52 protein-coding genes (2 of these 52 running past the window's edge) are annotated in these 57,671 nt (G+C 65.7%); 2 read left to right on the plus strand and 50 right to left on the minus strand.

Annotation, left to right across the window (positions count from 1 at the left end):
* The 40 genes from AC3CD9_RS06380 to AC3CD9_RS06575 form a co-directional block, all read right to left on the minus strand.
* A protein-coding gene (locus tag AC3CD9_RS06380) for a carboxyl transferase domain-containing protein (RefSeq protein WP_488366854.1) crosses the window boundary here: on the minus strand, positions 1 to 945 show its 5' portion. The gene continues 558 nt to the left of window position 1, outside the view; 945 of the gene's 1,503 nt are visible here — the first part of the coding sequence; it begins with the start codon at positions 943 to 945; its stop codon lies beyond the left edge, outside the window.
* Between the two features lie 11 nt (positions 946 to 956).
* Positions 957 to 2,156 (minus strand): CaiB/BaiF CoA transferase family protein, encoded by a 1,200-nt coding sequence (locus AC3CD9_RS06385; RefSeq protein WP_488366855.1) that lies wholly within the window; start codon positions 2,154 to 2,156, stop codon positions 957 to 959.
* Between the two features lie 2 nt (positions 2,157 to 2,158).
* Positions 2,159 to 2,593 (minus strand): PH domain-containing protein, encoded by a 435-nt coding sequence (locus AC3CD9_RS06390; protein WP_229663936.1) that lies wholly within the window; start codon positions 2,591 to 2,593, stop codon positions 2,159 to 2,161.
* A 7-nt stretch (positions 2,594 to 2,600) separates the two neighbouring features.
* Complete coding sequence (gene hisG, locus AC3CD9_RS06395; RefSeq protein WP_488366856.1) at positions 2,601 to 3,440, minus strand: ATP phosphoribosyltransferase; 840 nt, start codon at positions 3,438 to 3,440, stop codon at positions 2,601 to 2,603.
* Positions 3,441 to 3,493: 53 nt separating this feature from the next.
* On the minus strand, positions 3,494 to 3,757 hold the full coding sequence (locus AC3CD9_RS06400; RefSeq protein WP_488366857.1) for a phosphoribosyl-ATP diphosphatase: 264 nt from the start codon (positions 3,755 to 3,757) through the stop codon (positions 3,494 to 3,496).
* Positions 3,758 to 3,855: 98 nt separating this feature from the next.
* On the minus strand, positions 3,856 to 4,521 hold the full coding sequence (locus tag AC3CD9_RS06405; RefSeq protein WP_488366858.1) for a nicotinamide mononucleotide transporter family protein: 666 nt from the start codon (positions 4,519 to 4,521) through the stop codon (positions 3,856 to 3,858).
* A 50-nt stretch (positions 4,522 to 4,571) separates the two neighbouring features.
* Positions 4,572 to 5,234 carry a ribulose-phosphate 3-epimerase gene (gene rpe, locus AC3CD9_RS06410; protein ID WP_488366859.1) on the minus strand — a complete coding sequence of 221 codons (663 nt, stop codon included), beginning with the start codon at positions 5,232 to 5,234 and terminating at the stop codon, positions 4,572 to 4,574.
* A 4-nt stretch (positions 5,235 to 5,238) separates the two neighbouring features.
* Positions 5,239 to 6,750 carry an RsmB/NOP family class I SAM-dependent RNA methyltransferase gene (locus tag AC3CD9_RS06415; protein WP_488366860.1) on the minus strand — a complete coding sequence of 504 codons (1,512 nt, stop codon included), beginning with the start codon at positions 6,748 to 6,750 and terminating at the stop codon, positions 5,239 to 5,241.
* A 5-nt stretch (positions 6,751 to 6,755) separates the two neighbouring features.
* Complete coding sequence (locus AC3CD9_RS06420) at positions 6,756 to 7,688, minus strand: methionyl-tRNA formyltransferase (RefSeq protein ID WP_488366861.1); 933 nt, start codon at positions 7,686 to 7,688, stop codon at positions 6,756 to 6,758.
* A gap of 29 nt (positions 7,689 to 7,717) precedes the next feature.
* Positions 7,718 to 9,772 (minus strand): primosomal protein N' family DNA-binding protein, encoded by a 2,055-nt coding sequence (locus AC3CD9_RS06425; RefSeq protein ID WP_488366862.1) that lies wholly within the window; start codon positions 9,770 to 9,772, stop codon positions 7,718 to 7,720.
* A 12-nt stretch (positions 9,773 to 9,784) separates the two neighbouring features.
* On the minus strand, positions 9,785 to 10,990 hold the full coding sequence (gene metK / locus AC3CD9_RS06430; protein ID WP_173152539.1) for a methionine adenosyltransferase: 1,206 nt from the start codon (positions 10,988 to 10,990) through the stop codon (positions 9,785 to 9,787).
* On the minus strand, positions 10,987 to 12,267 hold the full coding sequence (gene coaBC / locus AC3CD9_RS06435) for a bifunctional phosphopantothenoylcysteine decarboxylase/phosphopantothenate--cysteine ligase CoaBC (RefSeq protein ID WP_488366863.1): 1,281 nt from the start codon (positions 12,265 to 12,267) through the stop codon (positions 10,987 to 10,989). The genes metK and coaBC overlap by 4 nt, the downstream gene beginning before the upstream one ends.
* Positions 12,264 to 12,611, minus strand: a complete 348-nt coding sequence (gene rpoZ / locus AC3CD9_RS06440; RefSeq protein WP_025777823.1) for a DNA-directed RNA polymerase subunit omega — start codon at positions 12,609 to 12,611, stop codon at positions 12,264 to 12,266. Before rpoZ ends, coaBC begins: the two co-directional genes overlap by 4 nt.
* Positions 12,612 to 13,175 (minus strand): guanylate kinase, encoded by a 564-nt coding sequence (gmk, locus tag AC3CD9_RS06445; protein ID WP_488366864.1) that lies wholly within the window; start codon positions 13,173 to 13,175, stop codon positions 12,612 to 12,614.
* A 19-nt stretch (positions 13,176 to 13,194) separates the two neighbouring features.
* Positions 13,195 to 13,506 carry an integration host factor, actinobacterial type gene (mihF, locus tag AC3CD9_RS06450; RefSeq protein ID WP_025777825.1) on the minus strand — a complete coding sequence of 104 codons (312 nt, stop codon included), beginning with the start codon at positions 13,504 to 13,506 and terminating at the stop codon, positions 13,195 to 13,197.
* 175 nt (positions 13,507 to 13,681) lie between these two features.
* The gene (gene pyrF / locus AC3CD9_RS06455) at positions 13,682 to 14,527 is read right to left on the minus strand and encodes an orotidine-5'-phosphate decarboxylase (RefSeq protein ID WP_488367510.1); all 846 of its coding nucleotides are present in this window, start codon (positions 14,525 to 14,527) and stop codon (positions 13,682 to 13,684) included.
* Positions 14,527 to 17,802, minus strand: coding sequence for a carbamoyl-phosphate synthase large subunit (gene carB, locus AC3CD9_RS06460; protein ID WP_488366865.1), 3,276 nt, complete (start codon positions 17,800 to 17,802; stop codon positions 14,527 to 14,529). The genes pyrF and carB overlap by 1 nt, the downstream gene beginning before the upstream one ends.
* 12 nt (positions 17,803 to 17,814) lie before the next feature.
* The gene (gene carA / locus AC3CD9_RS06465; protein WP_488366867.1) at positions 17,815 to 18,975 is read right to left on the minus strand and encodes a glutamine-hydrolyzing carbamoyl-phosphate synthase small subunit; all 1,161 of its coding nucleotides are present in this window, start codon (positions 18,973 to 18,975) and stop codon (positions 17,815 to 17,817) included.
* Positions 18,972 to 19,466 carry a PH-like domain-containing protein gene (locus AC3CD9_RS06470; protein ID WP_139908112.1) on the minus strand — a complete coding sequence of 165 codons (495 nt, stop codon included), beginning with the start codon at positions 19,464 to 19,466 and terminating at the stop codon, positions 18,972 to 18,974. The genes carA and AC3CD9_RS06470 overlap by 4 nt, the downstream gene beginning before the upstream one ends.
* Positions 19,451 to 20,764: a dihydroorotase gene (locus AC3CD9_RS06475; protein WP_488366868.1), complete on the minus strand. Its 1,314-nt coding sequence runs from the start codon at positions 20,762 to 20,764 to the stop codon at positions 19,451 to 19,453. Before AC3CD9_RS06475 ends, AC3CD9_RS06470 begins: the two co-directional genes overlap by 16 nt.
* Positions 20,757 to 21,737, minus strand: coding sequence for an aspartate carbamoyltransferase catalytic subunit (locus AC3CD9_RS06480; protein WP_488366869.1), 981 nt, complete (start codon positions 21,735 to 21,737; stop codon positions 20,757 to 20,759). The genes AC3CD9_RS06475 and AC3CD9_RS06480 overlap by 8 nt, the downstream gene beginning before the upstream one ends.
* Positions 21,734 to 22,285: a bifunctional pyr operon transcriptional regulator/uracil phosphoribosyltransferase PyrR gene (pyrR, locus tag AC3CD9_RS06485; protein WP_488366870.1), complete on the minus strand. Its 552-nt coding sequence runs from the start codon at positions 22,283 to 22,285 to the stop codon at positions 21,734 to 21,736. The genes AC3CD9_RS06480 and pyrR overlap by 4 nt, the downstream gene beginning before the upstream one ends.
* A 110-nt stretch (positions 22,286 to 22,395) precedes the next feature.
* A complete protein-coding gene (gene nusB / locus AC3CD9_RS06490; protein WP_139467336.1) occupies positions 22,396 to 22,806 on the minus strand; it encodes a transcription antitermination factor NusB in 411 nt (136 codons plus the stop codon).
* Positions 22,807 to 23,367 carry an elongation factor P gene (gene efp / locus AC3CD9_RS06495; RefSeq protein ID WP_025777834.1) on the minus strand — a complete coding sequence of 187 codons (561 nt, stop codon included), beginning with the start codon at positions 23,365 to 23,367 and terminating at the stop codon, positions 22,807 to 22,809.
* A 147-nt stretch (positions 23,368 to 23,514) separates the two neighbouring features.
* Positions 23,515 to 24,636, minus strand: coding sequence for a 3-dehydroquinate synthase (gene aroB / locus AC3CD9_RS06500; RefSeq protein WP_181270541.1), 1,122 nt, complete (start codon positions 24,634 to 24,636; stop codon positions 23,515 to 23,517).
* 171 nt (positions 24,637 to 24,807) lie between these two features.
* A complete protein-coding gene (locus AC3CD9_RS06505) occupies positions 24,808 to 25,446 on the minus strand; it encodes a shikimate kinase (protein WP_488366871.1) in 639 nt (212 codons plus the stop codon).
* Positions 25,443 to 26,642: a chorismate synthase gene (gene aroC, locus AC3CD9_RS06510; RefSeq protein ID WP_488366872.1), complete on the minus strand. Its 1,200-nt coding sequence runs from the start codon at positions 26,640 to 26,642 to the stop codon at positions 25,443 to 25,445. The genes AC3CD9_RS06505 and aroC overlap by 4 nt, the downstream gene beginning before the upstream one ends.
* Before the next feature lie 10 nt (positions 26,643 to 26,652).
* Positions 26,653 to 27,432 carry a prepilin peptidase gene (locus AC3CD9_RS06515; protein ID WP_488366873.1) on the minus strand — a complete coding sequence of 260 codons (780 nt, stop codon included), beginning with the start codon at positions 27,430 to 27,432 and terminating at the stop codon, positions 26,653 to 26,655.
* Between the two features lie 13 nt (positions 27,433 to 27,445).
* A complete protein-coding gene (locus AC3CD9_RS06520) occupies positions 27,446 to 28,366 on the minus strand; it encodes a shikimate dehydrogenase family protein (protein WP_488366874.1) in 921 nt (306 codons plus the stop codon).
* A gap of 3 nt (positions 28,367 to 28,369) precedes the next feature.
* Complete coding sequence (mltG, locus tag AC3CD9_RS06525; RefSeq protein ID WP_488366875.1) at positions 28,370 to 29,506, minus strand: endolytic transglycosylase MltG; 1,137 nt, start codon at positions 29,504 to 29,506, stop codon at positions 28,370 to 28,372.
* Positions 29,503 to 29,979 carry a Holliday junction resolvase RuvX gene (gene ruvX, locus AC3CD9_RS06530; protein WP_488366876.1) on the minus strand — a complete coding sequence of 159 codons (477 nt, stop codon included), beginning with the start codon at positions 29,977 to 29,979 and terminating at the stop codon, positions 29,503 to 29,505. The genes mltG and ruvX overlap by 4 nt, the downstream gene beginning before the upstream one ends.
* On the minus strand, positions 29,976 to 32,630 hold the full coding sequence (alaS, locus tag AC3CD9_RS06535; RefSeq protein ID WP_488366877.1) for an alanine--tRNA ligase: 2,655 nt from the start codon (positions 32,628 to 32,630) through the stop codon (positions 29,976 to 29,978). Before alaS ends, ruvX begins: the two co-directional genes overlap by 4 nt.
* 447 nt (positions 32,631 to 33,077) lie before the next feature.
* Positions 33,078 to 33,719 (minus strand): 30S ribosomal protein S4, encoded by a 642-nt coding sequence (gene rpsD / locus AC3CD9_RS06540; RefSeq protein ID WP_373270422.1) that lies wholly within the window; start codon positions 33,717 to 33,719, stop codon positions 33,078 to 33,080.
* A 274-nt stretch (positions 33,720 to 33,993) separates the two neighbouring features.
* Positions 33,994 to 35,583, minus strand: a complete 1,590-nt coding sequence (locus AC3CD9_RS06545) for a cation:proton antiporter domain-containing protein (RefSeq protein WP_488366878.1) — start codon at positions 35,581 to 35,583, stop codon at positions 33,994 to 33,996.
* Positions 35,584 to 36,207: 624 nt separating this feature from the next.
* On the minus strand, positions 36,208 to 36,903 hold the full coding sequence (locus tag AC3CD9_RS06550) for a response regulator (RefSeq protein ID WP_488366879.1): 696 nt from the start codon (positions 36,901 to 36,903) through the stop codon (positions 36,208 to 36,210).
* Positions 36,900 to 38,063 carry a sensor histidine kinase gene (locus tag AC3CD9_RS06555; protein WP_488366880.1) on the minus strand — a complete coding sequence of 388 codons (1,164 nt, stop codon included), beginning with the start codon at positions 38,061 to 38,063 and terminating at the stop codon, positions 36,900 to 36,902. Before AC3CD9_RS06555 ends, AC3CD9_RS06550 begins: the two co-directional genes overlap by 4 nt.
* A gap of 64 nt (positions 38,064 to 38,127) precedes the next feature.
* Positions 38,128 to 39,534: a replication-associated recombination protein A gene (locus tag AC3CD9_RS06560; protein ID WP_488366881.1), complete on the minus strand. Its 1,407-nt coding sequence runs from the start codon at positions 39,532 to 39,534 to the stop codon at positions 38,128 to 38,130.
* Positions 39,534 to 41,318 (minus strand): aspartate--tRNA ligase, encoded by a 1,785-nt coding sequence (gene aspS, locus AC3CD9_RS06565; protein ID WP_488366882.1) that lies wholly within the window; start codon positions 41,316 to 41,318, stop codon positions 39,534 to 39,536. Before aspS ends, AC3CD9_RS06560 begins: the two co-directional genes overlap by 1 nt.
* Positions 41,319 to 41,376: 58 nt before the next feature.
* Positions 41,377 to 42,711 (minus strand): histidine--tRNA ligase, encoded by a 1,335-nt coding sequence (hisS, locus tag AC3CD9_RS06570; protein ID WP_488366883.1) that lies wholly within the window; start codon positions 42,709 to 42,711, stop codon positions 41,377 to 41,379.
* A gap of 151 nt (positions 42,712 to 42,862) precedes the next feature.
* Positions 42,863 to 43,507, minus strand: a complete 645-nt coding sequence (locus tag AC3CD9_RS06575) for an MBL fold metallo-hydrolase (protein WP_488366885.1) — start codon at positions 43,505 to 43,507, stop codon at positions 42,863 to 42,865.
* Between the two features lie 119 nt (positions 43,508 to 43,626).
* Here AC3CD9_RS06575 and AC3CD9_RS06580 point away from each other — a divergent pair, with 119 nt between their 5' ends.
* Positions 43,627 to 44,979: a DUF349 domain-containing protein gene (locus AC3CD9_RS06580; protein WP_488366886.1), complete on the plus strand. Its 1,353-nt coding sequence runs from the start codon at positions 43,627 to 43,629 to the stop codon at positions 44,977 to 44,979.
* Positions 44,980 to 45,101: 122 nt separating this feature from the next.
* Complete coding sequence (locus AC3CD9_RS06585; protein ID WP_139467350.1) at positions 45,102 to 45,656, plus strand: hypothetical protein; 555 nt, start codon at positions 45,102 to 45,104, stop codon at positions 45,654 to 45,656.
* Here the strand turns inward: AC3CD9_RS06585 and AC3CD9_RS06590 are convergent.
* The 10 genes from AC3CD9_RS06590 to AC3CD9_RS06635 form a co-directional block, all read right to left on the minus strand.
* Entirely contained in the window at positions 45,635 to 47,932 is a 2,298-nt protein-coding gene (locus AC3CD9_RS06590; RefSeq protein WP_139467351.1) for a RelA/SpoT family protein, read from the minus strand. The genes AC3CD9_RS06585 and AC3CD9_RS06590 overlap by 22 nt on opposite strands.
* 20 nt (positions 47,933 to 47,952) lie before the next feature.
* Positions 47,953 to 48,969: a protein translocase subunit SecF gene (gene secF / locus AC3CD9_RS06595; protein WP_488366887.1), complete on the minus strand. Its 1,017-nt coding sequence runs from the start codon at positions 48,967 to 48,969 to the stop codon at positions 47,953 to 47,955.
* Positions 48,966 to 51,122: a protein translocase subunit SecD gene (gene secD / locus AC3CD9_RS06600; RefSeq protein WP_488366888.1), complete on the minus strand. Its 2,157-nt coding sequence runs from the start codon at positions 51,120 to 51,122 to the stop codon at positions 48,966 to 48,968. The genes secF and secD overlap by 4 nt, the downstream gene beginning before the upstream one ends.
* 38 nt (positions 51,123 to 51,160) lie before the next feature.
* Entirely contained in the window at positions 51,161 to 51,742 is a 582-nt protein-coding gene (gene yajC / locus AC3CD9_RS06605; protein WP_488366889.1) for a preprotein translocase subunit YajC, read from the minus strand.
* Between the two features lie 80 nt (positions 51,743 to 51,822).
* Positions 51,823 to 52,899, minus strand: a complete 1,077-nt coding sequence (gene ruvB / locus AC3CD9_RS06610; RefSeq protein WP_488366890.1) for a Holliday junction branch migration DNA helicase RuvB — start codon at positions 52,897 to 52,899, stop codon at positions 51,823 to 51,825.
* Positions 52,896 to 53,492 (minus strand): Holliday junction branch migration protein RuvA, encoded by a 597-nt coding sequence (gene ruvA / locus AC3CD9_RS06615; RefSeq protein WP_410711448.1) that lies wholly within the window; start codon positions 53,490 to 53,492, stop codon positions 52,896 to 52,898. The genes ruvB and ruvA overlap by 4 nt, the downstream gene beginning before the upstream one ends.
* Positions 53,493 to 53,556: 64 nt before the next feature.
* Positions 53,557 to 54,153: a crossover junction endodeoxyribonuclease RuvC gene (gene ruvC / locus AC3CD9_RS06620; protein ID WP_488366891.1), complete on the minus strand. Its 597-nt coding sequence runs from the start codon at positions 54,151 to 54,153 to the stop codon at positions 53,557 to 53,559.
* Positions 54,153 to 54,905: a YebC/PmpR family DNA-binding transcriptional regulator gene (locus AC3CD9_RS06625; protein ID WP_139467356.1), complete on the minus strand. Its 753-nt coding sequence runs from the start codon at positions 54,903 to 54,905 to the stop codon at positions 54,153 to 54,155. Before AC3CD9_RS06625 ends, ruvC begins: the two co-directional genes overlap by 1 nt.
* Before the next feature lie 160 nt (positions 54,906 to 55,065).
* The gene (locus AC3CD9_RS06630; protein ID WP_062242804.1) at positions 55,066 to 55,545 is read right to left on the minus strand and encodes an NUDIX hydrolase; all 480 of its coding nucleotides are present in this window, start codon (positions 55,543 to 55,545) and stop codon (positions 55,066 to 55,068) included.
* Between the two features lie 130 nt (positions 55,546 to 55,675).
* Positions 55,676 to 57,671: the 3' portion of an alpha/beta hydrolase family protein gene (locus AC3CD9_RS06635; RefSeq protein WP_488366892.1), read on the minus strand. 47 nt of this gene lie beyond the right edge of the window; 1,996 of the gene's 2,043 nt are visible here — the last part of the coding sequence; its start codon lies off the right edge, out of view — the gene reads right to left on this strand; the stop codon is at positions 55,676 to 55,678.

Raw genomic sequence — 57,671 nt, forward strand, 5'->3', positions numbered from 1 at the left:
GCGGGAGTCCTGCCGGAATCGGTCCTGGCCAAGGACGATGCACGGTGCGGAACCGAACTTCGCCAGGGCCAGCAGCAGTCCGGGGTCCTTCTCCCCTTCGCCGGTGCCGTTGAGCGGCAGCACGGTGTTCGCTGCGGTGCGCAGCAGATCACGGACCCCGGGTCGTTCGGGGCGACGCGAGCTGGTGATCGCGGCCCAGGCATCGGAGTTCGGGTCGACGCTGTCGGGGGCCGTGTCCGGGTCCGGCACCGAGCTGGGAACCTCCTTGGCGCCCATGAGCACGTCGAGGACGCGGGAGACCGTACCGGCGATGCGTTCGGGTCCGATGACGGCGTCGACGATGCCCATCTTGTGCAGGTTCTCCCCGGTCTGCACGTTCTCCGGAAACTTCTCTCCGTAGATGGCCTCGAATACTCGAGGGCCCAGGAATCCGATGAGGGATCCGGGTTCGGCCACGGTGACGTGCCCCAGCGATCCCCAGGAGGCGAAGACACCTCCGGTGGTGGGATGGCGCAGGTAGACGAGGTAGGGCAGTCCGGCCTTGCGGTGGGCGATGACGGCGTTCGTGATCTTCACCATCGACAGGAAGGCGATGGTGCCCTCCTGCATGCGGGTGCCGCCCGAGGCGGGACCGGCCAGCAGGGGCAGCCCTTCGAGGGTCGCACGTTCGATGGCATCGACGAGGCGTTCGGCCGCGGCCACGCCGATCGACCCGGCGAGGAAGCGGAATTCGCCGGCGATCACGGCCACGCGACGGCCGGCGATGGTGCCTTCGCCGGTGATGATGGATTCGTCGACTCCGGACTTCTGCGCCGCGGCTTCGAGTTCAGCAGCGTAGGCGTCAGAGATCCCGCGGGCGGGCTGGACGGGAGTGGTGTCCCAGGACAGATAGGATCCTTCGTCGAGGACGATGTCGACGAGCTCGAGTGCGTTGAGACGCGTCATGGCGATTCCGTTCAGTTTCCGTCGGCGAGCCACGCCACGATGGATTCCGCGTCTTCGTCGAGCAGCGGCGGGGCATCGTGAGCGGTGCGGGTGGTTTCGACCTCACCGGACGAATCGGAGTCGAAGAAGCGCAGCGGCGGTCCGGGCAGGTCGATGTCGCCCAGCACGGGGTGGTCGACCGAGACCTTGAGTCCCTGGCTGAGTGCCTGCTCCCACTGGTAGACCTCGGGCAGGGTGCGCACCGTGCCGGACGGGATTCCCGCCTCGGTGAGCCTGTTCAGCAGATCGGCTGCGTCGTAGGCAGAGAAGCGGTCTTCGATGAGTTCGATGACGGCGGCGCGGTTGTCCACGCGCTCGGAGTTGACGGCCATGCCCGCGGTGGCGGGATCGATGTCGAAGGCAGTGCAGAACTTCTGCCACAGGTTCTCGTTGCCCACGGAGATCTGCACGGCGCCGTCGCGGCAGTTGAAGAGTCCGTAGGGCGACAGCGAAGGGTGGTGGTTGCCGCCGGGCTGCGGTTCCTGACCGGCGACCGTGGCCCGGGTGCCCTGGAAGGCGTGGACGCCGACCATTCCCGCGATGAGCGAGGTGCGCACGACCTTGCCCTTGCCGGTGCGTTCGCGTTCGAGCAGGGCCGCCAGCACGCCGTATGAGCCGTAGATTCCGGCCAGCAGGTCAGCGATCGGCACGCCCACGCGCTGCATATCATCGGGTCCCGAGCCGGTCAGCGACATCAGCCCGGCTTCGCCCTGGGCGATCTGGTCATAGCCGGCGCGGGAGGCTTCCGGACCGTCGTGGCCGAATCCGGTGATGGACAGGATGACCAGGCGCGGGTTGATCTCCATGCAGCGGGCGGTGGAGAAGCCGAGTCGGTCGAGGACACCGGAGCGGAAGTTCTCGATGAGCACATCGGCGCGTGCGATGAGTCCGGTCAGGGTGTCCTTGCCCGTGTCGGATTTGAGGTCGAGGGCGATGGATTCCTTGTTGCGGTTGCACGAGAAGAAGTAGGTGGCCTGAGGATTGTCCGCAGGCCCGACGAAGGGAGGTCCCCACGACCGCGAATCATCGCCCTTGCCGGGGTTCTCGACCTTGATCACCCGCGCGCCGAGATCGCCGAACATCATTCCTGCATGAGGGCCGGCCAGGGCACGAGAGAGATCGACGACGGTGTATCCGGTCAGGGGGCCTGCCTCGGGTGTCTCGTTCGCCATTCCTAATCCTCCTTGAAGTGGGTGCGTCTCTTGATGAGCATACGCAATCGTGCGACCTCCGCATGGGCGCGGCGACCGTCTGCGTGCTGGATCGCCATCACCGCGCAGGTGGTGCCGTCCGTGAGGTCCAACAGGGGCCACGGATCATCGCCCTCGGGTGAGAACGTCACACCGAGGATCTGTCCCCAGTCGAGCCGACGGGTGCGCACCATGTTCTTGACCACCAGACCGTCCTCGGTGGGCCGGGCCTGGATATCGGAGATGCGCAGCAGGGCGGCTCCGAAGAGAATGCCCAGCAGGTTCATCCATATCATGTCGAGCACTGTCCACGGTTCCCAGTCCACGACGAACAGCGCCACGGACAGGACCGCGAACCCAGCGGTCACGGCAACGGCACCGACGATGCTGACGACGCGCACCTGTCGGGGCCGGAACACGGCCAGATCAGATTCGGCAGGCGCCAATGTTCGTCACCAGAATCGCACGCGCCCCGACTCCGTAGAGCCGGTCCATGACGTTGTTGACTTCCTTCGCTTCGACCATGACGCGCACAGCGACCCACCCGGTCTCCTGCAGCGGGGACACGGTCGGGGATTCGAGCCCCGGGGTCAGCGAGATCGCCTCGGGAACCAGGCGCTGTTCGATGTTGTAGTCGACGAGCACGTACTGGCGGGCGACCATGACCGATTCGAGGCGGCGTTTGAGCACGCCGATGCGGGATTCGGCTCCGGCGCGCTGGATGAGCACACCTTCCGATTCGAGCAGCGGCTCGCCGAAGGTTTCGAGTCCCGCGGCGCGCAGCGTGGAGCCGGTCTCGACGACATCGGCGATGGCGTCGGCGACTCCGAGCTGGATGGAGACCTCGATCGCCCCGTCGAGCTGCACGGTGGTTGCCGCGATGCCGCGTCGCTGCAGGTCGGCTTCCACGAGGTTCGGGAAGCTCGTGGCGATGCGGGCACCGGCCAGCTGCTCGGCCGAGGTGAACGAGCCGGCGGTGCCGGCGTAGAAGAAGCGCGAGGCACCGAATCCGAGTCCGAGCACCTCTTCGGCTTCGGCCTGTGACTCGAGCAGCAGGTCACGGCCGGTGATTCCGGCGTCGAGGATTCCGGAGCCGACGTAGATGGCGATGTCGCGGGGACGCAGGTAGAAGAATTCGACTCCGTTGACCTCGTCCTGATGGACCAGGGTCTTGGTTCCGCGTCGAGTGGAGTATCCGGCCTCGCTGAGCATGTCGGAGGCGGCTTCGGACAGTGCGCCCTTGTTGGGCACGGCTACACGCAGCATGGGGTCCCTTTGGAGTTCGATGGCGTCGGGTCGGTCAGGTTCGTGGGAAGGTCTTACAGGTGGGTGTTGACGTCGTCGAGGGTCAGCCCCTTGGCGATCATCATCACCTGCACGTGGTAGAGCAGCTGCGAGATCTCCTCGGCGAGCTCTTCCTTGGATTCGTATTCGGCGGCCATCCACACTTCGGCGGCCTCTTCCACGACCTTCTTGCCGATCGCATGGACTCCGGCGTCGAGTTCGGCCACGGTCTTCGAACCGGTGGGGCGATCGAGGGATTTCTGCTGGAGTTCGGCGTAGAGAGTCTCAAAGGTCTTCACTTCTCCAGCGTAATGCATCCGCATCGGCCGCAGCATTCGGGGTCTCATGTTCTAGAACGCGGCGGGCCGGGTCTCACCGGTGCTGCCGGCGGCTGACCTCAGTCCTCGGGGTCGCGGCCGATGTCGGTGGCCGGACGGTGAGGCGCAGAGATCGTCTGGCGTGACCGTTTCGACCAGTCGATGAGTCCGAGGATGACCATGACGAGGAAGAACAGGTACACGGCTCCGGAGAAGACGAGTCCGCCGGAGATCGCCAGCGGGATGCCGACGAGGTCGACGGCGAGCCAGACGAACCAGAATTCGACGATGGCCCGGCCTTGGGCGTACATGGCCACGATCGAACCGATGAAGATATAGGCGTCGGGGTAGGGGTTCCAGGACCATCCGCCCAGGGCGAGGACCCAGCCGAAGCCTCCGGTGCCGATGACGAGAGCCGCGAGCAGGATCGCCCGTTCCTTCCAGGTCGCCCAGCGGACGAGGACCTCACCGGCGGCAGCCTTGGACTTCTTCCATTGCGTCCATCCCCAGACCGCGGCGACGATGATGACGACCTGTCGCGAGGCGTTGCCGCCGAGGCCGGCGGAGAGGCTGGCGGAGAAGAGGAGGATGGAACCGAGGATCTGCACCGGCCAGGACAGGATGTTCCGGCGCAGCGCCAGGACGACCGTGGCCAGCGCACAGATGTTGCCGAACAGGTCGGAGTACGGCACAGGCTTGCCCAGCAGTTCGAATGCCGGGGTGTTCAACCAGTCGAACAGGTCCATCGCAGGCTCTCTTCAGGTGTGGGCCGTAAGCATAGTTCGGCCCGGTTCGGTCAGTGGGTGTGTGCGGCGGCGAGGGTGCGCAGTTCGCTGATGGCTGCTGCGGCATCGTCGGCACCGTAGACGGCGGAGCCGGCGACGAGGACGTCGGCGCCGGCGTCGACGACACGGTCGATCGTCGAGGCGGAGACTCCCCCGTCGACCTGCAGCTTGATCTCGAGTCCGGCAGCAGAGATCGCTTCGCGGGTCCGCGTGATCTTCGGCAGGCACACGTCGAGGAACTTCTGACCGCCGAATCCGGGTTCGACGGTCATGATGAGGATCTGATCGAATTCGCCGAGGAGGTCGATGAAGGGTTCGATCGGGGTGGCCGGTTTGAGGGCAAGGCTGGCCTTGGCCCCGAGACGGCGCAGTTCCCGGGCGAGACGGACGGGGGCGGCGGCCGCTTCGGCGTGGAAGGTCACCGAGGCGCAGCCGATCTCCGCGTACACGGGAGCGTTGCGGTCGGCATCGGCGATCATGAGGTGGGCGTCGAGCGGGATCGGCGAGATCGCCTGGATGCGTTCGACGACAGGCGGGCCGAAGGTGAGGTTCGGCACGAAATGGTTGTCCATGACGTCGATATGGGCCATATCGGCGGTGCTGATCTTCGTAAGCTCACCGCGCAGATCGGAGAAGTCCGAGGACAGGATGGAGGGGTTGATGTCGATCGCCATGGGATCAGTTCGCCTTTCGCAGGAGGGCCAGGAACATTCCGTCGCTGTTGTGGACATGGGGCCAGAGCTGAGCGTATCGCCCGCCTTCACGGGGCACAGATGCGAAGGACTCCGCCTCGGTGCCGGTGATCGCCGACAGCGCGGCCGGGGTGTCGAGGATCTCGATGTCCGCGGTTCCCGACTTGGCTCGCAGGCGCAGAACCTCGTCGACGATGAGCACGGTTTCGGCGTAGTGCGGTGAGCACGTCGAGTAGGCGACCACTCCCCCGGGCGCGCAGGCGTCGAGGGCAGCGGCGAGCAGTTCGCGCTGCAGTCCGGTCAGGGACGTGATGTCTTCGGGTCGTCTGCGGTAGCGGGCTTCGGGGCGGCGGCGCAGGGCACCGAGTCCGGAGCAGGGCACGTCGACGAGGATCTTCGAGTAGGGTCCGCGGACGTCGCGTCCGTCGCGGACGGCGGCGGTGACGTTGGTCAGCGCCTTGGTGGAGTCGCGGACGAGATCGACACGGTGCTCGCTGGAGTCGAAGGCCTCCAATGTCGTCGATTCGCCGGCGGCTCTGGCTGCGAGGACGGCGGCCTTGCCGCCGGGTCCGGCGCACAGATCGGCCCAGGTTCCGGCGGGTGCGTCGATCTCGGCCAGGGCGAGGGCCACGAGCGCGGATCCTTCGTCCTGGACGCGGGCACGCCCGTCGGCCACGGCTGCCACGTCCCTGGGCACCGCGGTCTCCAGGGTGACGCCGAACGGCGACAGCGGGGTGGGTTCCCCCGGCAGTTCGGTGCGGTCGATGAGTCCGGGCAGGGCGGTCACTCCGACCTTTGCGGGTGCATTGTCGGCTTCGAGGAGAGCTTCGAGCTCGGCGGCGTCGCGGCCGTGCCCCTTGAGCGCCTGGTTCAGTGCCCGGACAACCCATTCGGGGTGGGAGTGTTCGATCGCCAGTCGGGTTGTCTCGTCGGCCCCGGCGGTGACGCGGTCGAGCCACTCGGTGGGTTCGGCTTCCGAGATGCGACGGAGCACGGCATTGACGAAACCGGCGGTCTTCGTGGCCGATCGTTTGACCACGGCGACGGTTTCGGACAGTGCAGCGTGGTTGGGCACCCTCATCGACAGCAGCTGATGGGCGCCGAGCCGCATTGCGGCCAGGGGTTCGGGATCGATCTTGTCGACGGCTCGGGACGAGGCGATTTCGATGACCGCATCGTAGAACTTCTGCCGACGCAGGGTTCCGTAGGTGAGCTCGGTGGTGAAGGCAGCGTCCTGAGCGCCCATACGGGTGCGGGAGAGTTTGGCCGGCAGCAGCAGGTTCGCGTAGGCGTCTTTCGTCGCCACGTCGAGGAGGACTTCCCGGGCGATGCGCCGCGGCAGGTTCTTTCCGGTCCGTTCGCCCTGCGATGCTCCGCGGTCCTGACGTGGGCGGTCGCGACCCTGACGGCCGCGATCGCTGCGTCCGCGGCCGTGGCCGGCGCGTCGGTCGGTGTCTCGGGGGCCGCCTCGGCGGTCTCTGCCTGCTGACTCAGCCATGGCTCTTATGCTTGCCTCTCGGTATAGGGGTCGAAGGTCACGTCTCCACGGCCGCGCAGGAAGTCGGCCGTGGCCATCCGGGCCTTGCCGAAGGGCTGGATCTGCTCGACTCGGACCCAGCCGTCACCGCAGCGCAGCACCGGCTGCTGCTGCCAGGTGGTCAGTTCGCCGACAGCCCCGGGGGTCGTCACTTCGGGTGCGGGTGAGAGTCCGAAGAGCTTCGTCCGATTTCCGTCGAGTTCCACCCATGGTCCCGGTGCGGGACTGGTTCCGCGGGCCCGGTCGATGACCCGGGCGGCCGGAGCGGACAGATCGAGGTGGGCGTCGGTGACGGTGATCTTCTCCGCATGGCTGGATGCACCGGTCTGCGGGGTCGGAGCGGCGGTGCCAGCGGCGAGATCGTCGAAGGCGGCGACGAGTTCGGGGGCCCCGCGGCGTGCATAGTCCTCAAGAGCCTCGGCGACATCTGCGTGGTCGAGCGGCAGTTCGAGTCGTCGCAGCACGGGTCCGGTGTCCATGCCTTCGTCGATGCGGAACACGCTGATCCCACTGGTGGTCTCGCCGCCTATGAGTGCGCGTTGGACGGGGGCGGCTCCGCGGTAGGCCGGCAGCAGTGAGAAGTGGAGGTTGAACCAGCCGAGTCGGGCGGTGGCCAGTGCAGCGGGTCCGGCGATGGCTCCGAAGGCGACGACGGCGACGGCGTCGACATCGAGTGCCTGCAGCTGCGAGATGACATCACCGCGCAGACGACCGGCTTCGATGACGGGCAGTCCGAGCTCAAGAGCGCGGGTCTTCACCGGTGACGGGGTGAGGACCCTCTTCCGTCCGAAGGGCGCATCGGGTCGGGTGAGCACCGCACGGATGCGGTGGCCCGATTCGGCAAATGCCTCGAGGGCGGGAACTGCGACATCAGGGGTGCCGGCGAAGACGATATCCACGACTTGGATTCTACTGGTTCGCCGCGCCGTCACAGCGACCGGGGATCATCGATGCGCACGCGCACCTGCCGTTGCTTCTTGGCCGACCGGGAGGCGATGATCTCGGCCGCTCTCGTTCCGACGCGGTCTCCGGCGGAGAACGGGTAGGCGCTGACGCTGCGCTGTCCGTCCTCGGCGTCCTCGCGCAGGAGTTCCTCGACCTCGCCGATCTGTTCGAGCACCTCGTCGATGTCGGCGCCTGCTCCCGTGAGTTCGAGGATCCGTCGGTAGGGCGGGAAGCCGAGAGCCTGCCGGTCGCTCAGCTGTCGTGACATGAAGGTCGTGGGGTCGAAGGCGGTCAGAGTCTGCCGGATGAGTTCGTCCTCGTCTCCGAGGTAGACGACTCCCCCGTCATCGCGGGAGCGCACGAGTGAGGCGGCACGCAGTCGGCGTGCCGCACTTTCGTCGATCGAGCGCATCCAGGGTCCCGGCCACAGCGAATCCAAGAGGATCGCCGCGGCATAGCCGCCGAGCACATAGGGTTCGGCTCCGGTGGTGGCGACCACGAGCCGCGGGGTCTCGTCGAGGGCAGTGGAGATGTGGTCGCCTCCGGATTCGACGATCTCGATATCGGGCAGCGCCCGGGCGAGCTCTTCGACGGTGCGGGCCCGGCCGCGCACGATCGATCGCACACGGTTCGAATGGCAGCGCAGGCAGCTGAACGTCTCCGAGTGATAGCCGCAGGACCGGCAGGCGAAGGGTCCGACTTCCGACTGTGTGGTCAGCGTCGCCTGACATTGCGGGCAGCGGGCGACTTCCTGGCAGCGGGCACAGGCGAAGACAGGATAGTAGCCGGAGCGCGGCACCTGCACGAGCACCGGACCGGGCACTCCGCCGTCCCGGGGACGCGGACGCAGCGCCGTTCGCATGATCTGCCAGGCGCGGCTCGGAATGCGCTGCCAGGCGAAGGGGTCCCGGTCCTCATCGGGGACGAAGACGACGGGGGCGGCATGCCGCCTGGCCGGTCCGACCGGTGTGACGTCGGCCAGCCAGCCGATCTCGACGAGGCGCTGCACTTCGGCGCTGCGGTCGGTGGAGACGAAGAGCAGCTCGGTGTCCTCGATCGTCGACCGCAGCAGGCAGACCTCTCGGGCGTGCGGGTACGGGGCGTGCTGATCGAGGTAGTTGAGGTTCGCGTCATCGGTGCAGATGATGAGTCCGAGGTCCGCGACGGGGGCGAAGGCCGCCGCACGCGTGCCGATCGTGATCCGCGTGTGTCCGAGCAGTCCGCGCAGCCAGGCCTGCCACCGCAGCTCCGGTGACTGGTCGGCACTGAGCACCGAGACCTCCGCGATCCCAGCGTGGGTGAGAGTCGAATGGAGCACGGCGAGTTCACGATGATCGGGCACGAGCCAGAGCACGGATCTGCCGGCTTCGAGACTCGCCCGTGCGGCATCGAGTCCGGCACGGATCCAGCTGAGGCCCGGCGTCGGCCCGGGTGTGCACGCCAGGGCTCTGCGCCGAGGCGAGCCCGAGACGTTGTCGACCGTGGGTTCCGTCCCCGCCGCGAGAACCCATTCGCCGAGGCGGCCGAGCAGCTGCGGATCATCCGCCGGCCCGTCGTCCGGTCCGGTCGCTGGGTCCGCGGCGTCGGCATCGGTCTGCGCGGCCGGCTGTCCCGCCTTCTCCGCCTTGAGCACGGCTTTCTCGCCGCGGGCATGACGCGGTGGGATGGCCAAGCGCAGCACATCGGCGAGGGTGCCGCCGTAGCGACGGGCGACGGCTTCGCTCAAGGCGAGCAGATCCGCACTCAGCACTTGAATGGGACCGCTGATGCGTTGGATCGTCGCCAGCGGACCGAAGTGGTCCGAGCTGTCGACACGTTCGAGCAGATAGCCGTCCCGCAGCTTTCCCGCAAACTTCACTCGCACCCGCACTCCGGGCAGAGCAGCCTCGGCGAGCTTCTCCGGCACCGCATAGTCGAAGGTCCGCGCCAGGTGCGGGACGGGATGGTCGATGAGCACTCGGGCGACCGGTTCGGTCGGGGCCAGGGGAACCTGGCCCTCGGCCGAGGTGCCGGTGTCGATCGGGAGGGGTTCGTCCACGCCGACGGCAGACTAGTTGGAGGACACGGCGCGCAGCAGATCCTCGGCGCGGTCCGTGACCTCCCAGGTGAAATCGGGCAGCTCACGGCCGAAGTGGCCGTAGGTCGAGGTCTGCGAGTAGATCGGGCGCAGCAGGTCGAGTTCCTGGATGATCATCGCAGGGCGGAGGTCGAAGACCTCGCGGATGGCAGCCGAGATGGCCGCCGGGTCCGCCTTCTCCGTCCCGAAGGTCTCGACGTAGAGCCCCATCGGATCGACTCGGCCGATCGCATAGGACACCTGCACCTCGGCGCGGTCGGCGAGACCGGCGGCGACGACGTTCTTCGCGACCCAGCGCATCGCGTAGGCCGCCGAACGGTCGACCTTCGAAGGGTCCTTGCCGGAGAACGCACCGCCGCCGTGACGGGAGAACCCGCCGTAGGTGTCGACGATGATCTTCCGTCCGGTCAGACCGGCATCGCCCATCGGCCCGCCCGTCACGAAGGGACCGGCGGGGTTGATGTGGATGTTCGCGCCCGAGGTGTCGAGACCGGAGTCGGCGATCACCGGATCGATGACGAGTTCCTTGATCTCCGTGTGCAGCTGAGACTGGCTGGTCTCCGCCGAGTGCTGGGTGGAGACGACGACGTTCTCGATCGACACTGCCTCATCGCCGTCATAGCCCAGCGTCAGCTGGGTCTTCCCATCGGGGCGCAGGTAGTCGAGCCGACCGGACTTGCGCACCTCGGAGAGCTGCTCGGCCATCCGGGAGGCCAGGTGGATGGGCAGCGGCATGAGCACATCGGTGGAGTTGTCGGCATAGCCGAACATCAGTCCCTGATCTCCGGCGCCGAGGCTGGTGCCGTGGTCGGAGGATTCGACGGCCTCACGGAAGTCCAGCGGATTCGTCACACCGGAGTGGATGTCCGTGGACTGGCTGCCGATGGACACGGAGACTCCGCAGGAGTGCCCGTCGAAGCCGGTGTCCGAGGAGTCGTAGCCGATTCCCGTGATGAGGCTGCGCACGATTCCGGCGACATCGGCGTAGGCAGCCGTATTCACTTCACCGGCGACGTGGACGAGGCCGGTGGTGACCATGGTCTCCACGGCCACTTTGGCGTTGGGGTCCTGCCGGAGCAGGTCGTCGAGCACCGCATCGCTGATCTGGTCGCAGATCTTGTCGGGATGTCCCTCGGTGACGGACTCGGATGAGAAGAAACGCAGATTTGTGTGTGTCACGTTGTCGATTCTACGTGGGTGATTCGGTCGGAGACGGCCGCGATGACCTTTTGTGAAACATGGTCCTTCGACCCGTGGAATTCCTCACCGACGACGATCTCGCCGCAGTCGGAGGAGATGATCTGGACCATGGTGTCATCGTGGCCGAAAGCGCGGTCGTCGGAGACGTCGTTGAAGACGAGCAGGTCGACGCCTTTGCGCTCGAACTTGGCTCGAGCGTAGTCGAGGGCAGCGGTGGCGGCGTCACCGGTCTCGGCGGCGAACCCGACGATGATCTGATGGCGGAGGCTGGTCTGACGGCTGCGCTCGTCGACGAGTCCGCGGAGGATATCCGGGTTCTGCACGAGACGCAGAGTCAGTCCGTCGTCTCCGGACTTCTTCATCTTCGAGTCCGTGGTCTCGGCAGGTCGGTAATCGGCGACGGCAGCGGCCATGATGATGGCATCAGCCCACACCTGGGCCGAATGCATCGCCGACTGCAGCTCCAGAGTGGATTCGACCGGAGTGATGGCGATGCCCGCAGGCAGTCCCGTCAGCAGACCGGTGTCGATGTTCGCGGCGACGAGTTCGACTGATGCGCCCGCGGCATGGGCGGCCTTGGCCAACGCGATGCCCTGTTTGCCTGAGGAGCGGTTGCCGAGGAAGCGCACGGGGTCGAGTGCTTCCCGCGTGCCGCCGGCGCTGATCACGATGCGACGACCGGACAGAGCACCGCTGGGGCCGGTTGGCGCGTCTGCGGACTCGCCGACGACGCCGTCCTTGACCGAGAGCGCAAAGTCGACGATCTCTTCGGGTTCGGGCAGTCGTCCGGGACCGGAGTCGGGGCCGGTGAGGCGTCCGACAACAGGGTCGAGGACATGGACGCCGCGGGAGCGCAGGGTCGCGATGTTGGCGACTGTGGCGGGGTTGAGCCACATCTCCGTGTGCATGGCCGGGGCCACGACCACCTCGGCGGTCGTGGTGAGCACGGAGGCGGTGAGCAGATCATCGGCTCGTCCGGCGGCGAACTTCGCGATCAGATCGGCGGTCGCCGGGGCGATGATGACGAGTTCGGCTTCCTGTCCGATGCGGACGTGATTGACGGTGTCGATCTCGTCGAAGACATCGGTGGTCACGGTCTGGCCGGACAGAGCCTCAAGGGTGGGGGCACCGATGAATTTCAGTGCGTTGGCCGTCGGAACGACCTTGACGCTGTGGTCGAGCTCCCGGAGTCGCCGGATGATGTGTGCCGCTTTGTAGGCGGCGATCCCACCGGCGACGCCGAGTACGATTCTCACTGGTCGCTGAAGTCGATCGCGCCGTCGTTGCTCACAGGAGCGGTGGCTTCGGCCTCGGGTGCGGCCTGGATGAAGTCGGCTTCGGAGACCTCGCGGGCGACGATCTTCGACTCGTTGACCTCACGCAGAGCGATCGACAGAGGCTTCTCGTTGGTGCCCGGCGTGACGAGCGGACCGACGTTCTCGAGCAGTCCCTCCTGCAGCTGGGCGTAGTACGAGTTGATCTGACGGGCGCGCTTTGCCGCGATCGAGACCAGTTCGTACTTCGAACCGGTGACGTTGAGCAGATCGTCGATCGGAGGGTTGGTGATGCCTTCAGGCTGTGCGGGCAAGGAGATTCCCATCTAATCGGAAGTGGATATACCCATCAATGATAGGAGTTCTTCGGCCGCAGTGCGAACGTGGTCGTTCACAATGGTCACGTCGAACTCCGATTCGGCGGCCAATTCGCGTTTCGCGGTGGCCAGTCGTCGCTCCTGCTCCTCCTCGGTTTCGGTGCCTCGACCGGTCAGTCGGGAGACGAGTTCCTCCCAGCTGGGCGGGGCGAGGAAGACGAAGCGGGCACCGGGCATCTTCTCTTTGACCTGGCGGGCTCCCTGCAGATCGATCTCCAGCAGCGCGGGAATCCCCTGGTCGAGCTTCTCCTCCACCGGAGCCGAAGGTGTGCCGTAGCGGTGGCGTCCGTGGACGACGGCGTATTCGAGCAGCCGATCCTCGGCGATGAGGGTGTCGAAGGCGTCGTCGGTGAGGAAGTGATAATGGACACCATCGATCTCACCGGGGCGTCTGGGTCGGGTCGTGGCCGACACGGAGAACCAGACCTCGGGGTGGTTCTGCCGAATATAGGTGCTGATGGTGCCTTTTCCGACGGCGGTCGGACCCGCGAGGACGGTGAGTCGATTATTCACAGATCTGAGGTTGTCACACTCAGGAATATTTCTCCAACAGGGCGGACTTCTGGTGCACGCCCAGACCTTTGATCCGACGGGAGGTGGCGATGCCGACCTCTTCCATGGCGGCTTCGGCGCGCCGGTCGCCGACTCCGGGCAGAGCTCTGAGCAGATCGAGCACACGCATCTTCGCCAGTGCTTCGTCATCTGCTGCCTTCTTGAGCACGGCCGCGAGATCGGTATCGCCGGTCTTCAGCGCCGACTTCACTTCGGCTCGTGCCTGACGTGCCTTGAACGCTTTGTCCAACGCAGCGGAACGCTGTTGCGGGGTCAACGGTTCGAGTGCCACTTTGTCTCCTCTGTCACCATGAACGGGCAGGTAGGGAAGTTGTCTCAGTCTAAGACAAAATCCCTGCCGAGAGGCGATATGAGCAGAAATTTGTGTCGTGGCGAGCCGGAATCCGCCCGTCGACGGAACACCGAAACCGGTGTTCGGACCGCCCCCGCGATCCGAACACCGCTGTTCAGTCGGTGACCGTCAGCGCACGATTGAGCGCGGCGGCGGTTTCGGCCAGACTGTCGGGTCCGGCACCGAGCACCGCCCGGGAGGCGGTGGCGAGCACCTGTCCCGATTCCAGCGCCCGGTCGCCGAAGACCGCCCGCAGCTCGGTCAGGCCCGCACCCTGTGCACCGACGCCCGGAGCGAGGATCGGTCCCCCGCAGTCACTGGGATCGAAACCCAGATCGCGCGCTGCGGTGCCGATGGTCGCGCCGACGACGAGTCCGAAGGGACCGAGCTCGTCGGGTGTCCCCAGTGCCTGAGCATTGCGCTGCCGGACGCGGGACACGATCGATCCGGCCACCGATTCGCGGTCTTTCACGGCATGCTGGACTTCTGCCCCTTCCGGGTTCGAGGTCAGTGCCAGGACGAACACGCCCTTGCCGTGAGCGGCAGCGAGTTCGAAGGCCGGCTCCAGGGCGCCGAATCCGAGGTAGGGCGAGACCGTGATCGAGTCCGCGGCCAGCGCCGAGGCAGGGTCGAGGTAGGCCTTCGCGTAGGCACCCATGGTCGACCCGATGTCACCGCGTTTGATGTCGAGAACGGTGAGCAGTCCGGCGTCCCTGGCCGCGGCCAGCGTCTCTTCGAGAGCAGCGACTCCGGCGGAGCCGTACTGTTCGAAGAACGCAGACTGCGGTTTGACGGCGGCCACCGAGCCCTTGAGCTCGGAGACCGTGCGGAGGGCGAACTCCCGCACGCCTGCGGCGCTGGCGGGCAGCCCCCAGGAGGCGAGAAGATGCTCGTGCGGGTCGATGCCCACACACAGCGGTCCGTGCTCGTCCATGGCGGCTGCCAGTCGGGTGCCGAACATCAGGCGTTCCAATCCTGCAGGCTGCGCACGTCGAATTTCGAGTCGCGGATGACCTCGAGGGAGGTCACGGCGGCGGCGAATTCGGCCAGCGTCGTGATCAGCGGCACGGAGTTCGCGGTCGCCGCGGCTCGGATCTCGTAGCCGTCGGCGCGTTCCTGCCGACCCGACGGCACGTTGATGACCATGTCAATGGTGCCCGCGGTGAGGTAGTCGATGACCGTGCGGTCTTCGGCGTCGGCCTCGAAGTGCTTGTGCACCTGTGTGGTCTTGATCCCGTAGCGGGAGAGCACGGCCGCGGTGCCGGTGGTCGCGACGACGTCGAAGCCCATGTCGACGAGCTCCTTGACCGGCAGCACCATGGCGCGCTTGTCCCGATCGGCCACCGAGACGAACACGGTGCCCGAGGTCGGCAGCTTCACGGACGCCCCGAGCAGTCCCTTCGCGAAGGCGGTCGGGAAGTTGTGGTCGATGCCCATGACCTCACCGGTCGAGCGCATCTCGGGACCGAGGATCGAGTCGACGATCTTGCCTTCGACGGTGGTGAACCGTCGGAACGGCAGGACTGCCTCCTTGACTGCGATCGGATGGTCGAGCGGCAGGGTCGAGCCGTCGCCCTCTGCGGCCAGAAGGTCACCGCGCAGATCCTCGATCGTGCGGCCCACGGCGATGAGCGCCGCGGCCTTGGCCAGCTGGGTCGAGGTCGCCTTCGAGACGAAGGGCACGGTCCGCGAGGCTCGTGGGTTGGCTTCGATGACGTGGAGGACATCCGCGGCGATGGCGAACTGGATGTTGAGCAGTCCGCGCACGCCCACACCTTCGGCGATGGCCTTCGTGCCCTGGCGGACGCGCTCGAGCACGTCCTCACCCAGAGTCAGCGAGGGCAGTACGCAGGCGGAGTCGCCGGAGTGGATTCCGGCCTCCTCGATGTGCTCCATGATTCCGCCGATGTAGACCTCGTTGCCGTCGAAGAGGGCGTCGACGTCGATCTCGATGGCGTCTTCGAGGAACCGGTCGACGAGGACCGGACGGTCGGTTGAGATCTCCGTGGCGCTGGCCATGTAGTCGAGCAGCTGGGTGCGGTCGTAGACGATCTGCATTCCGCGTCCGCCGAGGACATAGGAGGGCCGCACGAGCACCGGGTAGCCGATGTTCTCCGCGATCGCGGCGGCTTCCGCGGCAGTCACCGCGGTGCCGTGCTTGGGGGCTGTGAGTCCGGCCCTCTCCAGCACGGCTCCGAACTCTCCGCGGTCCTCGGCCAGGTCGATGGCTTCGGGCTGGGTGCCGAGCACCGGCACACCCGCAGCCTTGAGCTTGTCGGCCAGACCCAGCGGGGTCTGTCCGCCGAGAGTGCATACGACGCCGAGGACCTCGCCGGCGGCGAGTTCGGCGTGGTAGACCTCCATGACGTCTTCGAACGTCAGGGGTTCGAAGTACAGGCGATCGGCGGTGTCGTAGTCGGTCGACACGGTCTCCGGGTTGCAGTTGACCATGATCGTCTCGTAGTCGGCGGATCCGATCGCCATGGTCGCGTGCACGCACGAGTAGTCGAACTCGATGCCCTGGCCGATGCGGTTCGGGCCCGACCCGAGGATGATCACTGCCGGGCGTTCGCGCGGCATGACCTCGGTCTCGGAGTCGTAGCTCGAGTAGTGGTAGGGAGTCTTCGCTTCGAATTCTCCGGCGCAGGTGTCGACCGTCTTGAACACCGGGCGCACGCGCAGTGCATGGCGGATGCCGGTGACGACGCTCGTGTCGAGGCTGCGCAGTCCCGCGATCTGCTCGTCGGAGAATCCGTGGTTCTTCGCGACCCGCAGGACCTGCTCGTCGAGTTCATCGGCGTCGCGGACATAGGCGGCCACCTCGTTGATGAGCTGGATCTGGTCGAGGTACCAGGGGTCGATCGCGCAGGCGTCGAAAACCTCCGACGCGCTCAGGCCGGCGGCGAGTCCGCGCTGGACCGAGTGGATGCGGTCGGCAGTGGCGTGCGAGATGGCTTCGAGGACGGATTCGCGGACGTCGTCGTCGGAGACGTCTGGCAGATCGGTCCAGCTGAACGCGGAGTCCTTCTGCTCGAGTGAGCGCATCGCCTTCTGCAGCGCGGTGGTGAAGTTGCGGCCCAGGGCCATGACCTCACCGACGGATTTCATCGTCGTCGTCAGGGTCGGATCCGCGGCCGGGAACTTCTCGAAGGTGAAGCGCGGGATCTTCACGACCACATAGTCCAGGGTCGGTTCGAAGCTGGCCGGAGTGACCTTCGTGATGTCGTTGGGGATCTCGTCGAGCGAATAGCCGACGGCGAGCTTCGCGGCCATCTTGGCGATCGGGAAGCCGGTGGCCTTCGACGCCAGCGCCGAGGACCGGGACACGCGCGGGTTCATCTCGATGGTGATGATGCGTCCGGTCTTGGGGTCGACGGCGAACTGGATGTTGCAGCCGCCGGTGTCCACGCCGACGGCCCGGATGATGGCAATGCCGATATCGCGCATCGACTGGTATTCCCGGTCGGTCAGCGTCAGTGCCGGGGCCACCGTGATCGAGTCACCGGTGTGCACGCCGACGGGGTCGACGTTCTCGATCGAGCACACGACGACGACGTTGTCCTTGTTGTCGCGCATGAGCTCGAGTTCGTATTCCTTCCACCCGAGGATCGATTCCTCGAGCAGCACCTCGTGGGTGATGGAATCGGACAGGCCGGCGCCGGCGATGCGGCGCAGATCGGCTTCGTCATAGGCCATGCCCGAGCCGAGGCCGCCCATGGTGAACGAGGGACGGACGACGACCGGGTAGTTGAGCTCCTCGGCGGCGGCCAGGGCTTCGTCGAGGGTGTGGCAGATGGCGGATCTGGCCACTTCGGCACCGCACGCCTCGGCGATGTCTTTGAACTTCTGACGGTCCTCGCCGCGCTGGATGGCGTCGACGTCGGCACCGATGAGTTCGACGCCGTACTTCTCGAGCACTCCGGCGTCGTGGAGGGCGATGGCCGCGTTGAGTGCGGTCTGTCCGCCCAGGGTGGGCAGGAGCGCGTCGGGGCGTTCCTTCTCGATGATCGTCTCGATGACGTCCGGATCGATGGGCTCGACGTAGGTGGCGTCGGCGATGTCCGGGTCGGTCATGATCGTCGCCGGGTTCGAATTGATGAGGATGACGCGCAGGCCCTCGGAGCGCAGCACGCGGCAGGCCTGGGTGCCGGAGTAGTCGAATTCGCAGGCCTGGCCGATGACGATGGGGCCGGAGCCGATGACGAGGACGGATTTGAGGTCGTGTCTCAGTGGCATTGGGTGTTCTCCTTAGGCCTGGGCAGCCGAATCGGCCTGGGAAGCGGACATGAGGTCGACGAAGCGATCGAACAGGTAGCTCGAATCGTGCGGGCCGGCCGCAGCCTCGGGGTGGAATTGGACGGAGAAGGCGGGAATGTCGAGGCAGGCGAGTCCCTCGACGACGTCGTCGTTGAGGCACACATGGGAGACGGTCACGCGGCCGTAGTCGGCCTTGTGCGGGGCCGTGGTCTCGCCTGTCAGCGGAGCGTCGACGGCGAAGCCGTGGTTCTGCGAGGTGATCTCGACCTTCTCCGTGGTCCGGTCCATCACGGGCACGTTGATCCCGCGGTGGCCGAAGGGCAGCTTATAGGTGCCGAAGCCCAGGGCCCGACCGAGCAGCTGGTTGCCGAAGCAGATGCCGAAGAACGGGATTCGGGCGTCGAGCACGGCGCGCAGCAGTTCGACCTGATCGTCTGCGGTGGCGGGGTCGCCGGGTCCGTTGGAGAAGAAGACTCCGTCGACGCCCAGGGCCCGGATCTCGTCGAAGCTGATCGTCGACGGCAGCAGGTGCACGTCGATTCCGCGTTCGCTCAGTCGTTCGGGGGTCATCGATTTGATGCCGAGGTCGACGGCGGCGACGCTGAAGCGCTTCTCCCCGCGGGCGGGGATGAGTCGGGGTTCGGTGATCGAGACTTCGTCGACGAGGTTGGCTCCGGCCATCTGCGGAGACGCCTGGACACGGGCGAGGAGTTCGGATTCGGGCGCCTCGGCGGCGGGTCCGGAGAAGATGCCCACGCGCATGGCTCCCTTGTCGCGCAGGTGGCGGGTCAGGGCTCGGGTGTCGACGTCGGAGATGCCGACGATCCCGGACTCGTTCAGCCAGTCGGCCAGGTCGCCTTCGGACCGCCAGTTCGACGAGATCCGGGAGGCATCGCGGACGACGTAGCCGGCGGCCCAGATCTGGGCGGATTCGTCATCGGTGCGGTTGATCCCGGTGTTGCCGATGTGCGGAGCGGCCTGGATGATGACCTGTCGGTGATAGGACGGATCTGTCAGCGTCTCCTGGTAGCCGGACATGGCGGTGACGAACACGGCCTCACCGGTGGTCTCGCCGATGTGTCCGTAAGCGGAACCGTGGAAGGTCCGGCCGTCTTCGAGGACGAGGACGGCGGGGGTGGTGGAAAAGCTCATTGTGCCTCTTCGATCATTTCGCGGATACGGTCGACGGTGGGGGTGGTGGATGCGGCGTAGCGGGCACGGAACCCCGTGTCGACGAGGGTGTCGCCGAGGTGCCAGGTGATGCGGATGATGCCTCCGCGTTCGACGAATTTCCCGATCATCCCGTTCGTGGTGTCCACGGAGACGATGTCGCGGCGCGGGATGAGGAAGTCCTCGCGTCCGGCCAGGTCCATGATCACTCCCCCGTCGGTGACGACGAGTTCCCCGGTGGTGCGGATGCCCAGGCCGTGGACGGCGACGCGTTCGAGCGGATGGCCGGCCTTCGTCGTCGACACATAGGAGCCCTCGACGGGTTCGCCCACGGCCTTGATTCCCATATGGGGCTTCGGCGGGGTGACGACCTCTGACTGGGCCCGTTTGCGTCGGCTCCATCCCCAGGCGATCGCGACGATCACGAGGAGGATGACGGCGGCGACGATGAGTGTGCCTACTGTTGTGTCCATGTTGCTCCTGCCGGGTGGGGTGTGGTGAGTGCCCCTGCGGCCAAGACCCGGTGGCCGTAGAAGAAGGTGTCGGTGACCTGCGCGGTCACTTCGACGCCGGCGAAGGGGTTGTTGCGTCCCTTCGTGGCGTGGTCGGCGGGTTCGATGCGGTGCGGTGCGGCCGGGTCGACGAGGACGATGTTCGCACTCGCCCCGATCTCGAGGCTGCCGTGACCGGAGGCTGCGGTGATCCGGGCCGGAGCCGAGGACATCACGCGGGCCACATCGCCGAAGTCGAAGTCGTGGTCGGCCATGGCTGCGACGACGATCGACAGGGCGGATTCCATGCCGACCATACCCATGGCCGCTGCGGTCCATTCGCTGCATTTGTGTTCGGCCGTGTGCGGGGCGTGGTCGGTGCCGACGACGTCGATCGTGCCGTCTGCCAGCGCTTCACGCAGCGCCTGCACGTCACGGTCGGTGCGCAGCGGCGGATTGACCTTGTAGACGGGGTCGAACGTGCGCACGAGTTCGTCGGTGAGCATGAGATGGTGCGGTGTCACCTCGGCGGTCACGGCGATCCCCCGGGCCTTGGCCCAGCGGATGAGGTCGACGCTGCCGGCCGTGGAGATGTGGCAGATATGCAGCCGGGACCCGACGTGTTCGGCCAGGAGGACATCGCGGGCGATGATCGACTCCTCGGCGACGGCGGGCCAGCCGGGCAGTCCGAGTTCGGCCGAGACCGTTCCCTCGTTCATCTGTGCGCCTTCGGTCAGGCGAGGTTCCTGTGCGTGCTGGGCGATGATCCCGTCGAAGGTCTTGACGTACTCGAGGGCGCGGCGCATGAGCAGCGGATCGGAGACGCAGATTCCGTCATCGGAGAACATCCGCACGCGAGCTCCGGAGCGCGCCATGGCTCCCAGCTCGGCGAGCTGCTTTCCCTCGAGCCCGGTGGTGACGGCGCCGACGGGTACGACTTCGGTGAATCCGGCGGCGCGGCCGAGGCGGTGAACCTGTTCGACGACACCGGCGGTGTCGGCCACGGGTGCGGTGTTCGCCATGGCGTGAACGCAGGTGAACCCTCCCGAGGCGGCTGAGCGTGATCCGGTGAGCACGGTCTCGGCGTCTTCCTTGCCCGGCTCGCGCAGATGGGTGTGCATGTCGACGAGTCCCGGCAGGGCCACGAGTCCTGCGGCGTCGACGGTCTCACAGTCGTTTGAGCTCAGCAGTTCGGGGTCGACGATGCGACCGTCCTGGATCGCGATATCGGCGACTCCGCGTCCGAGCACATCGGCACCGCGGATGAGGTAATCAGTCATTGGTCTCCTCCTGACCGGTCAGCAGACGGTAGAGGACCGCCATGCGCACGCTCACTCCGTTCTCGACTTGGTCGAGGACGAGGGCGCGGGGTGAGTCCGCTGCGGCAGCGGAGATTTCGAAGCCGCGGTTCATGGGCCCTGGGTGCATGATGAAGCTCGTCTCCGGCAGTTTGGCCAGACGGGCAGCGCTCAGTCCCCACAGGCGGGCGTATTCGCGTTCGTTGGGGAAGAAGGATTCGTGCATCCGCTCGTGTTGGACGCGCAGCATCATCACGGCTGCGAAGTCCTCGGCGCTCAGGGCCGAATCGAAGTCGTAGTGGATGGTCACCGGCCAGTTCTCCACTCCCCAGGGCAGCAGGGTGGGTGGTGCGATGAGGTGGACGTCCGCGCCGAGGCGGGCGAGCAGGTGGACGTTCGACCGAGCCACTCGGGAGTGCAGGATGTCTCCGACGATGGCGACCTTCGCTCCGTCGAGTCCCTGACCGCGCGGTCCCCCTTGCACCGGCCCCGAGGCGGGGACTCCGGACAGTGCCCGGCGCAGGGTGAACGCGTCGAGGAGCGCCTGGGTGGGGTGTTCGTGGGTGCCGTCGCCGGCGTTGACGACGGGAACGTCGATCCACCCGGTATGGGCGAGGCGGTGGGCGGTGCCCGCCCCGGAGTGGCGGACGACGATGGCATCGGCGCCCATCGCCGAGATCGTCTGGATCGTGTCCTGGAGGCTCTCGCCCTTCGACACGGAGGAGCCCTTGGCGGAGAAGTTGAGCACATCGGCCGAGAGCCGCTTGGCTGCGGCCTCGAAGGACAGTCGGGTGCGTGTGGAGTCCTCGAAGAACAGGTTGACCACTGTGCGTCCGCGCAGCACGGGCAGCTTCTTGACTTCGCGTTCGGAGACGAGAGTCATCTCCTCGGCGATGTCGAGGATGCCGATGGCGTCGTCTCGGCTCAGCGATGCGGTGTCGAGCAGATGCTTCATTCGCGGCCTCCCGAGATGCTCACGGAGTCGTCTCCGTCGATTTCGGTCAGGGAGACGTTGACGCGTTCGCTGCTCGAGGTCGGCAGGTTCTTGCCGACATGGTCGGCACGGATCGGAAGGTCCCGGTGGCCGCGGTCGACGAGGACGGCGAGGCGGACCTTGGCGGGCCGACCGACATCGGCAAGGGCGTCGAGGGCAGCGCGGATGGTGCGTCCCGAGAAGAGCACATCGTCGACGAGGACGACGGTCTTCGCATCGATTCCCGCACTCGGGATGGTGGTCGGTTCGGGTGCCCGGTAGGAGCCGCCGCGCAGATCGTCACGGTACATCGTGATGTCGAGACTGCCGGCGAGGTCGCCTGCGGTCTCGGGACGACCGGAGATGGAGGCGATCGCCTCGGCGAGTCGGTTGGCGAGCGGGACTCCGCGGCGCGGAATCCCCAGGAGGACGAGGTCGTCGCTGCCCTTGTTGGATTCGATGATCTCGTGCGCGATGCGGGTGATCGCCCGCGAGATATCGGGGGCGTCCAGCACTGTTCGCTGTGTCATATTTCCCCTTCTCCGCCTCTCTGGACGGTGGTTAAAGGAGTGGTTCGATTCGATTGTAGACCCGGTGGGGTGCCCACCGGCGGGCGGGTCCGAAGTGCGGACCCGCCGCCTCAGATGAGTGTCGGTTTGACGTCGAGGATGCGGGAGAGCAGCCCCGAGACGAAGCCGGGAGAGTCATCTGTGGAGAACTGTCTGGCCAGGGACACTGCTTCGTCGATGGCCACTTTGTCGGGAACCTCGTCGTTGTACAGCATCTCCCAGGTTCCGATCTCCAGCAGCGATCGGTCGACGGCCGGCATCCGATCCAGGGTCCAGCCTTCTGAGTAGGTGGAGATGATCTCGTCGATCTCCGCCTGCTTCTCGGTGATGCCCTTGACGATCTCGACCGCGTATTCCTTCATCGGGTAGTCGGGATCGTTCGACCGCATGGTGACGAGTTCGTCCATGGCCAGTCGACGCTGCCCGGCTTCGAAGAGCAGCTCGAGAGCCCGGCGACGGGCTCGGGTACGTGCGGACGCCACTTACTTGACGCGACCGAGGTAGTCGCCGCTGCGGGTGTCGACCTTGACCTTCACGCCTTCTTCGAGGAACAGGGGCACCTGGATCTCGTAGCCGGTCTCGAGGGTCGCGGGCTTCGAACCGCCGGTCGAACGGTCGCCCTGGAGTCCGGGTTCCGTGTGGGTGATGGTCAGTTCCACCGAGGGCGGCAGCTCGACGGAGAGCGGGGTGCCTTCGTGGAAGGAGATCTGCAGATCCTGGTTCTCGAGCATGTAGTTCGCGGCGTCGCCGACGAGCTCTGCGGAGATGTTGACCTGGTCGTAGTCCTTGGCATCCATGAACACGTAGTCGGTGCCGTCATGGTAGAGGTACTGCATATCGCGGCGGTCGACATTCGCGGTCTCGACCTTGGTGCCGGCGTTGAAGGTCTTGTCGATGATCTTGCCGGAGATGACATTCTTCAGCTTGGTGCGGACGAAGGCCGGTCCTTTTCCGGGCTTGACGTGCTGGAATTCGAGCACCTGCCACAGCTGGTTGTCGAGGTTGAGCACAAGGCCGTTCTTCAGGTCGTTCGTTGTCGCCACTAATTCGTCCTTCTTCGGTTCAGTCCTGATCACCGAATGGTGATCGCAGTCGGCACGACGCGTCGGAGGACCCCGAGCTGCGGGGTCGACGAACGCGCCACTGGGCAAGTCTAGCAAGCCCAGCGGGACGCTTCCATCCGGGCGGGGTCAGTCGAGGCCGAGGCCGATGCCGAGGGGAACCGTCGGCGAGTCCTCGCCGATCTCCTGGTAGGCGGTGAAGAGGATGGACGCATCGGGGATCTCGACGGTGCTCGGTTCGCCGATGTCACTGAGCAGCACCATCCGCAGCATCGCCCCGCGGGCCTTCTTGTCCCTCTTCATCGTGTCCAGCAGCTGCGGCCACACATCGGAACGGTAGCCAACCGGCAGTCCGAGCTTGCCGAGCAGTTCACGGTGGAGATCGACGACTTCATAGGGCAGGCTCTTGATCATCGACGCCACCTCGGCGGCGAAGACCATGCCCACCGATACGGCGGCACCGTGACGCCACTGGTAGCGCTCCTTGTGCTCGATCGCATGGCCGAGGGTGTGGCCGTAGTTGAGTATCTCCCTGCGTCCGGACTCCTTGAAGTCTCCGGAGACGACTTCGGCCTTGACCCGGATGGAGCGTTCGATGAGTTCGCGCAGCACGGGGCCGTGCACATCGGCGATCTCGTCCTTCGAATGGTTCGACACGAGATCGAGGATCGCGGGGTCGGCGATGAATCCGGTCTTGACCACCTCGGCGAGGCCGGTGAACAGTTCGTTCTCCGGCAGGGTCCCGAGCGTGTCGAGGTCGACGAGGACACCGGCGGGTGCGTGGAAGGAGCCGACGAGGTTTTTGCCTTCGGCGGTGTTGATCCCGGTCTTGCCGCCGACGGAGGCATCGACCATGCCGAGCACGGTGGTGGGGATGTGGATGACCTTGATTCCGCGCAGCCAGGTGGCGGCGACGAACCCGCCGAGGTCGCTCACCGCTCCCCCGCCGACGGTGATGATCGCGTCCGTGCGGGTGAAGTCGGATTGGCCGAGGACCTGCCAGCAGAATGCGGCGACCTGGACGTGTTTGGCCTCTTCGGCGTCGGGGATCTCCGCGGCCACGGCCTCGAGACCGGCGGCGGCGAGGTCGTCGCGAACGGTCTCGCCGGTGGTGCGCAGGGCGCGGGGGTGGATGACGAGGACCTTCTCGACGCGGTTTCCGAGCAGCTCGGGCAGTTCGCCGAGCAGTCCCCGGCCGACGAGGACGGGGTAGTTCCCGCCGGCGTCCACATTGATGCGTGTGAGGCTCATTCGTCCGTCTTCCTGATCGTTCATCGTCTTCTCTCAAGGCTCGGCCGCCCGGTGAGTGCTCGGAGTCGAGGCACCTGTTCCGAGGGCCGGATCCAGCCTAGCCCTCACAGGCTCCCGGCGGCGAAACGGGTGACCGATGTGGTCGCAGGCGTCTCACCGCCGAGGCTGTGTTCAGCTCTGCTGACCGGATCCGTCGTCGTCGGGATCGGCGTATTTCGCGTACTCCTCGGCTCGCTGCAGACCGGTGAGGACGTCGACGACCCGGTTGACCACCGTCGACGGCGGTGAGTTCGAGGCCTGGACCCGGAATGTCGCGACCTGTTCGTACAGCGGTTCGCGTTCGTTGACCAGGGCCAGCCAGTTCTCCACCGGGCTGCCGGCACCGCGCAGCAGCGGCCGGTGCGGGGCGGTCAGCCGCTGTGCCACGGTGTCGACATCGATATCGATGTGCACGACCTTGATCGCCGGGTGTCGCAGCTGAGCTCGGGTGCCGGGGTTGAGGATCGCTCCTCCGCCCAGGGACACGATGCCCGGACGATCGAGGAGACGACGCAGTGCCCTGCGCACGACCTCGCGTTCGATGCGTCGGAAGTGATCTTCGCCGCGTTCGACGAAGATCTCCGAGATGACCCCGTACTTGTCGACGATATTCGCGTCCGTGTCCGTCAGCGGCAGACCGAGCCGGTCGGCGAGCAGCCGACCGATCGTCGATTTCCCTGCCGCCGGCGGACCGGAGAGCACGATGCGCGAGAGCGCGGCGGGGACCGGTTCCAAGGGCGGAACCGGTTTGGGCAGCGGGGTGTGGTTCATCGTCCGATGCGGAGGTTCTCCGGAATGGCCGCGACATAGGCGTCCAGGTTCCGCTTCGTCTCGGCAACGGAGTCTCCGCCGAACTTCTCGACGACGGCTTCGGCGAGCACCAGTGCCACCATGGCTTCGGCGACGACTCCCGAGGCGGGAACCGCGCACACGTCGGAACGCTGATGGTTTGCCTTCGCAGCCTCACCGGTTTCGACGTCGACCGTCGCCAGGGCACGCGGCACCGTGGCGATCGGCTTCATCCCCGCCCGCACACGCAGCGGGCCGCCCGTGGACATTCCGCCTTCCGTGCCGCCGGCACGATTGCTCGTGCGACGGAATCCGTCGGGTCCGACTTGCAGTTCGTCATGGGCCTGCGAACCGGGACGCTTCGTGGTGAGGAAACCGTCTCCGACCTCGACGCCCTTGATCGCCTGGATGCCCATGAGGGCACCGGCCAGGCGGGAGTCGAGACGACGGTCCCAATGCACGTGGGAGCCCAGGCCCGGAGGCAGGTCGTAAGCGAGGACTTCGACGACTCCGCCGAGGGTGTCCCCGGCCTTCTTCGCCGCGTCGATCTCGGTGACCATCGTCGCCGAGAGGTCGGCGTCGAAGCAGCGGACCGGATCGGCGTCGAGGGCTTCGACATCGGCCGCGGTCGGCAGTGCGGGCAGCGCATCGGCTGCGTGTTCGGCGCCGCCGATGGCCACGGTGTGGGAGACGAGGGTGATGCCCAGTTCGCCGAGGAACTTCGCGGCCACCGTGCCCAGTGCCACACGCATCGCGGTCTCACGTGCCGAGGCGCGCTCCAACACGGGGCGGGCTTCGTCGAAGCCGTACTTCTGCATGCCGACGATATCGGCATGGCCCGGACGCGGCCGGGTCAGCGGGGCATTGCGCGCCAGTCCTTCGAGTTCGGACGCGTCGACGGGATCCGGGCTCATCACGGATTCCCACTTCGGCCATTCGGTGTTGCCGACCTCGATCGCCACCGGTGAGCCCAAGGTCTGCCCGTGGCGGACACCGCCGAGGAGACGCACATCGTCGGCTTCGAACTTCATCCGTGCGCCGCGGCCATAGCCGAGTCGGCGGCGAGCCAGGCTCGCACGAATATCGTCCCTGGTGATCGGTACATGGGCGGGAAGCCCCTCAATGATCCCAGTCAGCGCTTCGCCGTGGGATTCGCCTGCAGTCAGCCATCTCAACATTCCACCGATTCTACAAAAGTATTGGGGCGAACAGGCACCCGAGCCACATGCCGGAAAGCATGGCCGGTCCGAAGGCGATGGTCACCCCGCGCACCCGACCGGCTCGGATCGCTCCGATGAGCGCCCAGACCCCGCTGATGAGCATCATGGCGACAAGCACGAGCGCAGGTGCCCACGGATCGAAGAGACCGGGCACGGCGAAGACGATGAACGCGAGCTTGACGTCCCCGAGCCCCATCGTCCGCGCCCGCAGCGCTCGACCCACCAGGTGCACTGCCGTGAAGAAGACGAGGCCGATGAGTCCTGCGAAGAATGACGCGAACCACATCGGCAGCGCTCCGAGCACGGACCCTGTGATGATGAGTCCGAGGGTGACCAGAGACAGGGGGATGACGATCCGATCAGGCAGCCTGCGCACGCTGACATCCGCGGTGACGAGGAACGATGTGGCGCCGGCGATGAGGCCCAGCAGCAGGGCGGAGACGATGCGATCGGCCGAGTTCGGCTGCAGTGGGGCGAACGTCGTCTCACTCAGCGGCGCATAGGCGCTCCACCCGGTCTCAAGTGGTGTGAGCACGGTGAGGGTGAAGACGACGGCGGCGGCTGCGGCGATGATGACGCCGCCCACCACCGGTCCCGGACCACGGGCCCACCTGGAGGCCCGCCACCGCTCAAGGTGCGAGGAGTCGTCGAGCCAGGCCCGCGGGGTCACGGTGAGGATGAGACCGCAGGCCAGAGCGGCCAGAACCGTGACGCCGATGGTCATCCCGTGCAGCACTCCGGTGTCCATCGCGATCGCCGGTTCAGTCCTGCGCCCGGACCGGCGGAACCTCGAGTGCTGCGTACATGGCCTCCGCGACCCGCGCGGTCAGGTCGTCTGCTGCCGGCAGGGTCTTCGACGTCGACAGGTTGTCCACCTCCGATGCGTCGTCGGCCCTGGCCGCGGCGAGGAACATCTCGAACTGGGCGACGGCCTGTTCGACGAGCATGGCGGTTCCGGCGACGGGGCGCAGACCGCGAGCGGCAGCCGCGGCGAGGAATGTCGAATCGGCGGCGTAGGCGACGTCGAGGACGATCGCACCGGGGGCGAAGGAGTCATCCCAGATCGGGTCGGGCGCCGCCTCGGCGGGCAGGGTGGAGATGACGATCTCCGATGGACCGATCCGGGTCAGGTCGCCCACCGAGGCGGTCAGACCGATCCGCTCGGCCAGGTCGAGGACCCGGCGGGCACGGTCCGGGCTGCGGACGCGGAAGTCCACGTGTGCGATCCCGAGATCGCGGCAGGCCACGAGCGCCGAGGCGGCCGTGGCTCCGGCGCCGAGGATCGTCGCGCGACCGGCTCCCGCACCAACAGCCGCGGCCGGTCCTGATGCCCTGTGCGGGGCGACGGCACGCACGATGCCCTCGACGTCGGTGTTCGCCACCTGCACTTCTCCGCGGTGGCGCACAAGGGTGTTGCCGGCGGCCGTCAGTGCCGCCGTCTCGTCGAGGTTCCACCCGCGTTCGGCGGCGAGTGTGACGAGTCGGTCCTTCAACGGCATCGTCAGCGAGAAGCCGGTGTGATCGGGGTGAGAGTCGAGGAATTCCTCGAGCTCATCGGCCCCGAGTTCGTAGCGGGAGTACTCGCTGGATTCCAGGTTCAACGCTGCGAAGGCGGCGCGGTGGAGCAGCGGGGACTTCGAGTGTGCGATCGGCGAACCGAGCACTGCGGCAAGTATCCTCACCGGCTATCCGTCGTCCTTGCTGTGTTCGCGCAGCCATTTGCGGTAGATCTCGACGTTCTTCTTGTGGTCGTCGTAGTTGTCGGCGAACTTGGTCTCCCCCGTGTCCGGGTTCGTCGCGACGAAGAACTGCCAGTCACCGTCGGCGGGTTCGAGCGCGGCTTCGACGGCGCCCTTGCTCGGCGAGTTGATGGGCCCGGGAGGCAGACCCTTCTTCTTGTACGTGTTGTACGGCGAGTCGGACTGGCGTTCCTTCTTCGTCGTCGTCAGGTCCGAGCGGGCACCGTGGATATAGGCCACGGTCGCGTCCGATTGGAGCAGTCCCCCGGTCTGCGATTTGTCGGAGATGCGGTTGAGGAAGGACCTGGCGACCTTCGAGCGCACCTCGGGGTCACCCGGGGATTCCTTCTCCACGAGGCTGGCCAGCGTGAGGATGCGGTTGGCGTCCTTGCTCTCGATTCCCAGTTCGTCGAGTTCGGTCTCGGTCTTGTCGACCATCTCCTGGACGATGTCCTCGGCGGTCTTCTGCTTGTTGAGGTCGTAGGTCGCCGGGTACAGATAGCCTTCGAGGCTCGGTGCGTCGATCTCGAGTCCGTAGTCCTTCGGGGTCTTGTCGTCGATGGCTTTGTCGACCTCGTCGGCGTTCATCCCCGATTCGATCATGATCGCCTTGATCTCTTCGACCTGTTTGCCTTCGGCGATTGTGATCTTCGGCGGGGCGATGGGATTGATGAGCGCTTCGACCGCGGCCTTCGAGCTCATCTTCTCCCGCATCGTCCAGGTCCCGGCCTGGATGGTCGCCTCACGGCGTTCGATCTCGTCGAGGAAGGGCTCGGAGTTCATGATCACTCCGGCTTCGACGAGCTGGTTGGCCACGGTGCGCGCCGAGGATCCGGGAGCTATCTCGATCGAGACCTCGTTCGTGCCCTGCCCCTCGTAGTCGCCTTTCGGTCCGAACAGGTCGTCGAAGACTCCACCGGCCGCACGCACGCCGAAGAAGCCCCCGACGCCGAAGACGAGGATGCAGATGATCACGATCGTCGTCGTCCGTCGGCGGCGCATCATTCTGCGCCGTTTCTTCGCGCGGATCTCTGCGCGGGACAGTCCTTCGTCGGTCGAGAACTCTTCGGTGATCGGGCTCATACGTCGTTCTCCTCGTCGGGCATCTCACGGCCGGCGGGGACACCGGTGTTGTGTTCGTACTCGAGGGCGTTCTGGAGGATGATCACGGCGGCTTGGGCATCGACGATCTCGCGTCGCTGGCGTGACGATTTCCCGGCCGCGGCGAGAGCCTGGTGGGCCTCGACGGTGGTGAAGCGTTCGTCGACGAGACGGACAGGTGTGCCGGTGGCCGCGGCGATCCGGCGGGCGAATTCCAACGCCGAGGTGGCTGCGGCCCGGGCGGCGCCGTCGAGGGACTTCGGGTCCCCCACCAGGAGTTCGATGGGTTCGTATTCGTCGACGATGTCGCGCAGCTGCCGCAGCGCCGCCGATTCGTCTGCTCGACGAACGACGGTGAGCGGAGTGGCCAGAATCCCGTCGGGGTCGCTGGAGGCGACACCGATCCGCACGGAACCGATGTCGAGACCCAGCCGGCGACCTCGGCGGAAACTCACTGGATGGCTGCCTTGACCGCCGCGATGGCTGACGGGATCGCCGCGGGGTTGCTGCCCCCGCCCTGGGCGAGGTCGGGCTTGCCGCCGCCTCCGCCGCCGAGTTCGCCGCAGGCCAGCGACACGAGCTTTCCTGCCTGCAGACCGGCGGCGCGGGCCGCCTCGGTGGTGGCGATGACGACGACGGGCTTTCCGCTGCTGACTCCGATGCCGAAGATCACCGCTTGACGGTCGGCGACCCGGTTGCGCAGATCGGTGACCAGTGTGCGGATGTCTCCGGCATTGGCGATGTCGCCGAGTTCGGCCTGCACGAACAGCGTCTGGCCCACAGTCTGTGCCTCATCGAGGAACTTCCCGGCCGAGGCGAGCAGCTGCTGGGCGCCCAGTCGGGCGATCTCCTTCTCGGCGTCCTTGAGCCGGCTCATCAGGTCGGACACGCGTGATGTGACGTCGGTGCCGGGGACCTTGAGCATCTCCGAGAGCGAGGACACGATGGTCCGCTCGGCGGCCAGGGACCGGAAGGCGTCCATGCCGACCGCGGCTTCGATGCGTCGGACTCCGGAGCCGACGGAGGCTTCGGAGAGCACAGAGATCGGGCCGACCTCCGCGGAGGCACCGACGTGGGTGCCGCCGCAGAGTTCGCGGGAGAAGGGTCCGCCGATGTCGACGACGCGCACGACGTTCGGGTACTTCTCGCCGAAGAGCGCCATGGCACCGGACTTCTTCGCGTCGTCGAAGGACATGTATTCGGTGCCGACTTCGTAGTTCGAGCGCACCGCGAGGTTCGCGACCTCTTCGATCTCGGCCCGCATCTGGGTGCTCGGGGCTTCGGGGAACGAGTAGTCGAAGCGCATGTATCCGGGCTGATTGAGCGAACCGGCCTGCACGGCGTGGCTGCCGAGGATCTCGCGCAGCGCAGCGTGGACGAGGTGGGTGGCGGTGTGGGCCTGTGCGCCCTGGAACCGGTGGTCGTGGTCGACGGCGGCGAGCACCTCGTCACCGACGCGCAGCTCTCCGTCGATCACCTCGACCCGGTGGGCGGGCAGTCCCTTGACCGGATTCTGGACGTCGCTGACCCGGGCGGTGAAGCCATGGCCGGAGATGAGGCCGACGTCGGCGCGCTGACCGCCGGATTCGGCGTAGAACGGGGTCAGGTCGAGGACGACGTCGCCGCGCTGACCGGCGGTGAGCACCTCGGCGGCGACCCCATCGACGACGATTCCTCGCACGCGGGAGTCGGACTCGAGTCGGTCATAGCCGACGAATTCGCTGGCACCTTCGTCGAGCAGCGCCGAATAAGCGGACAGGTCGGTGTGGCCGCCGCCCTTCTTCGCCTTGGCATCGGCCTTGGCGCGGGTGCGCTGTTCACTCATCAGCTCACGGAACCCGGCCTCGTCGACGCTCAGTCCGGCTTCGGAAGCCATCTCGAGAGTGAGGTCGATGGGGAATCCGTGGGTGTCGTGGAGGGCGAAGGCAATGTCCCCGCTGATGGTCTTGTCCGCGCCGTCGAGTGACTTCGCGGCATTGGCGAACAACTGAGTGCCGGATTCGAGGGTGCGCAGGAACGCCTTCTCCTCGGCGTAGGCGACCCGGGAGATGCGGTCGAAGTCCGTTTCGAGTTCCGGGTAGGACAGCTTCATGGCCTGCATGGAGACGGGCAGCAGCTCGGGTAGGACTTCTTCCTTGACTCCGAGCAGACGCATGGCACGCACGGCACGGCGGAGCAGGCGGCGGAGGATGTAGCCGCGGCCTTCGTTGCCGGGGCGGACCCCGTCGCCGATGATGATCAGGGCCGAACGGACATGGTCGGCGACGACGCGCAGCTGCACATCGGCGTGCTCGTCTTCGCCGTAGGTCCGACCGGCCAGACGACTGGCGGCCTCGATGACGGGGAAGACTTCGTCGATCTCGTACATGTTCTCCACGCCCTGGAGCAGGAAGGCGACACGTTCGAGTCCCATGCCGGTATCGATGTTCTTCGCCGGCAGCTCGCCGGCCACGTCGAAGTCGACCTTCGAGCGAACCTCGGAGAGTTCGAACTCCATGAACACGAGGTTCCAGATCTCGATGTAGCGGTCTTCGTCGGCCACGGGTCCGCCGTCGACGCCGTAGGCGGGGCCGCGGTCGAAGTAGATCTCCGAGCAGTAGCCGCCGGGGCCGGGCTGGCCGGTGTGCCAGTAGTTGTCCTCGTTGTCGCGCAGCTGGATGCGCTCACGGGGAACGGAGGTCTCCTCGAGCCACATGTCGATGGTCTCGAGATCGTCTTCGTGCACTGTCGCCCACAGCAGGTCCGGGTCGAAGCCGAGGCCGCCCTCGGCGACGGGGGTCGTCAGCAGTCCCCAGGCGAACTTGATGGCATCGCGCTTGAAGTAGTCGCCGAAGGAGAAGTTGCCGTTCATCTGGAAGAAGGTGCCGTGGCGGGTCGTCTTGCCGACCTCTTCGATGTCTCCGGTGCGCACGCATTTCTGCACGCTGGTGGCGCGGTTGAACGGGGCCGGCTCCCGGCCGGTGAGGTAGGGAATGAACTGGACCATTCCCGCGATGTTGAACAGGATGGACGGATCGGAGCTGATCACCGACGCCGAGGGGACCACGGTGTGCCCGTTCGCTTCGAAGTAGTCCAACCAGCGTTGTTTGATCTCTGCCGTCTTCAATCCAAGGCCTTTCAGATATTGCCTGTGCGCCGCCGGGCGGATGAGCCCGGCGCGACACTTACTCGTGCGTACCCGCACTTAACAGGGACCAGTTTAATGGCTCCGCCGCAATATGCGATGTGGCGCGGCGTGCCGACCAGTTCGGTCCCGGAATCCGCCGCGCTTGCGCCTCCCGACAGACCGCTCCCGTGTCGGCACGCCATTCCCGGTCCTGTCCGGCGGTTCGATACACCTTTCTCTGAAATGCACAGGGAGGAAAGTGGTCATTTCAGAGGAGGATGTGACAACACAGCCTGCGCCGCGGCTGGTGCGATGCGCCGTCGGCGTGCTTGAGGACGCTGTACGACGGCCCGGTGCGAAGGCACACTCGCTGCCGTGAATGCACGACTGCCCGGAACCGCACGGTCCCGGGCAGTCGCGGTGGCGCGATGCGCTGTGTTCAGCAGATCAGCGCGAGTAGAACTCGACGACGAGCTGAACGTCACAGGTGATCGGCACCTCTTCGCGCTTCGGGGTGCGCAGCAGAGTTGCCTGCAGGCCCTCGAGGTTCACGTTGAGGTATCCCGGCGTTGCGGGCAGGACGTCCTTGTGACCACCGGCGGCGGCGACCTGGAACGGATCCATCGAAGCCGAACGCTCGTGCACCTGGATGGTCTGGCCTTCCTTCACGCGGAAGGAGGGACGGTCCACTCGCTGTCCGTCGACCGTGATGTGACGGTGGACGACGAACTGACGGGCCTGGGCCATGGTGCGGGCGAAGCCCGAACGCAGGACGAGGGCGTCGAGACGCGATTCGAGGAGCTCGACCATGGTCTCACCGGTCAGACCGGGCAGACGGTTGGCTTCCTTGTAGGTCTTGAGCATCTGGGCCTCACGGATGCCGTACTGCGCGCGCAGACGCTGCTTCTCCTTGAGGCGGACCGAGTAGTCGCTGTCGTTGCGACGACGGGCGCGACCGTGCTCACCTGGAGGGTACGGGCGACGCTCGAAGTACTTCTCGGCCTTGGGTGTCAGAGCAATGCCGAGGGCGCGCGAGAGGCGCGTCATGCGGCGATTACGTGCTGGTGCTGGCACTGTATTACCTTTCATCAATGTGTTCTGCCGCGGTGGGCCTCTGCGGTTCTCGCCCCGAACGCGACTGTTGTTTCCCCGGATGGGAAAGAGGGATTGAGCGTCGAGATCCGCTCGCACCGACCGCCTTTAGGGTGCAGGCACAACAGCTGTCCATCTTAGCGGGTGCACACCGCCCGTCGCAAAGCCGATCGGCGGCCTCGCCGCTGTGATCTTGCCGACTGAGGCGAACCGTCCGCCCTTGCCGGCCGACCGATCCGCAAGCATCGCTGTCACTGCCGGCAGCCCGCTGTCACTTCCGACAGTCGTCTTCGTGGCTGTCTATCGCGGCATCGGCCACGGCCGCTCCGGACCCGCTGTAGATGTTGATCACCGCGTGGACCCCGGCACGGGCGAAGTGCTCGGCCTGGTCGGGGCGTTGGACGACCGCGGCGATGGTCCCGGGGAAGCCGGCGATGCGCAGCTGTTCGAGAGCGAAGGTGTTCGAGTCGTGCAGGGCCATGGCGAGAACGACAGTGTGGGCGCTGCCGCCGACGACGAGGCGGTGCCAGAATTCGTGGTCGGTGGCGTCGCCTTCGAGCACTGTGAACTCGTCGGCGTGCAGGGCTTCGATGACTGTGTGGTCGTTGTCGATGCCGATGACGCTGCGGTCGCCGCGTTCGACGAAGCGCTCGTAGGCTCCGCGACCGATGCGGCCCATGCCGAGGACGACGACCTCCGCATCTCCGGTGTCGAGCGGCCGATCGTTGGCCCGCAGCCGGCTCTCGTTCTCGTCCGGCAGGATCGCGTCGAGCTTCGCGACGATCTGGAGGCTGTAGGCGTTCGCCAGGGAGGAGCCGATCATCCCCAGTGCCACGGCGAGGGCGGTGACGGTCAGCCAGTTGCCCTCGAAGAGTCCGTTGTCGACTCCGACGGCGACGACGATGAGAGCGAATTCGGAGAAGTTGCTCAGGGCCAGGCTGGTGCGCACGCTGGTGCGGTTGCGCAGGCCGAAGAGGCGACCCATGAGGTAGAAGCTCGCGAAGTTGAACGGCAGCAGCACGACGCACAGGGCCAGCGCCATGAGCAGATCCGACCAGGTGGGGACCGCTTGGAGCCCGATGACGACGAAGAACCCGACGAGGAAGAGCTCTTTGACGCTGAACAGCGACTTCGACATCTCCACGGCTCGCGGGTGGGTGGAGAAGAGAAGCCCGAGCACCAGCGCTCCGAGGTCGCCGTGGATGCCGACTGATTCGAAGGCGACATAGCCGGGCCCCAAGGCCATGACGACGCCGAAGAGGACGAGCAGCTCACCGCGTCCGACGCGGTCGAGGAGCCGTCGCAGCACCCAGACCACGGGAACGATCAGGACGAGAGCGAACGCCCACGGGCTCGGCGGCTCTTCGCCTGCGATCGTGATGAAGGCGACCGCAGCGAGGTCCTGGAGGACGAGGATCGCAATGGCGATCTGCCCGTAGTAGGACCCGTCGTCGGAGCGGTCTTCGAGCACTTTGACCACGAGCACCGTGGAGGAGAACGAGAGGGCGAAGCCGAGCAGCGCCAAGGTGCCCAGTCCCCCGCCGACGCTGACGATGCCGATGGCAGCGGCAGCTCCGATCATCCCGGCACCGAGGAGGACCACCGTGATCATGTGCAGCGCAGCGGTGCCGTGGGCTTCGGGTTGGAGCAGGGAGCGCAGATCGAATTTCAGTCCGATCGTGAACAGCAGCAGGACGACTCCGATGTCCGAAACCTGCTGCAGTCCCGCGAAGGCGGTGAAGCCGAAGACGTGCAGTAGGAATCCGGCCGCGAGGAATCCGACGAGCGGCGGAATGCGCAGCTCATGGGCGATGAGTCCCAGCGCCAGCGCGGCGGCGATCGTGATGACGATGTCTGCCACGTCGCGCCTCCTCAGTCTCGGACCACGCCGATTGCCCAGCGGCGGCAACTCGCAGTCAGTTTCCAAACTATCGTGCCAGAGGCCCAAAGTGGTAGGGCTAGGTTTCGACCATGGAAGATCCACCGTGGAAGGTCAACTCTTGACTCCAAGCGGCATGTCTACGACCGATTCGTTCGGTTCAGCTAGAACGACGGACTTGACCCTGCACACCTGCGAACGGATTCGGTACGAGTTCAACGGATCCCACTCCTGCGGGGTCGGACTGCTCAGCAACACGAACGCGGGTCGACTGCGCCTGACCCGGCAGTACAGACACTTGCTTGGTCGCCGGATCTTCGATCCTCCCGAGTGGTGCGGCCGAACGGTGCGAGGGCCCGATCGCCGCGAGACGGGGAAGAGATCGGATTCCGTCCTCTCCACCTCGAGCACAGGTACAGCTTCGGCCAGGATCTTAGATGCGGGGCCTGTCAGGATGCCCCTCTTTCTGCCAGCGGGTGAGAATCGGTGCAGGGGTGACCGATGTTTCGCAGGAGGTTGCCCACAGCGTGGAGATGTCGATTGCAGAATTCGATGAGCTGAACGCCTGCGGTGAGATGACCGATCCCGGTCGTGTCATCGGAAACCTCATCGCCGCGAAGAGAGTCGTGCTTCCGCCGATCGGTCCGGTCCTGATTCCGCGGCCGCGAAACCGGATTCGAAAGCACGAATGACAGCCTGCGTGCGATCCCGTACGTTGAGTTTGAGCAGGACACTGCTGACTTGAGACTTCACGGTGTCCACAGTGACGTGAAGACGTTCCGCGATCTCCGCATTGTTAAGACCGGCAGCCACTTGTTTAAGAACAACCTGTTCACGCGGTGTGAGCTCCGCCTCGATTTCACCCGAACTTCGCTTCGGCGGTGAGCCGTGGTCAGCAACGATCCTGGCAAGCGAATCAGGAAACACGACGCTCTCTCCTGCGGACGCTATGGAGATCGCATCCGCGATTCTGGCGATCGGCCACCGTTTGAGGAGGAAACCCCGGGCGCCGAGAGCCATCGCCTGGTAGACGTAGTCATCCGAGTCGAATGTGGTGAGCACAAGGATCGCGCCTGAAAACGACCTGTCATCGGTCAGTTCCTTCGTTGCGCTCAGTCCGTCTCTTCCGGGCATTCGGACGTCCATGAGAACAACGTCAGGGCGAAGTTGTCGCGCTGCGGTGACTGCTGTCTCGCCGTCTTCAGCTTCGCCGACGATTCGAAGGTGCGGAAATTGGCTCAGGGCCCCAGAGAGACCTGACCGAATGAGAGGCTCGTCGTCGACGATCAGCAGATCGATCATGCAGGGACTTCCTCAAGGTGAGGAAGTCTTACGTCTAGCACAAACCACCCCGCAACGACGTGAGCCGAAGATGATCCGCCGAGCAGAAGCGCGCGAGCCTCGATACCTTGCAATCCCTTGCCGACACCACTATCGGTTCCTCCATCTACCGGGTTTTCAGCGACGATTCGAAGCCCATCGGCGCTGTTCTCTATTCTCAGGCGAAGTTCATGCGGACGCGCGTACCGCATAGCGTTGGTCAGTGCCTCCTGGACGATTCGGTAAAGAACAGGCAGACGGTCCTCGGCGACGTCGAGATTGAGCGGTATCGCCGCATCGACGACGAGACCGGCATTGCGGACCTCATCGATCAGATCACCGATGCTCCGCAGATCCTTCACCTGAGTGCTGCTGCGAGGCTCTCCAGTGCGGAGGACCCTCAGGACACCGTCAAGGTCTGCCTGAGCTCGCTGACACACAGACAGAACGGTTGACAATGCATCCTTTGCGTCTCCTGCGTCGACATCGATTCTGGCGCGGCCGCGCTCGGCCTGCAGACTCGCAATCGTCAATGCGTGACCAACTGAGTCATGGATGTCGCGGGCTAACTCGTTCTGAATCGCCAGTCTCTTGCGATCGGCTTCGCTCTCTGCGAGTTTGTCCTCGAGACTCCTGCCGAGGACCCGTGAAGCCAGAAAAGCACATCCGATGAAGAAAACGACGGAATAGGATATGGCACCGGCGAAGACGACGAACAGAAGCACTCGAAATGGAGAGTCGAGAACTGTCCCCATGAGCAGTTCGACAGCCGTTGAAGTCGCCCATTTCCCAGAGAATGCGTCTTTGAGTCGCCATGAGAGCTCTCCGATAGCCACAGGAATTAGGCACACCGCTATCACCGTGGACGTCCCAGCAAGGAGGTGAAGGCCCGCAAAGATCGCGCTGTTTCGGTAGGCACCGTCTTCATCAACATCGGTGCCTAGCAGCTCAGATGCCAGCGATTTCTCGCCTCTGTGAATCACCGGCAGGAAGCACAGGGCCACACTGGCAATCAGCCCGACGACGCCGATTACGGTCAACGCAGGATCGTCCACGAAGAAGTATGTAAAGACCACGAATAGCACTGGCAAGCCTGCTATGGCGGCCGGAATGACGAAGAGAATCCTCTGGAGAAGAGTCATAAAGCGATTCATGGTTCAATCTTCTCCTCGCAGGGCTTCTCGGGCATCCCACCCGAGAGTGAAATCATCCGCGTCCGAGAATCGCCCTGAGGTTCTCGAGCCTCTCAGCCATGCTGCGCTCCATTCCGTTGCCAGTCGGAGAGTAGTAGCGCTTGCCTTGCAGCGACTCCGGCAGGTACTCCTGATCGGCGACCCCGTGCGGATAGTCGTGCGAGTATTTGTAGCCGTCACCATGGCCGAGCTCTTTCGCTCCCGGATAGTGGGCGTCGCGCAGATGCATCGGCACCTCGCCGGCGAGACCGTTCTTCACATCGGCGATCGCGGCGTCCAGGGCGCGGTAGCTCGCGTTCGACTTCGGGGCCAGCGCGAGGTAGGTGACCGCCTCGGCGAGGGGGATCCGCCCTTCGGGCATGCCGATGTTCTGCACAGCCGTCGAGGCGGCCACGGCGATGGGCAGCGCCTGCGGATCGGCCATGCCGATGTCCTCGGCGGCGGAGATGACGACGCGACGGGCGATGAAGCGCGGGTCCTCACCGGCGACGATCATCCGCGCGAGATAGTGCAGGGCCGCGTCGACATCGGATCCGCGGATGGATTTGATGAACGCGGAGACCACGTCGTAGTGCTGGTCGCCGTTCTTGTCGTAGCGCAGAACGGTTTCGCTGCTCGCCTCGGCGCAGGCCGATTCGGTGATCGCGATCGGTTCGTCGCCTGCTTCCTCCGACTGCGCGGCGGCGATTCCGGCGGCGGCTTCGAGGACGGTCAGTGATCGGCGGGCGTCGGCGCCGGCGACGCGGACGATGAAGTTCCGGGCCTCCTCGGTGAGGGTGAACTGTCCGGCCAAGCCGCGATCGGATTCGACGGCACGGTCGAGCAGATTGCCGACCGCCTCGTCGTCGAGCGGACGCAGCGTGAGCATGAGCGACCGCGACAGCAGGGGTGAGATGACGGAGAACGACGGGTTTTCCGTGGTGGCGGCCACGAGCACGACGAGCCGGTTCTCCACCGCCGGCAGCAGGGCATCCTGCTGAGCTTTCGAGAACCGGTGGATCTCGTCGAGGAAGAGAACGGTGGTGCGTCCGTACATCTCCCGTTCGCGGCGGGCGCTCTCGATCACCTGCCGCACGTCCTTGACGCCCGCGGTGATGGCGGAGAGCTCGACGAAGGTGCGGCCCGGGGCATGGGAGATGACATGGGCCAGCGTGGTCTTTCCGACTCCGGGCGGACCCCACAGGATCACCGAGGAGGCTCCCGCCCGGTCTCCCCCGCTGGCTTCGACGAGTTGGTTGAGCGGGGACCCCGGGAAGGTCAGGTGCTCCTGACCGACGACCTCGTCCAGGGTCCGGGGACGCATCCGCACCGCTAGCGGGTCCAGGGCCCTGCCCGAGGAGGTCCCGGAGGAACCGGCGAAGCCCGGACCCGGTGTTTCCTGGTCCGGGCCGTCGGAGAACAGATTGGGTTCTTGGCTCATCAGGCCTCGGAGTCGTCGTCTTCCGGTTCGAAGTCGACTCCGGCCTCGGCGCGCTGGGCGTCGGTGATCGGAGCCGGTGCCTGGGTCAGCGGATCGAATCCGCCGCCGGACTTCGGGAAGGCGATGACCTCGCGGATCGAGTCGACGCCGGCCAGCAGGGACACGATGCGGTCCCAGCCGAAGGCGATGCCGCCGTGCGGGGGTGCTCCGAACTTGAAGGCTTCGAGGAGGAAGCCGAACTTCTCCTCGGCCTCTTCTGCGGAGATGCCCATGATCTTGAAGACACGTTCCTGGACATCCTTGCGGTGGATGCGGATCGAGCCGCCGCCGATCTCATTGCCGTTGCAGACGATGTCGTAGGCGTAGGCCAGTGCCGCGCCCGGGTCCTCTTCGAGAGAGTCGAGGAATTCGGGCTTCGGAGCGGTGAAGGCGTGGTGGACGGCCGTCCACTGTCCGCCGCCGACGGCGACGTCTCCGGCGGCCTGCGCTTCGGCCGCCGATTCGAACAGAGGTGCGTCGACGACCCACACGAAGGCCCAGTCTCCGTCCTTGATGAGACCCGTGCGCTCGGCGATCTCACTGCGGGCGGCACCGAGGAGGGCACGGGAGGAGTTCGCCTCACCTGCGGCGAAGAAGATCGCATCGCCCGGCTGCGCACCGGCCGCCTCGGCGAGTCCCGCTTTCTCCTCATTGGAGATGTTCTTGGCCACCGGACCGGACAGGGTTCCGTCTTCGCCGATGAGCACATAGGCCAGGCCCTTCGCCCCGCGCTGCTTGGCCCAGTCCTGCCAGCCGTCGAGCTGACGCCTGGGCAGCGAGCCGCCGCCGGGGTAGACGACGGAGCCGACATAGGGCGACTGGAAGACACGGAACGGGGTGTCGGCGAAGAACTCGGTGAGGTTGTGCAGCTCGAGGCCGAAGCGCAGGTCCGGCTTGTCCGAACCGTAGCGCTCCATCGCCTCGTGGTAGGTGATGTGCGGGATCGGCGTGGTGATGTCGTAGCCGATGAGCTTCCACAGTGCGGTGAGGATCTCTTCGGCCAGAGCGATGATGTCCTCCTGCTCGACGAAGGAGGCTTCGATGTCGAGCTGGGTGAACTCCGGCTGGCGGTCGGCGCGGAAGTCCTCGTCGCGGTAGCAGCGGGCGATCTGGTAGTAGCGTTCCATGCCGGCGACCTGAAGCAGCTGCTTGAACAGCTGCGGCGACTGCGGCAGGGCGTACCAGGAGCCGGGCTTGAGGCGGGCCGGGACGAGGAAGTCGCGGGCACCTTCCGGAGTCGACTTCGTCAGGGTCGGAGTCTCGACCTCGACGAAGCTGTGGGCGTCGAGGACCGACCGTGCGGCCTTGTTGACATCGGAGCGCAGACGGATCGTCTTGGCCGGGCCCGAACGGCGCAGGTCGAGGTAGCGGTAGCGCAGACGGGTCTCTTCGCCCACGGCGCCGGAGTCCTCGGCATGGTCGGAGACCTGGAACGGCAGGGCCGCTGCTTCGGAGAGCACCTCGACGGTGGTGTCGATGATCTCGATCTCGCCGGTGGGCAGGTTCGGGTTCGTATTGCCCTCTGGGCGCACCGAGACGGTGCCGGTGGCCTTGACGACGGTTTCGTTGCGCAGCTGGTGGGCATCGTCCTCACGGACGACGACCTGCACGATCCCCGAAGCGTCGCGCAGATCGATGAAGGCCACACCTCCGTGATCGCGACGACGATCGACCCACCCGGTGAGGGTGACGGTTTCTCCTGCGTTCGCGGCTCGCAGGCTTCCGGCTTCGTGGCTTCGCAGCACCTAGGGCTCCTTTGTGATGTTGTGGTCTAGCGCCTGAACAATGATAGTCGCCCCGCGCTCAGCTCCGGTACACGCGGGGCCAGAGGTCGTCTTCCGCAGGCGTCCATGTGTCCGGGTCGGCCGTGGTCTGCTCTCCCGAGCGGATGTCCTTGACCTCGTGGCCGGACTCACCGTCGGTGAACCAGACGAACGGGATGTCGCGGCGTTCCGCGTAGCGGATCTGCTTGCCGAACTTCGCAGCGTTCGGCGAGACTTCGCACGGGATGTCCCGGGACCTCAGCGTCGCGGCCACGGCGTCGGCGTCAGCCCGTCGGGCCTCCTCGGTGACGGCTATGACGACGGCCGAGGGGGTACCGCGGGTGGCGCGAACCTCCGAGGTCTCGCCGAGGATGAACGCCATGAGGCGGGAGACGCCGATGGACATGCCCACCCCGGGATAGTTCTTCTTCCCCACGGTGACCAGCGAGTCGTAGCGCCCGCCGGAGGATACGGAACCGAGCTCCTCGTGGCCGATCAGCTGGGTCTCGTAGACCGCGCCGGTGTAGTAGTCGAGGCCGCGGGCAATCTTGAGTTGGGCGACGACGACTCCGGGGGCGCGAACGGCTGCGGCTCGCAGCAGCGTCGTCAGCGATTCGAGCCCGGCTTCGAGCAGGGGGTGGTCGACGCCGAGGGCGCGCACCTCGTCGGCGAAGTCCGGGGAGTCGGATTCGATGGCGGCCAGCTCCAGGCACAGGCGCTGCTGCTCCTCATCGGCGTCGGCTTCGGCAGCCAGCAGCTTCGCCACTTCGTCGGGGCCGATCTTGTCGTATTTGTCGAGGCAGCGCAGCATGGCTTGGATGTTCGTCAGTCCGATTCCGTGGGCGAAGCCCTCGAGCAGCCTGCGGTCGTTGACGACGATCTTGATTCCGGGCACGCCGAGCGGGGCGAGACGGGAGAACGCATCGGCCACGGCCAGGGGGATCTCAACCTCGAAGTGTCCGGGCAGGTCCCCATCGGCGATGACGTCGATATCGGCCTGGATGAACTCACGGTAGCGACCGGCCTGCGGCCGCTCGCCTCGCCAGACGGGCTGGACGCGAGCGGCCTTGAACGGGAAGCTCAGTTCGTTCGCATTGTCGGCGATATAGCGGGCCAGGGGCACCGTGAGGTCGAAGTGGAGTCCCAGAGGGTTGCGCTCGGCGCCCTCGGAGTGGAGGCGGGAGACGGCGAAGATCTCCTTGTCGATCTCGCCGTCCTTGGCCAACTGGCTGATCGGTTCGACGGCGCGGTGGTTGAGGGCGGAGAACCCGTGCAGGGCGAAGGTGTGTTCGAGGGTGTCGATGATGGTCTTCTCGATCACGCGTTCGGCCGGGAGTCGTTCCGGGAATCCGGACAGACGGGCTGACTTCGCCATGGTGCTCCTTGCTTTCGGTGCGGATGCGGTGCCGTGCGGCGCCGCTGAATCGTGTCGTCTCTGTATCGGGTGGGGTCTGAATAGTGTGGTGTCGTCCGGGACTGCGCAACCGCCTCGGGCAGGAAGACCCGAGACTTCGGTCGCTCAGTCCTCAGAAGAACGGATTCGTCGCGAGTTCTGTGCTCACGCGAGATGCCGGGCCGTGTCCAGGATAGATCGGCACGTCCGGCAGTGTCGCGAAGGTCCGCAGGGATTCGGCCATCGCCTGAGGGTCTCCCCCGGGCAGGTCGACGCGGCCGATGGCTCCGGCGAAGACGACGTCACCGGTGAAGATGACTTCCTCTTCCCCGTCCTTCACTCGCAGCAGCATGGAACCTTCCGTGTGCCCGGGTGCGGAGACCGCGGTGATGCTGAGTCCGGCGATCTCGAAGCTCTGCCCGTCATTGATGTCAATGGCTGCCGGGGCGTTCCAGTCTGCGACGAGCGGAGCCAGCATTGCCGCGAACTGCGGGTTGAGCGTTGTGGCCGGCGATTCCAGGCGGTACCGGTCGGCGGCACCGAGGTGGACGGGCACATTCCAGCGGGCGAGCACGTTGGTCAGGCCCAGAATATGGTCGGGGTGGCCGTGGGTGAGGAAGATCGCCCGAGGTTCGAGTCCCTCTTCGCTCAGCAGCTTCTCGAGGCCGGGGGCACAGTCGTATCCGGAGTCGATGAGAATGCAGTCGCTGGAGCCGTCTGCGCGCACGGCATAGCAGTTGACGTCGAGGAATTCGGCGTTGGTCGAGAACACATCCATGTGCAAAGTCTATCTACACGCCCGCCGATGGTTATGCTGGGATAACGTCTATCCCACAATCGAGTGATCGGCGGGTGGAATGACCTGCCGGTTCGACCGATGGAAACAAGGTGAGAACCATGTCGACCCCGACACCGAAGCCGACCCCCCGTCCGTCGTCGCTGCCGCGTCCGCAGGCGGCACAGGTGGTCAATGCCAGCCATATCGACCACGACGCCGAGGTGGCTCGCGCGGTGACACATGGTCGTGCCGATTCGGACGGCAATGTGTTCGTCACCACTCCGGAGGGCGAGCGTGCCGTCGGGCAGTACCCGGACGCCACTCCCGAGGAGGCCCTCGAGTACTTCGCGAAGAAGTACGTCGAACTCGCCGAGAGCGCGGTCCTGCTGCGCAACCGTCTCTCCGCCGGCGCTCCCGGCCGTGAGGTCGTGTCTGCGGCGAAGACGCTGCAGGAATCACTGCCGGAAGCCAACGTCGTCGGTGATCTCAAGGGGCTGAGCGCCACTCTCGACACCCTCATCTCCGATGCCGAGGCCACAGAGTCCCGTCAGGCAGCCCGGGCGCAGGCCGCGAAACTCGCCGCTGCCGAGGATCGTGAGGCTCTCGTCGTCGAGGCCGAGACCCTGGCCAAGCAGGATCCGTCGAAGATCCAGTGGAAGCAGTCGGGCGCGCGTCTGCGCGAGCTCTTCGCCCAGTGGAAGGACATGCAGCGCAGCGGACCCCGCCTGCCGCGTGCCGTCGATCAGGAGCTCTGGGGCAGGTTCTCGCAGGCTCGGAACACCTTCGAACACAAGCGCAAGGAGTTCTTCGCCGAGCTCGACAAGGTCAATGCCGAGGGCAAGCGGATCAAGGAGAAGATCGTCGCCGAGGCGGAGTCGCTGTCGGCCTCGACCGACTTCCGCACCGTGTCGCAGAAGTACAAGGACCTGATGAGCCAGTGGAAGCGCGCCCCGCGTGCTTCGCGCAAGGACGATGATGCGCTGTGGGCACGGTTCCGTGCAGCACAGGACGTGTTCTTCTCCGCCCGTGATGCGGAGAATGCCGCGCTGGACGAGGAGTTCAAGGGAAACCTCGTCGTCAAGGAAGAGCTGCTGAAGAAGGCTCAGGCGCTGCTGCCGATCACCGACCCGGTGGCGGCCAAGCGCGAGCTGCGCACCATCCAGGACCAGTGGGAGGAAGCCGGCAAGGTCCCTCGCGCCGATGTCTCGCGGATGGAGAACGGTCTGCGCGAAGTCGAACGCGCGCTCGCCGATGCCGAGGAAGCCGCGTGGCAGCGCAGCAACCCGGAGACGAAGGCCCGCACCTCGGGTGCGCTGAGTCAGCTCGACGAGTCGATCGTCGACCTCGAGAAGAAGCTCGAGGCTGCGAAGGCCGGGGGCGATGAGAAGTCCGTCGCCGAGGCGCAGGAAGCTCTCGACGCTCGCCGCGCCTGGCGGGATCAGCTCGCCCAGACAGCCGCAGAACTCGACTGAGGCCGCAGTGGTCGGCTGAGGCCGCGGCGCTCGTCCACAGCTTCTGACGTTCGAGTCAGCACCTGTCCACAGGCGCTCTCCGAAGTCTTGTCAACGCCTCCACATCCGGCGATAGTTCGGGTATGGAGGCGTTGTTTCATCTGCGGGACTTCGGGTACGAGCAGCTCACCGAGCTCACCCTCGACGGCCTGCTCATCCGACTGACCGAATCGACCTGGGTGCGCAAGGGCGCGATCCTCTCCCCCGCTGAGCGGATGGCCGCCCTGCATTCGCTCATCCCACCCGGACTCGCGCTCTCCCACGACAGCGCCTGGTGGGTGCACCGCGGACTCGGCAGGGCTCCCGCTCCGCTGAACTTCATCACGCTGCCCAGGCGCCGGTGGATCGCCGATGACGGTTTCGACGTCCACGAGACGAATCTGGCGCAAGATGATTGGTGCCTCATCGACGGGCTGCCGATCACCACGGAGGAACGCACGCTCTACGATCTGCTCTTCCCGCACTTCCGGAACTGGACCGCGGAGTCGCCGCGGGCGCTCAAGGGCATCATTGCGGAGATTCCCAGCGGTCTTCGCCACCGTCTCCGGGACTACCTCACCGAGGTGGCCCGTCGACCGTTCGTCGCTCAGATGCGCGCGGCGCTGGACAGAGAGGATCAGCCGCCGGAGATGCGGTAGACGTCGAAGACGCCTTCGACCTTGCGCACGGCCGAGAGCACAGTGTCGAGATGGCTGGCGTCGCTCATCTCGAAGACGAACTTCGATTGCGCCACGCGGGCCCGGGACGTGCCGACCGACGCCGACAGGATGTTCACATGGGTCTCGGTGAGCACCTTGGTGATATCGGAGAGCAGACCGGCACGGTCGAGGGCCTCGACCTGGATCTGGACGAGGTAGATTCCGCTCGTCTTCTCGCCCCACGAGACCTCGACCATGCGTTCGGGTTCACGTTTGAGTGAGGTGACGTTCGGGCAGTCGACGCGATGCACGGAGACTCCCGAACCGCGGGTGACGAAACCGAGGATCTCGTCTCCCGGCACCGGGGTGCAGCAGCGAGCCAGTTTGACGAGCACATCGTCGACGCCTTTGACGATGACGCCTTCGGACGAGGAATGGTGCCCTGAGGACTGTCCCGTGCGATTGCGAGGCTCCGGTGGCAGCACGACCGACTCGTCGTCCTCCCCGACTTCCTTGGCCAGCAGATCGACGACGTGCTGAGCCGAAGACACGCCGTTGCCGATCGCGGCATAGAGGGCGCTGACATCGGGCAGACGCATCTCCGTGGCGACGACCTGGAGAGCTTCCTGGCTCATCAGCGAAGCGGCGGAGATCGTATGGCGGCGCATCGCCCGGGCGAGCTGTTCGCGACCGTTCTCGATCGCCTCTTCGCGGCGCTCCTTCGAGAACCACTGCCGGATCTTGCTGCGGGCACGTGGACTCTTGACGAAGCCGAGCCAGTCGCGGCTGGGGCCGGCGTTCTCGTCCTTCGAGGTGAAGACCTCGACGGAGTCCCCGTTCTTCAGCTCCGTGTCCAAAGCGACGAGGCGACCGTTGACGCGGGCACCCATCGTTTTGTGCCCGACCTCGGTGTGCACAGCGTAGGCGAAGTCGATGGGGGTGGCTCCCGACGGCAGGCTCATCACCTCGCCCTTGGGCGTGAAGACGTAGACTTCTTTCGAGTTCACCTCGTAGCGGAGGCTGTCGAGGAATTCGTCGGGGTCGGAGACCTCTCGCTGCCAGTCCAGCAGCTGTCGCAGCCAGGCGGCGTCGTCGACCTCACCGGCGTCGGAGACCTTCACCGAACGCGCGGTGTTCGAGGTCACGGCCTTCGACGACTTGTTGAGATCCTTGTACTTCCAGTGAGCGGCGACGCCGAATTCTGCACGGCGATCCATCTCGTGGGTCCGGATCTGGATTTCTACGGGCTTGCCGGCCGGTCCGATCACCGTGGTGTGCAGGCTCTGGTACATGTTGTACTTCGGCATCGCGATATAGTCCTTGAACCGTCCGGGAACAGGGTTCCAGCGGGCGTGGACGATGCCGAGGGTGGCATAGCATTCGCGTACGGATTCGACGAGGACGCGGACTCCGACGAGATCGTAGATGTCGGCGAACTCGTGTCCGCGCACGACCATCTTCTGATAGATCGAATAGTAGTGCTTGGGGCGCCCCGTGATGGAGGCGTCTATTCCGGATTCCTTGAGTTCGCCCTGGAGCTCTTCGGAGACCGTGGCCAGATACTTCTCACGCTCGGGAGCCCGATCCGCGACGAGTCGGACCACTTCGTCGTAGACCTTGGGATGGAGGACCTGGAAGGACAGGTCTTCGAGTTCCCATTTGATCGTGTTCATGCCCAGCCGGTGTGCCAGCGGGGCGAAGATGTCGAGGGTCTCGCGAGCCTTCTTCGTGCTTGACGAGGCGGGCACGAAGCGCCAGGTGCGCGCATTGTGCAGGCGGTCTGCGAGCTTGATGACGAGGACGCGGATGTCCTTGGCCATCGCCACGATCATCTTGCGCACGGTCTCGGACTGCGCGGCTTGCCCGTACGTGAGCTTGTCGAGCTTCGTCACCCCGTCGACCATGGCCGCGACTTCGGAGCCGAATTCCTCGGTGAGTTCGTCAAGCGAGTACGAAGTGTCTTCGACGGTGTCGTGCAGCAGAGCTGCGGCGAGCGTGACCGGCAGCATGCCGATCTCCGCAAGAATCGTCGCCACCGCGATGGGGTGGGTGATATAGGCATCACCGGACTTGCGGGTCTGCCCTCGGTGGGCCTCCTCGGCGACCTTGTAGGCCCTGACGACGAGGTCGATGTCCGCCTTCGGATGGTTCGACTGCAGGGCCCGGATCATCGGGCCGAGCACTCGCGGGTAGCCAGGGTTGTTCTGCGCCCTGGCCGCCCACCAGGCTAAGCGGGAGATGCCTCGCGGACGGCGCGAATCAGCTGACGAAGCCAAAACATCTCCTCTCTTGGGAATCAGACTTCGGCGTGAGTCACCGGTGGGACGTCTGCTCCCCCATCCTTCAAGCGTAGTTCACGCACGGCCTCCTCCTGTGCCTTGACCGCCGGTTCATTTGCCCGGAGGAGGGCGTAGAGGGGGCTCGCGACGAACAGCGTCGAAGCGGCTGCCACTATAGTACCGATGAACAGGGACAGCGAGATATCGACCAGTGTTCCCGCGCCGAGCAGGAACACGCCGATGAAGAGGATCGAGGCGATCGGGAGCACCGACACCACTGAGGTGTTGATCGAGCGCACGGTCGTCTGATTCACACCGAGGTTGACGAGTTCGGAGAACTTGAGGTTCCGCTTCTCCTCGAATCTCGCCGTGTTCTCTCGGATCTTGTCGAAGACCACCACCGTGTCATAGAGCGAGAAGCTGAGCACGGTGAGGAAGCCGATGATGGCCTCCGGGGTGACTTCGAAGCCGGTGGCCGAGTAGATGCCCATGGTCACGATCATCACGACGAAGAGGCCGACGATCGCCGCGAGCGACATCTTCCACGTGCGGAAGTACAGGGCCATGACGACGAGCGCGATGGCCACGAAGATGACGAGTGCGCGGATCATCTTCGACGTCACGTCCTGACCCCATTCGGGTCCGACGAACGTCGAGGTGACGTCTTCGACCTTCACGTCGTAGCCGGAGACGAGGGCGTCTCGGACTTCCTGCATCTGCGGGTCGGTGAGCTGGTTCGTCTCGATCTGGACGGCCGTGTCACTGGTCGGCGTCAGGCGCGGCTCAGAACCGGAGACGACATCGTTGATGATGCCTTCGCCCTTGGCGGCCGAGGTGTCGCTGACATGGTCGACCTGGAACTGCGATCCGCCCTTGAAGGCGATGCCGAAGTTGAAACCGAAGATGAGCGGGACGAGCAGGGACAGGAGGACGAGGACTCCGGAGACGGCCAGCCACAGCTTCGCCTTGCCGACGAAGGGGATCGATGATTCGCCGCTGTGCAGGCGGTTGCCCCAGGCAAAGAACCGTTTCACTTGTCAGCCTCCTTGCCGTCGTCAGCCGTCGAGTCTGCGACGGCATCGTCTTCCTCGGCCCGTCGGGCCGCAGCCTTCCGCTCGGCGATGGTCATTCCGCCCGTCGCAGCAGCGGACTTCGCCGCTTTCGTGCTCTTCGACTTCGTGGACTTGCCGGTCGCGGCCTTGTCTGCCTTGGACGTCGTCGTGGTCTCCTCCGACTCGGACGCTGCTGCCGTCGCGGCGGTCGCATCGGAGCTGTCGTCTGCGCTCATCCCGGCCTTGCGCATCCGTGCCTTCTCGCGCCGCTTGGCCTCGGGCGTCTTGTCCCTGTCGTCGATGGACAGGTTGAGCGCTCCGCGATAGGCGGCGGGTTTGACTCCGAGCAGACGCGGATCCATTCCGGACATCGGGTGGCCCTCGCCGAAGAACTTCGTGCGGGCCAGGAACTGCAGCATCGGGTGGGTGAACAGGAAGACGATGAGCACGTCGATGATCACGGTCAGACCCAGGGTGAAGGCAAAGCCTCGCACCGAGCCTACGGCCAGGATGTAGAGAATGACCGCGGCGAGCATGTTCACTGCCTTCGAGGCGTAGATCGTGCGCTTGGCACGGTCCCAGCCGACCTCGACCGCGGAGAGCAGATTGCGACCGCTGCGCAGTTCGTCTCGGACTCGTTCGAAGTAGACGATGAACGAGTCCGCCGCCATGCCGATGCCGATGATGATACCGGCGACGCCGGCCAGAGACAGTCGGTAGCCGTATCTCCAGGATGCCAACAGCAGCAGCAGGTAGGTGAGCACACCGGCGACGACGAGGCTCGAGACGGTGACCAGGCCGAGCACCCGGTACTGCAGCAGCGAATAGACGACGACGAGGAGGAGACCGACCAGGCCGGTGAGCAGACCGATCTTGAGGTAGTTCGAACCCAGAGTCGGCGAGATCTGATCCTCGCTCTGGACCTGGAAGCTCAGCGGCAGCGAACCGTTCTTGAGCTGGTCGGCCAGAGTCTGCGCCTGGTCGAGGCTAAAGGCACCGGTGATCTGGGCGTTGCCGTCGGTGATCACAACATCAGAGCTCGGCGCTGAGAGGACGAGACCATCGAGTTCGATCGCGAACTGGTTGTAGGGCTGCTGTTTGCCGGTGATGTCCGAGGTGATCTGCTTGAAGATTTCACGGCCGGTGTTATCGAATTTTAGATTCACCGCCGGTTCATTTGTCTGTACCCCATTTGGACCCGACTTGTAACCTGCGTTTGCATCGGCAAGGTGATCGCCGGAGAGTTCGACGGGTCCGAGGATGTACTTCGCCTGTCCGTCTTCGGAGCACGAGACGACCGGTTCGTCCGAGGGCTGCTGTTGGCCGCCCGTCCGGTTCTTCTTGTTCGTACAGTCGAGCTCCGTGTACTCCTTGATGATCTTGTCGGACTGCCATTCGGAGGCGTCCTTCTCCGGGTCGAAGAGGGGCCGCGGCGTCGAGTCGGTGACCTTCGTGCTGTCGCTCGATCCGCTGCCTTCTCCGGACTTCTCCGCGTCCTTGCTCTCCGACGCCGAGGACGTCGTCTTCGCGGAGGACTCATCCGTCTTCTTCGTCTCGCCCCCGGCATTGACGACATCGCCGCCGCCGGACGGAGCCTGGTCCTCGCTCTGTCCGTCGCCCTGCGAGTCGGCGCCGGTGAGGTCCTCGAGGCGTTTGCGCTCTTCGTCGCTCAGCCCGTCGTCGCCACCCGACTTCTCGCCGCTCTTCTCCTGCTCCTTCTGGATCTGTTCCTGTGAACGCGGGTCACCGACCAGCGCCACACGACGGAAGACCAGCTGAGCCGACGAACGGACGAGGTTTCGGGTCTCCTCGTCGGGGTTGCCCGGCAGATTCACGACGATATTGCGGTCGCCCTGGGTCGTGATCTCGGCTTCGGAGACCCCGGTCGAGTCGACGCGCTGGCGGATGATCGCCACGGCCTGATCGAGCTGCTCCTTGCTGATGTCCGTGCCCTTGGACACCTGTGGTTCCAGAATGATCGACGTTCCGCCCTCGAGGTCGAGCGCGAGCTTCGGAGTCGTCGTGGCATTCGACCAGATGACACCGCCGGCGATGATTGCGGCCAACACCAGTGTGATGATGGTCAGCCACAGGAAGCGCAAACCAGGGCGTGGTTTTTCTTCGATATCGGACACGTTTCAGCTTTCAGTCGGGAGAAGAGTGCGAGAACGGATCAGTTCTTCTTGTCGGAATCCGAATCAGTCGGGTCCGTGGACTCCGCAGCGGCGGAGTCGGCTTCGGTCTCAGCGGCGGCCTCGGTGTCGACGTCCTCGGACTCGGCGACTGCCTCGGCGTCGGCGTCCTCGGTCTTCGCAGCGGACTCATCGGCGATGACGTCGTCAGATGCGTCGTCCGGGGTGTCCTTCTCGGCGCGTTTGCGTTCGTTCATGGCGTCGAGCTCGGCGTCGGTGATGGCGGGCTTCTCGTCGGCTGCGTCGGCATCGACATCGGGATCGGCGGCGGGAACTGCGGCACCGGGAGCGTCGACGGGCGCTGCGGCCTGGTTGTTCTCGATCTGACCGATGGCCTGGCGGTGGACGCGCAGAACCGTGCCGGGACCCGATTCGATGGTCACCTGGTTGTTCTCTTCGTCGATGGAGAGCACGGTGCCGAAGACACCGAAGGTCGTCATCACGGTCGCGCCGGGTACGAGACCCGATTTGATCTGCTCCGCACGCGCCTTCTGCTTACGCCGAGAATTGAACAGGAAAAAGATCAGCAGCGCGGCAAGCGCAAGAGGGATCAACAAATCCACAGATATCAACCTTTCATATGAATGAATCAGTGAACCAGCTTAGTTCGTCCTCACCTCTCATAGCGAACTCAAAGGCAGGGTCAGAACTCATAGTTTGCTGGGATCTGCATTTTCAGGTGCTTCCAGGCCGCCGTCGTGGCCACACGTCCACGTGGGGTACGACTGATCAGGCCCTCTCGGACCAGGTAAGGCTCGGACACGGTTTCGACCGTATCCGCTTCTTCGCCGACGGAGACGGCGAGGGTTCCCAATCCCACCGGGCCTCCGCCGAAGCGCTTGCACAGCACCTGCAGGACCGACCGGTCGAGGCGGTCGAGACCAAGCTCGTCGACCTCGTAGACGCGCAGGGCATTGGTGGCGGCCGCCTCGTCGATGATTCCGCTCCCCCGCACCTGTGCCCAGTCGCGGACGCGGCGCAGCAGGCGGTTCGCGACTCGCGGGGTTCCCCGTGACCGCGTGGAGATCTCTTCGAGTCCGCCGATCTCAGATTCGATGCCGAGCATCCGAGCCGAACGCTTGAGAACCGTGAGCAGATCGGCGCTCGAATAGAAGTCGAGCAGGGCGGTGAAGCCGAAACGGTCACGCAGCGGCGCGGGCAGCAGACCGGATCGGGTGGTCGCCCCGACGAGGGTGAATTGCGGGAGGTCGAGCGGGATGGCGGTGGCACCGGGTCCTTTGCCGACGATGACGTCGACTCGGAAGTCCTCCATCGCCACGTACAGCATCTCCTCGGCGGCCCGGGCCATGCGGTGGATCTCGTCGATGAAGAGGACTTCACCTTCCTCGAGGGAGGACAGGATGGCTGCGAGGTCACCGGCGTGCTGGACGGCTGGGCCGGACGTCACTCGCAGATTCGAGTTCATCTCGTGGGCGATGATCATCGCCAGTGTGGTCTTGCCGAGCCCGGGAGGACCGGAGAGCAGCACATGGTCAGGTGCCTTCTGTCTGGCCTTCGCCGCGTCGAGGACGAGGGAGAGCTGCTCACGCACCTGCGGCTGGCCGATGAAGTCGGCGAGGCCCCTCGGACGCAGCGCCGCCTCGGCATCGCGTTCGGCCGTCTCGGCACGACCGGAGACGAGTCTCTCCTGTTCGGCTCCGGTCAGGTCCTGATCACCGAAGTCCACCTCATAGGAGTCGGGGTCGAACGAGCCTGTCATCTCTTCGCACCCAGGACCTTCAGAGCGGCCTTGAGGACGACGGAGGTGCCGGCATCAGCACCGGTCTCCTTGACGACGTCGGCGACGACGTCCTCGGCCTGCGCTTCCTTCCACCCGAGTCCCACAAGGGCGTCGACGACCTGCTGGTTGCCGCCGCCGAAGGACAGAGTGGGTCCGGGAGAGGCAGCGGTGAGCTTCGGCAGTTTGTTCTCCAGCTCGAGGATGATGCGCGAGGCGCCCTTCTTTCCGATTCCGGGGACACGGGTGAGCGCGTTGGCGTCCTGATTCGTGATCGCGGCGGCAAGTTCGTCGGGTCCCATCACCGAGAGGATCGCCATCGCCAGGCGCGGGCCGATTCCGGAGATCGACAGCAGCACTTCGAAGGTGTGGTTCTCGTCTTCGGTGCCGAAGCCGTAGAGCGTCATCGAGTCTTCGCGCACCACGAGGCTGGTGACCAGTTCGATCTCGGCGCCGTGCCGAGTCCCGGCCAGAGTATCGGGGGTGACGTGGACCTTCCGGCCGACACCGTAGGTGAGAACGACGAGGTGGTCAGCTGCGATCCGATGCACCGTACCGCTGAGGAAACTGATCACGGACAGCCTTTCTTAGGGGAACACGTGTACGAATCCAGGTTAGCAGGCACCCGCTCCCCCATGCTCACTTGGCGCGCCGCATGGCCTCGGCCCACTGCTGCTGGGCCTTGGTCAGTCCGCTGCCCTGCCGTCCGCCGGCCTTGCGTTCGGTCAGGTCCTTATTTGCCCCCGGCGTCGATTGGGCCGACAGCGCCCCGCGCCAGGAATGGCAGATCGCGATCGCCAGGGCGTCGGCGGCGTCGGCGGGCTTCGGCGGTGCGTCGAGTCCGAGGATCCGCGTCACCATCGAAGTGACCTGTTTCTTGTCCGCACGGCCCGATCCGGTGATCGCGGCCTTGACCTCGGACGGGGTGTGCATGGCCACGGGCAGCCCGCGTCGGGCAGCCAACCCCATGGTCAGTCCCGATGCCTGGGCGGTGCCCATGATCGTGGACACATCGTTGCGGGCGAAGACGCGTTCGATGGCCACGACATCGGGACGGTACGTGTCCAACCAGCTGTCGAACGCCTCGGCGATGGCACCGAGACGGAGGTCGACGGAATCGACCGAAGGGGTCCGCAGGACGTCGACGGCGACCATCTTCGCCTTCCGGGCGGGCAGGGTGTCGATGACACCGAGCCCGCACCGGGTCAGTCCGGGATCAACACCGAGGATGCGCATCAGGCATCGAGTTCGGCGAGGACCTCATCGCTGACATCGGCGTTCGAGTAGACGTTCTGCACCTCGTCGCTGTCTTCGAGCGCATCGATGAGGGAGAAGACCTTGCTCGCTGTCTCCGCGTCGAGGCTGACCTCGAGTTCGGGCACGAAGGAGGCCTCGGCCGAGTCGTAGTCGATGCCGGCGTCGACGAGGGCCGTACGCACGGCCACGAGGTCGGTGGCCTCGCAGATGATCTCGAATTTCTCGCCGACTTCCTTGACCTCTTCGGCTCCGGCGTCCATGGTCGCCAGCAGAATGGCCTCTTCGTCGGTCTCCTCGGCGCCCACGGTGATGACGCCCTTGCGGTTGAAGTTGTACGTCACCGAACCGGGATCGGCCATCGAACCGCCGTTGCGGGTCACGGCCACACGCACCTCGGAGGCGGCGCGGTTGCGGTTGTCGGTGAGACATTCGATGAGCAGAGCCACACCGCCGGCGGCGTAGCCTTCGTACATGATCGTCTCGTAGTTGACTCCGGAGCCGTCGAGACCGCCGCCGCGTTTGACCGCACGGGTGATGTTGTCCGCGGGAACCGAGTTCTTCTTCGCCTTCTGGATCGCATCGAACAGCGTCGGGTTGCCGTCGGGGTCGGGTCCACCGTTGCGTGCGGCAACCTCGATGTTCTTGATCAGCTTGGCAAAGAGCTTGCCGCGCTTGGCATCGATGGCAGCCTTCTTGTGTTTAGTCGTTGCCCATTTGGAATGACCTGACACTGGTGTTCCTTCCTGTAGTTACAGCCTCTCAAGTCTATACGCTGACCGCGCCGACTCATGCAGACTTCCCGTTCACGATTCCGTATGGACTCGCACCGGAGCGCATTGCGGACCTGCTCCGGACCGCATTGCGGACCTGTGCCGGAGCGCGATCGTGCGCTCAGTCGATGACCAGCGGCACGTCGGGAACGGACCCGGCGGTGGCCAGGTCGATGAGGCCGAGGAGGTTCTTCGGATAGATCGTCTCCGTCGTGGCCAGAAGCTCCTCCCGAGTCCACCAGCGGAATTCGAGCAGGCTGCGCTTCTCGATGTCCGTCCAGACCGCATCTTCGAGCTCGATGTCCTCGCTGGTGCGGAACGCGAAGTAGGTTTCGACCTGGCGCAGCGACTTCTCCGTGAATTCGAAGACCTCGTCACGCGTGGCCAAGGGACCGATGAGTTCGTGGGGTTCGCATTCGATCCCGGTCTCCTCGGCCAGTTCCCGAGCCGCCGTCTGCGCGGCCGACTCGCCGAGTTCGGAACCGCCCCCGCAGGTCATCCACCATTGGTGACTGGGGGTCAGCAGATCCTGGGCACGGATCAGGAGAACCTCGTCGCGCTCATTGAGTAATACGACCCGTGAGGCTTTACGAGGTTTCATGTTTCTCCAGTGGTCGGCGGCGAAGGGAGGCAAGTGTTTGCAGAATAATGACGCTGGGGGATTTCGGCAAGAGCGCGACAGCGGCCCAGAGAACGATATCGGCTCTGCGCGGTCCCGGCCAACTCGGCGCTCATGACGCGGAGTCGGCCGTTGCGGCCGCAGCGGGATCAGCTGCCTCAGGACGATGTCGCCCGTCCTGGGACTGTTCCCGATCTTCGCCGCCCAGACGGCGATCCCACCAGTCGAGGATGGCTTCGAAGCGCTGCCTGCGGTGGCGGGGCTGCCCGGCCCGGGAGAGCTCGTGGTTCTCCCCGGGGAAGATGAGCATCTCGGTGTCGACCCCGGCTCTCTGCAGGGCCGCATAGTACTGCTGTGCCTGCTCCAGCGGGCAGCGCAGATCGAGTTCCGAGTGCATCACCAAGGTCGGTGTGCCGACCTGTGGAGCGTGGGCCAGAGGTGATTGGGCCGCGATCGCCTCGCGGCTGCGGCCCGTGTACTCCTCGGTGAAGAAGCGGCCGATGTCGGAGGTCCCGACGAAGCTGTCGGGGTCGAGGTAGCCGCGTTCGACGATGGCGGCGCGGAAGCGATGGTCCGCGGCGATCGTCATGGCTGTGAGATATCCCCCATATGATCCGCCCTGGATGCCCAGACGGCTGCGATCGAGGGAGGGATCGAGGTCGAGGGCATGGTCGAGGACGGCGAGCACATCTGCCATCGCCGGTGCCGCCATGTCACCTTGGACGGCGGTCCCCCAGCTGCGGGTGCGGCCACCGGATCCGCGCGGGTTCGAGAACACGACGGCGTAACCTGCGGACGTGAGCACCTGGGTCTCGTCGAACCACGAATGCGTGTACTGGGCGAAGGGTCCGCCGTGGATGTTGAGGATGACGGGGAACGGCCCGTCGCCGTGCGGTTTGGCCAGCCAGCCGGTGATCGTCCCGGAAACGCCGGGCACCCGCAGCACCTGGGGCAGGACGGAGTTCGCCGGCGCCGGATGCTCCTTGACGATGACAGAGGACCCCCTCGCCGAGGCGGCCCCGGACTCCGTGGGTCCGCCGAGGGCGATGCGGCCGAGCACGGCCGGAGAGTGCGGGGTCGATCCGGTGAAGACGAGCGTCCCGCCGTCGGCATCGAAGCCGTTGACGACGGTGGTGTCGTCGGTGAGGAACTCGAGGTCATTCACGCCGATCTCTGCGGCGTCGAGGCCGATGCGAACGATCCGGGTGGCCCCGTCTGTGTCGACGGCGGCGATGACCGCTCCCCCGTGGATCTGCGGCGGGATCGGTGCCAGCGCCACGGTCTCCGGGTCGGTCAGCCGCCTCGTGGAGCCGGTCGATACGGTGTGGATGAAGAGCCCGGGCATCTGGCCGACGAAGTCGAGTTCGTCACGGGTCAGCGCATTGCCGAGCAGCAGGACGGTGTCTTCGTCGAGCCACCGGTGCAGACCGACGTCCATGGACGGCAGCTCGAGTGGCGTCGGCGCCTCTCCCCCGAGCAGCCAGACCGTCGAGCGCAGATCGGGCTGCCCCTGGTCGGGGTGAAGCGCGGAGACCACGGACACTCGCGTGCCGTCCGGGGAGAACTGCGGATCGTGGACGTCGCTGTCCGGGGTCGTCAGCAGGGTCGACAGCGGAACTTCGGAGGCCCCGCGCAGGCCCACGGTGCCGAGACCGGGTTCGGCGAGGTCGACGAGGAAGGCGCGGGCCGGACGGTCGTTCGTATAGCCGAGGCCGTTGGCCAGGTAGGAGGCCGTGGTGATCCGGCGTGGAGCTTCTTCGGCCGCCGGAATGGCATCGTCGAGCCCGTAGCGTCCGGGTTCGGCGACGCGGGCGACGTAGAGGGCCCTGGAACGGGTGTCGTCGAGGGCGAATTCGGACAAGCCGAGGTGGTTGTCCGTGATCTGGTGTGCCGTCTCCAGGCTGTCGCCGACGAAGAGCTGCGGGGCGGCTTTCTTCTCCGCGCTCAGATAACCGGACCAATTCGGGCCGCACTCTGGGTTCGAGTCCGACCATGAGTGGGTCAGCCGTCTGGAGTTGTCGTCGCTCAAGGAGAACAGCTGGGAGAGGTAGCTGTTGGTCTCGAGGTCGGGTCGTCGGATCGTGATGACGGCGTCGTCGCCGCGCAGC

The sequence above is a fragment of the Brevibacterium sp. MGP-B1 genome (genome assembly GCF_057766545.1).

Bases quoted from the DNA above. Each gene is read 5' to 3' on its own strand.
- AC3CD9_RS06385 (WP_488366855.1), bottom strand. From the start codon at position 2,156: ATGGCGAACGAGACACCCGAGGCAGGCCCCCTGACCGGATACACCGTC.
- hisG (WP_488366856.1), bottom strand. From the start codon at position 3,440: ATGCTGCGTGTAGCCGTGCCCAACAAGGGCGCACTGTCCGAAGCCGCC.
- AC3CD9_RS06405 (WP_488366858.1), bottom strand. From the start codon at position 4,521: ATGGACCTGTTCGACTGGTTGAACACCCCGGCATTCGAACTGCTGGGC.
- rpe (WP_488366859.1), bottom strand. From the start codon at position 5,234: ATGGCGATCGACATCAACCCCTCCATCCTGTCCTCGGACTTCTCCGAT.
- AC3CD9_RS06415 (WP_488366860.1), bottom strand. From the start codon at position 6,750: ATGGCTGAGTCAGCAGGCAGAGACCGCCGAGGCGGCCCCCGAGACACC.
- rpoZ (WP_025777823.1), bottom strand. From the start codon at position 12,611: ATGGGAATCTCCTTGCCCGCACAGCCTGAAGGCATCACCAACCCTCCG.
- pyrF (WP_488367510.1), bottom strand. From the start codon at position 14,527: ATGTTCGGCACCCGACTGGCAGCCGCCATGGACGAGCACGGACCGCTG.
- carB (WP_488366865.1), bottom strand. From the start codon at position 17,802: ATGCCACTGAGACACGACCTCAAATCCGTCCTCGTCATCGGCTCCGGC.
- carA (WP_488366867.1), bottom strand. From the start codon at position 18,975: ATGAGCTTTTCCACCACCCCCGCCGTCCTCGTCCTCGAAGACGGCCGG.
- AC3CD9_RS06470 (WP_139908112.1), bottom strand. From the start codon at position 19,466: ATGGACACAACAGTAGGCACACTCATCGTCGCCGCCGTCATCCTCCTC.
- AC3CD9_RS06475 (WP_488366868.1), bottom strand. From the start codon at position 20,764: ATGACTGATTACCTCATCCGCGGTGCCGATGTGCTCGGACGCGGAGTC.
- AC3CD9_RS06480 (WP_488366869.1), bottom strand. From the start codon at position 21,737: ATGAAGCATCTGCTCGACACCGCATCGCTGAGCCGAGACGACGCCATC.
- pyrR (WP_488366870.1), bottom strand. From the start codon at position 22,285: ATGACACAGCGAACAGTGCTGGACGCCCCCGATATCTCGCGGGCGATC.
- aroB (WP_181270541.1), bottom strand. From the start codon at position 24,636: ATGAGCCTCACACGCATCAATGTGGACGCCGGCGGGAACTACCCCGTC.
- AC3CD9_RS06505 (WP_488366871.1), bottom strand. From the start codon at position 25,446: ATGAACCACACCCCGCTGCCCAAACCGGTTCCGCCCTTGGAACCGGTC.
- aroC (WP_488366872.1), bottom strand. From the start codon at position 26,642: ATGTTGAGATGGCTGACTGCAGGCGAATCCCACGGCGAAGCGCTGACT.
- AC3CD9_RS06515 (WP_488366873.1), bottom strand. From the start codon at position 27,432: ATGGACACCGGAGTGCTGCACGGGATGACCATCGGCGTCACGGTTCTG.
- mltG (WP_488366875.1), bottom strand. From the start codon at position 29,506: ATGAGCCCGATCACCGAAGAGTTCTCGACCGACGAAGGACTGTCCCGC.
- rpsD (WP_373270422.1), bottom strand. From the start codon at position 33,719: ATGAAAGGTAATACAGTGCCAGCACCAGCACGTAATCGCCGCATGACG.
- AC3CD9_RS06550 (WP_488366879.1), bottom strand. From the start codon at position 36,903: ATGATCGATCTGCTGATCGTCGACGACGAGCCTCTCATTCGGTCAGGT.
- AC3CD9_RS06555 (WP_488366880.1), bottom strand. From the start codon at position 38,063: ATGACTCTTCTCCAGAGGATTCTCTTCGTCATTCCGGCCGCCATAGCA.
- AC3CD9_RS06560 (WP_488366881.1), bottom strand. From the start codon at position 39,534: ATGAGCCAAGAACCCAATCTGTTCTCCGACGGCCCGGACCAGGAAACA.
- hisS (WP_488366883.1), bottom strand. From the start codon at position 42,711: ATGGCGAAGTCAGCCCGTCTGTCCGGATTCCCGGAACGACTCCCGGCC.
- AC3CD9_RS06575 (WP_488366885.1), bottom strand. From the start codon at position 43,507: ATGGATGTGTTCTCGACCAACGCCGAATTCCTCGACGTCAACTGCTAT.
- AC3CD9_RS06580 (WP_488366886.1), top strand. From the start codon at position 43,627: ATGTCGACCCCGACACCGAAGCCGACCCCCCGTCCGTCGTCGCTGCCG.
- AC3CD9_RS06585 (WP_139467350.1), top strand. From the start codon at position 45,102: ATGGAGGCGTTGTTTCATCTGCGGGACTTCGGGTACGAGCAGCTCACC.
- ruvB (WP_488366890.1), bottom strand. From the start codon at position 52,899: ATGACAGGCTCGTTCGACCCCGACTCCTATGAGGTGGACTTCGGTGAT.
- ruvC (WP_488366891.1), bottom strand. From the start codon at position 54,153: ATGCGCATCCTCGGTGTTGATCCCGGACTGACCCGGTGCGGGCTCGGT.
- AC3CD9_RS06630 (WP_062242804.1), bottom strand. From the start codon at position 55,545: ATGAAACCTCGTAAAGCCTCACGGGTCGTATTACTCAATGAGCGCGAC.